52 protein-coding genes, 1 pseudogene and 1 riboswitch (1 of these 54 running past the window's edge) are annotated in these 57,671 nt (G+C 33.7%); of the genes and pseudogenes, 52 read left to right on the top strand and 1 reads right to left on the bottom strand.

What is annotated here, in order from left to right:
- Positions 1 to 91: 91 nt before the first annotated feature.
- The gene (locus PYW37_RS08320; protein WP_023189837.1) at positions 92 to 439 is read left to right on the top strand and encodes an HU family DNA-binding protein; all 348 of its coding nucleotides are present in this window, start codon (positions 92 to 94) and stop codon (positions 437 to 439) included.
- Between the two features lie 69 nt (positions 440 to 508).
- Here PYW37_RS08320 and PYW37_RS08315 read toward each other — a convergent pair whose 3' ends face one another.
- The gene (locus tag PYW37_RS08315) at positions 509 to 1,042 is read right to left on the bottom strand and encodes a TetR/AcrR family transcriptional regulator (RefSeq protein ID WP_003131387.1); all 534 of its coding nucleotides are present in this window, start codon (positions 1,040 to 1,042) and stop codon (positions 509 to 511) included.
- 165 nt (positions 1,043 to 1,207) lie between these two features.
- Here PYW37_RS08315 and PYW37_RS08310 point away from each other — a divergent pair, with 165 nt between their 5' ends.
- From PYW37_RS08310 to PYW37_RS08060, 51 genes and pseudogenes are all read left to right on the top strand, one after another.
- Positions 1,208 to 3,478 carry a YhgE/Pip domain-containing protein gene (locus tag PYW37_RS08310; protein WP_025016676.1) on the top strand — a complete coding sequence of 757 codons (2,271 nt, stop codon included), beginning with the start codon at positions 1,208 to 1,210 and terminating at the stop codon, positions 3,476 to 3,478.
- A 185-nt stretch (positions 3,479 to 3,663) separates the two neighbouring features.
- On the top strand, positions 3,664 to 3,996 hold the full coding sequence (locus PYW37_RS08305; protein WP_003131392.1) for a metal-sulfur cluster assembly factor: 333 nt from the start codon (positions 3,664 to 3,666) through the stop codon (positions 3,994 to 3,996).
- Positions 3,997 to 4,301: 305 nt separating this feature from the next.
- A riboswitch (M-box (ykoK) riboswitch) is annotated at positions 4,302 to 4,463 on the top strand.
- A 380-nt stretch (positions 4,464 to 4,843) separates the two neighbouring features.
- Positions 4,844 to 6,007, top strand: a complete 1,164-nt coding sequence (locus PYW37_RS08300; protein ID WP_044009633.1) for an FtsW/RodA/SpoVE family cell cycle protein — start codon at positions 4,844 to 4,846, stop codon at positions 6,005 to 6,007.
- A gap of 66 nt (positions 6,008 to 6,073) precedes the next feature.
- Positions 6,074 to 6,892 (top strand): annotated as a pseudogene (locus PYW37_RS08295) (LCP family protein); the annotation flags it as partial.
- Positions 6,893 to 7,000: 108 nt separating this feature from the next.
- The gene (locus tag PYW37_RS08290) at positions 7,001 to 7,372 is read left to right on the top strand and encodes a hypothetical protein (protein WP_232238883.1); all 372 of its coding nucleotides are present in this window, start codon (positions 7,001 to 7,003) and stop codon (positions 7,370 to 7,372) included.
- Between the two features lie 97 nt (positions 7,373 to 7,469).
- A complete protein-coding gene (gene rpsN, locus PYW37_RS08285; RefSeq protein WP_010905608.1) occupies positions 7,470 to 7,739 on the top strand; it encodes a 30S ribosomal protein S14 in 270 nt (89 codons plus the stop codon).
- Positions 7,740 to 7,904: 165 nt separating this feature from the next.
- Complete coding sequence (gene liaF / locus PYW37_RS08280) at positions 7,905 to 8,534, top strand: cell wall-active antibiotics response protein LiaF (protein WP_012897539.1); 630 nt, start codon at positions 7,905 to 7,907, stop codon at positions 8,532 to 8,534.
- Positions 8,531 to 9,529 (top strand): sensor histidine kinase, encoded by a 999-nt coding sequence (locus PYW37_RS08275; protein WP_012897540.1) that lies wholly within the window; start codon positions 8,531 to 8,533, stop codon positions 9,527 to 9,529. Before liaF ends, PYW37_RS08275 begins: the two co-directional genes overlap by 4 nt.
- Before the next feature lie 27 nt (positions 9,530 to 9,556).
- Positions 9,557 to 10,186, top strand: coding sequence for a LuxR C-terminal-related transcriptional regulator (locus tag PYW37_RS08270; protein WP_003131402.1), 630 nt, complete (start codon positions 9,557 to 9,559; stop codon positions 10,184 to 10,186).
- A gap of 70 nt (positions 10,187 to 10,256) precedes the next feature.
- Positions 10,257 to 11,063 carry a Cof-type HAD-IIB family hydrolase gene (locus PYW37_RS08265; RefSeq protein ID WP_023189829.1) on the top strand — a complete coding sequence of 269 codons (807 nt, stop codon included), beginning with the start codon at positions 10,257 to 10,259 and terminating at the stop codon, positions 11,061 to 11,063.
- 102 nt (positions 11,064 to 11,165) lie between these two features.
- Entirely contained in the window at positions 11,166 to 11,756 is a 591-nt protein-coding gene (locus tag PYW37_RS08260) for a peptidylprolyl isomerase (protein WP_023189828.1), read from the top strand.
- A 1-nt stretch (position 11,757) separates the two neighbouring features.
- The gene (locus tag PYW37_RS08255; RefSeq protein ID WP_003131405.1) at positions 11,758 to 12,189 is read left to right on the top strand and encodes a CvfD/Ygs/GSP13 family RNA-binding post-transcriptional regulator; all 432 of its coding nucleotides are present in this window, start codon (positions 11,758 to 11,760) and stop codon (positions 12,187 to 12,189) included.
- The gene (locus PYW37_RS08250) at positions 12,186 to 12,791 is read left to right on the top strand and encodes a TVP38/TMEM64 family protein (protein WP_012897545.1); all 606 of its coding nucleotides are present in this window, start codon (positions 12,186 to 12,188) and stop codon (positions 12,789 to 12,791) included. The genes PYW37_RS08255 and PYW37_RS08250 overlap by 4 nt, the downstream gene beginning before the upstream one ends.
- 221 nt (positions 12,792 to 13,012) lie before the next feature.
- Positions 13,013 to 14,257, top strand: a complete 1,245-nt coding sequence (locus PYW37_RS08245) for an FtsW/RodA/SpoVE family cell cycle protein (protein WP_021722277.1) — start codon at positions 13,013 to 13,015, stop codon at positions 14,255 to 14,257.
- A gap of 224 nt (positions 14,258 to 14,481) precedes the next feature.
- Positions 14,482 to 15,552: a 2,3-butanediol dehydrogenase gene (locus PYW37_RS08240; RefSeq protein ID WP_025016675.1), complete on the top strand. Its 1,071-nt coding sequence runs from the start codon at positions 14,482 to 14,484 to the stop codon at positions 15,550 to 15,552.
- 25 nt (positions 15,553 to 15,577) lie between these two features.
- Complete coding sequence (locus PYW37_RS08235; RefSeq protein WP_012897548.1) at positions 15,578 to 16,339, top strand: (S)-acetoin forming diacetyl reductase; 762 nt, start codon at positions 15,578 to 15,580, stop codon at positions 16,337 to 16,339.
- 273 nt (positions 16,340 to 16,612) lie between these two features.
- Positions 16,613 to 16,774, top strand: a complete 162-nt coding sequence (locus PYW37_RS08230) for a hypothetical protein (RefSeq protein ID WP_012897549.1) — start codon at positions 16,613 to 16,615, stop codon at positions 16,772 to 16,774.
- 85 nt (positions 16,775 to 16,859) lie between these two features.
- Positions 16,860 to 18,401, top strand: coding sequence for a ribosomal protection-like ABC-F family protein (abc-f, locus tag PYW37_RS08225; protein WP_025016674.1), 1,542 nt, complete (start codon positions 16,860 to 16,862; stop codon positions 18,399 to 18,401).
- Between the two features lie 416 nt (positions 18,402 to 18,817).
- Complete coding sequence (locus PYW37_RS08220; RefSeq protein ID WP_021722333.1) at positions 18,818 to 20,440, top strand: malolactic enzyme; 1,623 nt, start codon at positions 18,818 to 18,820, stop codon at positions 20,438 to 20,440.
- A gap of 14 nt (positions 20,441 to 20,454) precedes the next feature.
- Positions 20,455 to 21,732 (top strand): malate transporter MleP, encoded by a 1,278-nt coding sequence (mleP, locus tag PYW37_RS08215; protein WP_044009634.1) that lies wholly within the window; start codon positions 20,455 to 20,457, stop codon positions 21,730 to 21,732.
- 330 nt (positions 21,733 to 22,062) lie between these two features.
- The gene (locus tag PYW37_RS08210) at positions 22,063 to 22,962 is read left to right on the top strand and encodes a DMT family transporter (protein ID WP_025016673.1); all 900 of its coding nucleotides are present in this window, start codon (positions 22,063 to 22,065) and stop codon (positions 22,960 to 22,962) included.
- An 80-nt stretch (positions 22,963 to 23,042) separates the two neighbouring features.
- Positions 23,043 to 24,134 carry a hypothetical protein gene (locus PYW37_RS08205; protein ID WP_017864391.1) on the top strand — a complete coding sequence of 364 codons (1,092 nt, stop codon included), beginning with the start codon at positions 23,043 to 23,045 and terminating at the stop codon, positions 24,132 to 24,134.
- A gap of 53 nt (positions 24,135 to 24,187) precedes the next feature.
- A complete protein-coding gene (locus PYW37_RS08200) occupies positions 24,188 to 24,835 on the top strand; it encodes an HAD family hydrolase (RefSeq protein ID WP_003131420.1) in 648 nt (215 codons plus the stop codon).
- A 152-nt stretch (positions 24,836 to 24,987) separates the two neighbouring features.
- Entirely contained in the window at positions 24,988 to 26,943 is a 1,956-nt protein-coding gene (gene gyrB / locus PYW37_RS08195; protein WP_003131421.1) for a DNA topoisomerase (ATP-hydrolyzing) subunit B, read from the top strand.
- Between the two features lie 105 nt (positions 26,944 to 27,048).
- On the top strand, positions 27,049 to 27,174 hold the full coding sequence (locus tag PYW37_RS08190) for a hypothetical protein (protein WP_255209172.1): 126 nt from the start codon (positions 27,049 to 27,051) through the stop codon (positions 27,172 to 27,174).
- A 276-nt stretch (positions 27,175 to 27,450) separates the two neighbouring features.
- Positions 27,451 to 28,188: a class I SAM-dependent methyltransferase gene (locus PYW37_RS08185; RefSeq protein ID WP_025016672.1), complete on the top strand. Its 738-nt coding sequence runs from the start codon at positions 27,451 to 27,453 to the stop codon at positions 28,186 to 28,188.
- 131 nt (positions 28,189 to 28,319) lie between these two features.
- Positions 28,320 to 28,973 (top strand): DUF4767 domain-containing protein, encoded by a 654-nt coding sequence (locus PYW37_RS08180; protein ID WP_025016671.1) that lies wholly within the window; start codon positions 28,320 to 28,322, stop codon positions 28,971 to 28,973.
- Positions 28,974 to 29,121: 148 nt separating this feature from the next.
- On the top strand, positions 29,122 to 29,586 hold the full coding sequence (locus PYW37_RS08175) for a MarR family winged helix-turn-helix transcriptional regulator (protein WP_012897558.1): 465 nt from the start codon (positions 29,122 to 29,124) through the stop codon (positions 29,584 to 29,586).
- Positions 29,579 to 31,123 (top strand): MDR family MFS transporter, encoded by a 1,545-nt coding sequence (locus PYW37_RS08170; RefSeq protein WP_025016670.1) that lies wholly within the window; start codon positions 29,579 to 29,581, stop codon positions 31,121 to 31,123. The genes PYW37_RS08175 and PYW37_RS08170 overlap by 8 nt, the downstream gene beginning before the upstream one ends.
- Positions 31,123 to 31,842 carry a DUF4811 domain-containing protein gene (locus tag PYW37_RS08165; protein WP_025016669.1) on the top strand — a complete coding sequence of 240 codons (720 nt, stop codon included), beginning with the start codon at positions 31,123 to 31,125 and terminating at the stop codon, positions 31,840 to 31,842. The genes PYW37_RS08170 and PYW37_RS08165 overlap by 1 nt, the downstream gene beginning before the upstream one ends.
- Before the next feature lie 324 nt (positions 31,843 to 32,166).
- Positions 32,167 to 33,075 (top strand): phosphodiester glycosidase family protein, encoded by a 909-nt coding sequence (locus PYW37_RS08160; protein ID WP_025016668.1) that lies wholly within the window; start codon positions 32,167 to 32,169, stop codon positions 33,073 to 33,075.
- 67 nt (positions 33,076 to 33,142) lie between these two features.
- Entirely contained in the window at positions 33,143 to 34,570 is a 1,428-nt protein-coding gene (locus tag PYW37_RS08155; RefSeq protein WP_025016667.1) for an ATP-binding cassette domain-containing protein, read from the top strand.
- A 2-nt stretch (positions 34,571 to 34,572) separates the two neighbouring features.
- A complete protein-coding gene (locus PYW37_RS08150; RefSeq protein WP_025016666.1) occupies positions 34,573 to 35,382 on the top strand; it encodes an ABC transporter permease in 810 nt (269 codons plus the stop codon).
- On the top strand, positions 35,375 to 36,826 hold the full coding sequence (locus tag PYW37_RS08145; protein ID WP_025016665.1) for a glycosyltransferase family 2 protein: 1,452 nt from the start codon (positions 35,375 to 35,377) through the stop codon (positions 36,824 to 36,826). Before PYW37_RS08150 ends, PYW37_RS08145 begins: the two co-directional genes overlap by 8 nt.
- Complete coding sequence (locus tag PYW37_RS08140) at positions 36,823 to 39,003, top strand: glycosyltransferase family 2 protein (protein WP_032943280.1); 2,181 nt, start codon at positions 36,823 to 36,825, stop codon at positions 39,001 to 39,003. Before PYW37_RS08145 ends, PYW37_RS08140 begins: the two co-directional genes overlap by 4 nt.
- 1 nt (position 39,004) lies before the next feature.
- Positions 39,005 to 39,991, top strand: coding sequence for a hypothetical protein (locus tag PYW37_RS08135; RefSeq protein ID WP_044009635.1), 987 nt, complete (start codon positions 39,005 to 39,007; stop codon positions 39,989 to 39,991).
- Complete coding sequence (locus PYW37_RS08130; protein WP_025016661.1) at positions 39,984 to 41,282, top strand: XcbB/CpsF family capsular polysaccharide biosynthesis protein; 1,299 nt, start codon at positions 39,984 to 39,986, stop codon at positions 41,280 to 41,282. The genes PYW37_RS08135 and PYW37_RS08130 overlap by 8 nt, the downstream gene beginning before the upstream one ends.
- 1 nt (position 41,283) lies before the next feature.
- On the top strand, positions 41,284 to 43,689 hold the full coding sequence (locus PYW37_RS08125) for a glycosyltransferase family 2 protein (protein WP_025016660.1): 2,406 nt from the start codon (positions 41,284 to 41,286) through the stop codon (positions 43,687 to 43,689).
- A gap of 3 nt (positions 43,690 to 43,692) precedes the next feature.
- Entirely contained in the window at positions 43,693 to 43,878 is a 186-nt protein-coding gene (locus tag PYW37_RS08120) for a hypothetical protein (RefSeq protein WP_025016659.1), read from the top strand.
- Entirely contained in the window at positions 43,854 to 46,814 is a 2,961-nt protein-coding gene (gene menD / locus PYW37_RS08115) for a 2-succinyl-5-enolpyruvyl-6-hydroxy-3-cyclohexene-1-carboxylic-acid synthase (protein WP_133278198.1), read from the top strand. Before PYW37_RS08120 ends, menD begins: the two co-directional genes overlap by 25 nt.
- A complete protein-coding gene (locus tag PYW37_RS08110) occupies positions 46,811 to 48,277 on the top strand; it encodes an NAD-dependent epimerase/dehydratase family protein (protein ID WP_025016656.1) in 1,467 nt (488 codons plus the stop codon). Before menD ends, PYW37_RS08110 begins: the two co-directional genes overlap by 4 nt.
- A gap of 18 nt (positions 48,278 to 48,295) precedes the next feature.
- On the top strand, positions 48,296 to 49,453 hold the full coding sequence (locus tag PYW37_RS08105; protein WP_044009638.1) for a hypothetical protein: 1,158 nt from the start codon (positions 48,296 to 48,298) through the stop codon (positions 49,451 to 49,453).
- 25 nt (positions 49,454 to 49,478) lie between these two features.
- Positions 49,479 to 49,901, top strand: coding sequence for a hypothetical protein (locus PYW37_RS08100; protein WP_025016653.1), 423 nt, complete (start codon positions 49,479 to 49,481; stop codon positions 49,899 to 49,901).
- Positions 49,902 to 49,920: 19 nt separating this feature from the next.
- Positions 49,921 to 51,051, top strand: a complete 1,131-nt coding sequence (gene glf / locus PYW37_RS08095; RefSeq protein WP_025016652.1) for a UDP-galactopyranose mutase — start codon at positions 49,921 to 49,923, stop codon at positions 51,049 to 51,051.
- Positions 51,044 to 52,330 carry an SGNH/GDSL hydrolase family protein gene (locus tag PYW37_RS08090; protein ID WP_044009639.1) on the top strand — a complete coding sequence of 429 codons (1,287 nt, stop codon included), beginning with the start codon at positions 51,044 to 51,046 and terminating at the stop codon, positions 52,328 to 52,330. The genes glf and PYW37_RS08090 overlap by 8 nt, the downstream gene beginning before the upstream one ends.
- Before the next feature lie 20 nt (positions 52,331 to 52,350).
- The gene (locus PYW37_RS08085) at positions 52,351 to 53,337 is read left to right on the top strand and encodes a family 43 glycosylhydrolase (RefSeq protein WP_223848631.1); all 987 of its coding nucleotides are present in this window, start codon (positions 52,351 to 52,353) and stop codon (positions 53,335 to 53,337) included.
- Positions 53,338 to 53,441: 104 nt separating this feature from the next.
- Entirely contained in the window at positions 53,442 to 54,620 is a 1,179-nt protein-coding gene (locus PYW37_RS08080; RefSeq protein ID WP_025016650.1) for a DUF6270 domain-containing protein, read from the top strand.
- Between the two features lie 116 nt (positions 54,621 to 54,736).
- On the top strand, positions 54,737 to 55,111 hold the full coding sequence (tagD, locus tag PYW37_RS08075; RefSeq protein WP_370664258.1) for a glycerol-3-phosphate cytidylyltransferase: 375 nt from the start codon (positions 54,737 to 54,739) through the stop codon (positions 55,109 to 55,111).
- A 36-nt stretch (positions 55,112 to 55,147) separates the two neighbouring features.
- Positions 55,148 to 55,579, top strand: coding sequence for a hypothetical protein (locus tag PYW37_RS08070; RefSeq protein ID WP_025016649.1), 432 nt, complete (start codon positions 55,148 to 55,150; stop codon positions 55,577 to 55,579).
- A 20-nt stretch (positions 55,580 to 55,599) separates the two neighbouring features.
- Positions 55,600 to 56,787: a CDP-glycerol glycerophosphotransferase family protein gene (locus PYW37_RS08065; protein ID WP_025016648.1), complete on the top strand. Its 1,188-nt coding sequence runs from the start codon at positions 55,600 to 55,602 to the stop codon at positions 56,785 to 56,787.
- On the top strand, positions 56,777 to 57,671 hold the 5' portion of the coding sequence (locus tag PYW37_RS08060) for a CDP-glycerol glycerophosphotransferase family protein (protein WP_025016647.1). The gene runs 221 nt beyond the window's last position; the window shows 895 of its 1,116 coding nt (coding positions 1–895); the start codon lies at positions 56,777 to 56,779; the stop codon falls past the right edge of the window. The genes PYW37_RS08065 and PYW37_RS08060 overlap by 11 nt, the downstream gene beginning before the upstream one ends.

The raw sequence follows: 57,671 nt of genomic DNA, 5'->3' as shown, positions 1-57,671 counted from the left end.
TTATGAAGATTTATATGATGACAAAAGAATTCACTAGAGTTAGTGAAGAAAAGGATGATAGGGGAATGTAGAAAATAAGAGGAATGAGTTAATGGCGTCGAAACAGGAGTTAATTGATTATGTAGCAGACCGTACAGAACTTTCAAAAGTAAATGCAGCAAAGGCAATCAATGCCTTTGTCGAGGCAATCACTTACTATATTTCTGAAGGGACTCCCGTACATATTTCAAATTTTGGAACTTTTGAGGTTCGTAAACGTGCAGCCAGAGTCAGTCATGATGTTCATTCAAGAGAAAAAATTTTAGTAGGCGAACAAAATATTCCGGTATTTAGAGCTGAAAAAGCTTTAAAATTGGCTACGAAACAAGAACTATCTGATGAAGATATGGTGATTGAAACATTGAGCAATATGATTTTGGAAGTTCAACATCATGATTAACACCTGTTAATGGCTATTATTTTCCAAATAGAATTAAAAAAAACGATTCTTCTAAAAGAACCGTTTTTTTTAATTTATGAGCTCAACTAATAGATTAGCAATTTGAGTAGGTGTTTCCTTTTGTTTTCGACGAATCCATGATTGAGTAGTTCCAAAAATAGCATTAGCATAGTAGGTTGTCGCATAAATTTCCCCTAATTTTCCTAATTTAAGATGTTTAGACTGAGGGAAAAAGGAACTTTGAATAAGTTCTTTGAGTTTTTGCAACATAAACTGGTGGATTTCTTTGCTACCATTTTCCGAAAGAAGAGCGGCATATATTTGATTTCCTTTTAGAAATTCAAAAGTTTCAAGCATTGTTGCATGAATATTTCCGTTATTTTTTTCAAAGACATATTGAATAGTCTCAAAAAGTCGACGTTGATAGGCTTCAATCATGTCATATTTATCTTGATAATGAGTATAAAAACTACTACGACTAACTTTAGCTAATTTCACAAGTTCAGTCGTTGAAATTTGGTCAAAAGATTTCTCGCCTAAAAGTTGAATCATGGCATCTCGTAATTGAAGTTTTGTACGATCTTTTCTGCTGTCATTAGACATTTAAAGGGGGGACCTCCGTCCTTTTTAGAATGTAAGTGCTTCATTTAGACAAATTTAAAAATATGTCCAAAACTGAATGGATAATAATTGTCAAATTTTCTAAAAAGTTTATAATACGTATTGTAACAGTTTTTGGACGTGTTGTCCATAAAGAAAGGGGAAAAGATGTTAAAAAAAGAATGGCAAGCCATTTTAAAGCACAAATTTTTTATTATTGTTATTATCGCTTTGGCACTTGTACCAGCAATTTATAACTATATTTTCTTAGGTTCTATGTGGGATCCTTACGGTAAATTGAATGACTTACCAGTAGCGGTTGTAAATTTGGACAAGACGTCTGAATTGAACGGAAAAAAATTCAAACTTGGTGATGATGTCATTGCTGAAATGAAAAAATCAAAGGATTTAGATTATCATTTTGTTTCGGAGGATAAAGCTTCTAAAGGGATAAAAAAAGGTGATTATTACATGGTTATCACTTTTCCAGAAAACTTTTCAGAAAATGCAACAACCTTAATGAATAAGAAACCAAAAACGGTTCAGTTAGATTATCAAACGACACGTGGTCATAACTATATTTCATCAAAAATGAGCGAAAGTGCGATGAATCAGCTGAAATCAGAGGTTTCAAAAAATATCACAGAGACTTACACCAAAGAAATTTTCGCTAAGCTTGGTGATATGAAGTCAGGAATGAAAGAAACTTCTGACGGTTCAAATAAATTGGCTGATGGAACTTCGTCAGCATTGAATGGTTCAAAAGAATTAAGTAGTAATTTGAATACTTTATCTTCATCAAGTTTAACTTTCACTGACGGCGCAAATAATTTGAATTCAGGCTTAAATAAATATGTATCAGGAGTGAATCAAGCTGCCAATGGGGGACAACAACTTTCTTCTGGTGCTGACCAATTTGTCAGTGGAACGCAACAATTGGCAGCAGGTACACAAACACTGGCTGATAAATCAAAAGAGCTGTCAGCAGGTTTAACAGAATTGACACAAAAAACAGCTTTGTCAGCAGAACAACAGGCTCAAATTAGCCAGCTTCAAAATGGCCTGACTGATTTAAATAATGCTATCCAAAATGGTGCTAATGATACGGGTTCAGCAGATTCCGTGAAAAATGATTTAGCTTCTGTGAAAAAAAGTTTAGAAGATACGCAAACGATATTAAGTGATATTGTTCCTAATCAAATCAAAGCGATGGCTCAAACAAAGGCTTATAATAGTTTGAAAACTGACCAACAAAACGAACTAAATGCAGCTATTTTAAACTCTGCTCAGTCAACTTTATCTCCTATTCAAACAAGTATGACTTCAGTTGCGGATAGTTTAACTGATGTGGGCAATCAATTGATGGGAATTCAAAATCAAACCAAAGAACTTGTCCAAAATTCTAATGTTGCTCTTCCTGGTGCAAATGCCATAATTTCACAATTGTCAACAGGGCTTTCTGACGTAAATAGTGCCCTAGCAAATCAAGTCACACCTGGTTTTGCCCAATATGCTGACGGAGTTAATCAAGCAAACGCTGGCGCTCAACAATTAGCAAGTAAATCAAAAGATTTACAAAGCGGGACAATGCAATTAGTTTCTGGATTGTCACAATTACAAGCGAATGGTTCAACTTTAACTTCAGGTTCAAATCAATTGGCAGGGGGTGCTCAACAAATTTCCTCTGGTTCACAACAATTGGCAAATGGAGGTTCAAGTTTAACAAGTGGTTTGGGCACGCTAAATACAGGGGCTAATAACTTGTCAACAGCGTTAACCAAAGCAGATGATACTCTCTCAGCAACTAATAATTCTAATGAAAATGCTAAAAAAGTAGCTGCACCGTTGAAACTTAAACATACTGACCATGACAATGTACCAGAAAATGGTGCAGGAATGACACCATACATGATTAATGTTGCTCTCTTTATTGGTGCCCTTGCGACAAATGTTGTGATTGGAATTGGTTTCTCAGGTGAAAAATGGAAATCTGGTCGCGAATTTATGTTGGCGAAAATTGGTACAAATGGTTTGGTAGCACTTTTACAAGGAATCATCGTCTGGGGAGCAGTTGCTCTTCTTGGATTGAGACCAAATCATTTGTGGGAAATGTTGTTGTCAGTACTTTTAATCAGCTTCGCTTACATGGCAATCAATACTTTCTTCTTAACGGCTCTAGGTAAGATTGGTGAATTCCTTATGATTGTAGTCTTAGTTCTACAACTGGCGACGAGTGCAGGAACTTACCCCTTACAACTTGCGCCTAAAATATATCAAGTCATCAGTCCTTGGTTACCAATGACTTATGGTTTAAAAATGTTACGTGAAACCATTGGTTTGAATGGAGCAATTTTACCAGAAGCAATTCTATTTGTGGTTATTATCGCTCTCTTTACTTTCATGTTGAGTTTCTTCAAGAAATTCTCGCGTTTTGCATAAAATAAATTACTGACAGAAAATTTTATGAATAAATTTTTTCTGTCAGTAATTTTTTATCTAGAAATTTTAAAATAAATTTGGTAAAATAAAGCTGTAAAAAGAATTTGACAATTTGGATTTGTCCTAGAAAGCACATTCGTTCAACTTTTAAAGTTTTGCTTTTTATGACAGCCTAAGGAGATAAAATGGCAGATAAATACACAGAAGAGCAAGTGAATGAAATCAAGGACAAAATTCTCTCTGCCCTTGAAAACGTCATTGACCCAGAGCTTGGGATTGATATTATCAACCTCGGATTAGTTTATGAAATTAGCTTTGAAGATAACGGATTTACAGAAATTAAAATGACATTGACAACAATGGGTTGCCCTTTGGCGGACCTTTTGACTGAACAAATTCATGATGCTTTGAAAGAAGTGCCAGAAGTTGGTGAAATCAAGGTGAACTTGGTTTGGTATCCAGCATGGACAGTTGATAAAATGAGTCGTTATGCCCGTATTGCTTTGGGAATTCGATAAATATAATAAAAAACTCCTTAGTCAGCATTGACAGGGAGTTTTTTATTTATTAACGAAATTCATTATTCAATTATAAGCTTTTTGTCTGTATATTTTAATCTTTGGTATTTTATTTTAAAAAATAATATTTTTGTCTTAGTTCTAATTTCTAAAAAATTTAGTCATAACAAGAGGTTTAATCCAATAAAAAAACATTTAATTTAGGTAATACATTTGTTATTTGACTAAAAGTATAGGTCGTGTTATGATTTTTTTGCTTAGGAATATTTTGAAAATTTAATTTAAGCAATTTTGGTTAGAGATTTTCTAACCATCGGTAGGTGAGGCTACCACAGGGATACGGGTTGCTGCCGCAGAGTCGTGGAGACACGATGAGAGGGCCAACAGTTCACGTCGAAAAAAGAAGGCGTGAAATAGTGCAACAACATCGCCCTGCGGAGCTAAAGCTTGAACGATACTTGGTACTTTAGTTCACTTGATAGTGTATCTTTTTGAAATCATACCTTGTCTACGTTCAACCGACGTAGGCAATTTTTTTATAAAAAAGGAGGTGGTGAAAATGGAAGCACAGAATAACAGTGGCTCAGACCCTGAGAGTTATAGGAAGAAAGATAGCTTAAAAGTGGACAAGCATTTTTATCACTTCAATCTAATCTAGTTCTCTGAGTTGGAGCTGTACAATCAAAATCTACTATAAATCAGAAATTGAGGTACAAGCCGATGACAAAAATATTAATTCATACAACAATAAAAAATAAAAAAATAAGAAAGAAAAAGTTATTCATTGATTTGCAACTAGAAATACTCTTTTCGTTCATTTGGAAAATTAACGAAGGGGGATTCATTTATGGATAAAAAAATTACAAAAAATAGTTTTTTAGATTTATCTATTTTGATTCCTTATTTGATTCTTTCAGCTGTTGGCTTACTCATGGTGTTTTCAGCAACTGTCCCCTATCAAATTAACCGAGGACTATCTCCTTATCGATTGGCAATTTCTCAAGGAGTCTTTATAATTATAAGTTTTGTGGCTTTAATTATTATTTATCGAGTAAAATTGAGAATTATAAAAAATGAAAAGATTTTAAAAATAATTTTTCTAATTATTATCTTGCTGATGATTTATTCAAGGGTGGGTCCTAATACATCAGCGAATGGAGCGCATGGATGGATTCCCTTACCAGGGATTGGAACTATTCAGCCGGTTGAATTTGCAAAACTTTTTACAGTTTGGTTTCTTGCTTCTATCTTTTCTAACAGACAAGAAGAGATTGAGAAAAATGATATTCAAGCAATTTTTAAGGGTAACAATCTCATAAAAAAAGTTGTAGGGGGATGGCGATTTCCGATTATCTTACTAATGATAGTGGAACTCAGTATGCCTAATTTAGGAAATACAGCAATTATTGGGCTCTTAGCCTTGATAATGATTGGTGCAAGTGGAATTTCTTGGCGATGGTTTTCAGGTTATGGGAAGATGTTGCTTACGATTAGTCTTAGTTTTTTGCTCTTTCTTTTTATCAGTGGAGGCGATTTGATTCCAGGATCTTATATTAATGCTCGATTTAAAGCATTTGTTAATCCTTTTACTGACTTGGCTTCTTCGGGTCATCAACTTGCTAATTCATATTATGCGATTGTAGATGGTGGCTGGTTTGGAAGAGGGCTGGGGAATTCGATTGAAAAACAAGGATTTTTGCCTGAAGCTCATACAGATTTTATATTTTCAGTAATAGTAGAAGAATTGGGAATCATTGGTGGAATTATAATCCTAGCTGTCATTTTTTTCATGATTACCCGAATGCTTTTGGTGGGGATGCGGGCAAAAGATCCATTTAATTCAATGATTTCAATTGGTTGTTCATCTTTTTTGTTGATACAAGTTTTTGTCAATTTAGGTGGAGCAATTGGTTTGGTTCCAGAAACAGGTGTCACCTTTCCCTTTTTATCACAAGGTGGATCATCATTTTTAATTTCAACTTTGGCAGTAGGACTGGTTTTGAATAGCTAGGCTGACGAAAAATTAAAGAGTTTAAGTAAGTTATAATTTTTAATAAAAGAAAGAAGTATTCTTGATATGAAAAGAAAAGAAATTAGACAAAAGAAAAAAATAAAAAGGTCTAAAAAAGTATATTTTGTTCGTTTTATGTCCCTTTTTGTTATTTTAGTCGTGGCAGTTAGTGCGGTTATCTATGTTCAAGCAGAGAAAACATTAACGAAAACTCATGTAAATACAAAAATAAAAAGTTCTAGTATATCTGCAAAAAAACCACTAACTATTTTGCTTATGGGAGTGGATACTGGTGATAATAGTCGGGGTGGTGCAGATTCATGGAATGGAAATTCAGATTCTCAAATTATTTTAACATTGAATCCTCGGACAAAAACAACCACTATTATTTCAGTGGAACGAGATACGATGACGAATATTGAAGATGCATCTGGAAAAATTCAATCTACTCAAAAAATTAATGCTGCTTATCCTTTAGGATTTAATAATGGTGGGTTATCATCTGCTGTCACTTATGCCATGAAAACGATTGGTAATCAAGTAGGGCTGAATCTTAATAATTTTATGATTGTTAATATGGACGGTTTAGTAAATCTTGTGAATGACGTTGGAGGAGTAGAAGTTGTCAATGATACAAATGGCTCAGATGTCTATCAAGGGACTGATTCAGGTAAAATAACTTTGCCTGGTTCAGATAAAACTGTAGATAGTGGAGCGATTTATATCTCAAATACAGAACCTGAATATAAAGCTTATGTTCCTTATCTTTCAGGAAATCCTAAGCAGCTCATCAACGGAGAACAAGCTTTAGTTTTTGCCCGAGATAGAGATACGTTAGCTAATGGGAATTATGGACGCGCCGCTCATCAACGAGAAGTTATGACTGAATTAATGAACAAGATGCTTAGTCTTAATAGTGTTTTTAAATATTAATCATTTTTTAATGATATTTCATCAGATTTTAAAACGAACATTTCGATAAATCTTGCTAATTTGACCGCACTTATGGCTTATAAAGATTGTCTTAACAAGGTAGTTTCTATTCAATATCAAGGGGTAAGTCAAATGGTGGATGGTGGAAGTTATGAATTCATACCAGAAAATGTGGATTTGGCTATTCAAAATATAATGAGACAAGCAAATGATGAGTCTGTCACTGATAAGCTTGATCAAAGTGTCATTACTTATGAAAACTATTTTGGAAGTGAAACTGACCAATATTATATGCCTTCTGCGACGGTAACTATCAAAGGTGAAAAAAGTGAAACTTATGGAGTGGATACTAAAGGGAGTCTGGTAAAAATAAATAAGGAGAATGCTCAAGACTATGTTTCAAGTCAAGGAGGAGCTTTAGTCGCTAATTAAAATAGAGAAAATAAAATAATGTTAACCAGTTGACATTGTTTTATTTATAGGATATACTTAACTGGTTAACTAAATTAATAAATGAAAGGATAATATTTTGGCGAAGAAATCAAAAATTGCTAAATTTAAAAAGCAACAAAAATTAGTTGCTCAATATCAAGAGCTTAGACAGGAACTTAAGAAAGAAAAAAATTATGAAGCTCTCCGAAAACTGCCTAAAGATTCTCATCCCAATCGAATGAAAATGCGAGATCGAATTGACGGAAGACCCAGAGCCTACATGCGAAAATTTGGTATGTCACGAGTTAATTTTAGAAAATTGGCGCATGAAGGTAAGATTCCAGGGGTTAAGAAGTCAAGCTGGTAGAAATCTTTTTGAAAAATTTTATGGGATATGATAAAAATATTTTTATTATGTAATTTAAAGAATACTTCGTCTTAATGAATGGAGTATTTTTTCTCTATCTTGCTTAAGTAAAATTTAAGTCTTAAGTCCGAGAAAAAGTAAGCTTTTTTTTGGTACAATAGATTTATGAATAAAAAATTGAAAGCAATCTTTATTATAGAAATTTTTATTGTATTAGGATTGATTTTTCATGTGATTAGTACACCGCGTATGTGGGTAGTTCTAGCTTTAGCTATTCTCTTTACTATCTTGGCGACTCGTTCGCGTGCGCGTGTATTACGTATCATCAGTTTCATTTTTTGGGCAATATCGGTAATGATTCTCTTCACAGTTGGATGGTTCTGGTTAGCAATTATCTTCCCTACGATTGCTTGCATCGTTTTTTGGAAAAATAATCCACGAGAAGGAGGAGTAAGAAATTTTTCTTACGAAGATATTTCTCAAGATGAATCTGAGTCAATCATGAATGAAAATCAAAATGATATCATTGATCTTGATGATGTTACTTTTAAACCTTCGGGAAATAGTCTTTCTATTAAAAAAATGACAGGTAATACAAAAATTATTGTTCCTGAGGATGTAGGAGTTTCGCTTGATTTAACAACAAATGCTGGGCTTGTAAAGATTTTCAATGAGGCAGCACAAATTAATGCGGGAAATGTTCGTTATTTTAGTGAAAATTTAGATCAGGCGGAAAAACGAATTAAAATCAATATCCGTGTTGATTCAGGAAATATTGAGGTGATTAGAGGATGAAAAAATCACTTTTCACAACCTTTTTAGCAGTTTTTAGTATCATCCTTATTATGTATCTTCTTCTATTTATAATGATGAATAGTGGTCAACCTTTAGGGGGACTAAATACCGCTAATATTATTAGGGAACTTCGAGATAATTTCTATGGTTTATGGATATTTATATCAGTTGCAGGATTACTTGCGCTGATTTTTACCCTTTTTAATCATATTGAAAATATGGCTATTCAACAAAAATTTCAAGATGATATTAAACTTTTAGAAGAAAATCAACAACCTGAATCTCCTGAATTACAAGCTGTTCATGATAAAATTATGAATATGTCAGCTGAACTCCAAGAATTATCTAAGCAAAAATCTGCTGACAAAGCTGAAATTATTGAATTAGAGCGTAAAAGAATTTCACGGGAACTTCATGATTCTGTCAGTCAAGAACTTTTTGCAGCGACAATGATTTTATCTTCTGTTGCTGGTTCGACACAAAATTTGACTAAAGAACAAATCGAAACACAGACACAATTGGTTTTAAAAGTGCTCCATTCTGCACAAAATGAAATGCGAGCACTCTTACTACATCTTAGACCAGTAGAATTAGATGGTAAGAGTCTAGCAGAAGGTCTGTCAGCACTGACAGACGAGCTCCAAGCGAAAATTTCAGCAAATATTACAGTTAAATTGGCTGACATTGAAGCGACGAGTAATGTTGAGGACAATTTATTTCGAATGGCTCAAGAGATTTTATCGAATACTTTGCGTCATTCGCAAGCCGAGCACATTGAAGTTTCTTTAAGAGAATCACTTGGAAACATTTTCTTGAAAATTGCTGATGATGGAGTTGGTTTTGATGTTTCTACTAGTGATAAGACGGCCAGTTACGGTTTAGCCAATATCAAAGAACGTGCTTTATTAATCGGCGGAGATGCCAAAGTAATCTCGGCACCAGGTGCGGGGACAACTGTTGAAATCATTATACCTAAGGCGAAGCCGAGCCTTTAAAAATGATGCGTATTTAGAAAGAACAAAATGGAAAAAATTAAACTTTTAATTGTTGATGACCACCAGATGGTGCGACTAGGTTTATCAAGTTTCATGAATATTCAACCCGATATCGAAGTGGTTGGTGAAGCTGCCGATGGCGAGTCAGGCTTTTTAAAAACTGAAATGCTTGACCCTGATGTTATTCTCATGGATTTAGTGATGGATCGACTTGATGGAATTGGAGCAACGCAAAAGATTTTAGCTAAAAATCCAGAACGAAAAATTTTAATTCTAACGAGTTTTATTGATGACGAAAAAGTTTTTCCGGCTTTAGCTGCTGGAGCTAAAGGTTATATTCTTAAAACATCACAAGCCGCTGATATCGCATCTGCAATCAGAAAAGTTGCCAATGGAGAAGATGTCCTTTCCGATGCTGTCAAGGAAAAGATTGCTCAACAAAAACATCGAAAACATGAATTATATGATGATTTATCAAAAAGAGAATTAGAAGTATTAAAAGTACTTGCGACGGGACTTTCTAATCAAGAAATTGCTGATGAACTTTTTATCAGTTTAAAAACAGTCAAAACTCATGTTTCTAATATTTTTAATAAGCTTGAAGTGTCAGACCGAACTCAAGCAACAATTTATGCCATTCAACATCACTTAGTTTAAACCTGAGGAAAAACAAGTTAGAAATATGATATAATTAAGTTTGTACAAATAAAATTAAAGTGAAAAAAAGATGGAAAAAATATTAGAAAAAGCCCAAAAAATAAAAATCATTTTTTTTGATATTGATGATACTTTGAGGGTCAAAGATTCAGCTTTCATGCCTGAATCAATTACTGAAGTTTTTTATAAACTTCGTGAAAAAGGAATTATGACAGGAATTGCAACGGGAAGAAATCTTTTCGGAGTTGTTCCAGAAGTTAGGGCATTAAAACCAGATTTCTATGTAGCAATCAATGGTGCCTATGTTGAAAATGCACAAACAGGAGAAGTATTATATAAAAATACTTTTTCTAAGGAATTAATTGAAGAAATTATCACTTGGCTGAAAAATGAACAAAGTGGATATTCTTTTGTAGCTGCGGATAGTTTGAAAATTTCAAAATGGGATAAAATTGCTAGTGATGCAATTGGTCCAGTTTATTCGGAATTGGAAGAAAATCCCAATTATTATAAAACAAATGAAATTTATCAAATGTTGACAATTTCTGACCATGATGACCAATTAGAATTACCAGAAGCTTTGTCCGATAAAATTCGTTTGGTTCGTTGGCATCCAAACAGTTCAGATATTGTTCCAATGGAAGGTTCTAAAGCAATCGGCTGTCAAAAAGTTTTACAAGAACTTGGTCTGAAAGCTGAGAACATGATGAACTTTGGTGATGGACTTAATGACCGTGAACTCTTTGATTTTGCCGGTCTGTCAGTAGCTATGAAGGTTTCACATCTTGAAATTTTAGAAAAAGCAGATTACATTACTGATTCTGTTGAAAATGATGGAATTCTAAAAGCCTTACAAGCCTTAAAAATTATTGATTAAAGCTATCAGTAAAAACTGTCAGTAAAAATTACTGACAGAAATTTATTAATTTATAAAAAGAAAGGAAGGTATTTTTAGAAATAAAAATACTAACTAAAAAATATGACTTACCCACAACTTGAACTTGAAAACTACAAAGGTACTACAGCAATTATCAATACAAATCATGGAAAAATGACTGTAAAATTATTTGATAGTCTTACTCCAAAAACCGTAAAAAACTTTATTGAACTTAGCAAAGAGGGTTATTATGATGGAGTAATTTTCCACCGTATCATCAAAGATTTCATGGTTCAAGGAGGAGACCCAACAGGAACTGGGATGGGAGGTTCTTCAATCTACGGAGAAAAATTTGAAGATGAGTTCTCAATGGACCTCTTTAATCTTCGGGGAGCTTTGTCAATGGCCAATGCTGGATCTAATACAAACGGAAGTCAATTTTTCATTGTTCAAAATAAAAACTTGCCTTATCCTAAAGATTCACTTATCCAAGGAGGGTGGCCTGAAGAAGTAGCTGAAACATATACTGGCGGTGGAACTCCTCATCTTGATGGCCGTCACACTGTCTTTGGTCAATTGGTTGATGAAGAAAGCTATAAAGTTCTCGATGAAATTGCCGCTGTTCGTGTAGGTGCGCAAGATAAACCAGTCGATGATGTCGTTATTGAATCAGTTGAGATTATCGAGCCATAATATGGAGAAGAAAAGTCCTAAAATCGGTGATATTGTTGAGGTTGAAATTATTGGAATGCAAGATTATGGTGCATTTGTAAAATTTTACCTGGATAATTCATCAAATAAAGAAAAAATTGAACAAAAAGGATTGATTCATATTTCTGAAATTCAATCTGGTTATGTCAAAAGTATTCATGATATTGCTAAAATTGGCCAAAAAGTGATGGCACAAATTATTGATATTGACGAATATAATGGCAAAATTAGCCTGTCAATTCGCAGTCTGGAAAAAAATCCGCAAGTTCACCATATTTACCGAAAAAAACATTTTACTGATTCTCGGGATAAAATTGGCTTTAAAACCCTTGCTAATTATTTGCCAGGTTGGATTGAAGAAAATGAAGCCTACCTTAAAGCCAAAAAAAATGCCCAAAGTGAGGATTTTCTTTGAATGATAACGTATTAAGATATATCAAACGAGTTTTTAATTTAATTACTATTCTTGGCTTTGTTGCGACAATTGTTGGTGGCATTTATTTATGGCGCCTAGGTGCATTTCAAAATCAAGCAGTCTTACAACAATTGATTGTGGCACATCGTTTTTTAGGACCATTAATCTTCCTTTGTATGCAAATTTTGCAAGTCATTGTTCCAATCATACCAGGTGGGATTACAATGGCAGCAGGGGTCATGATTTTTGGACCAGTTTGGGGTTTTATTTATAATTACTTTGGAATTGTTGCGGGCTCTTTTTTACTTTTTCACTTTGGTAAAAAATATGGTTCTTCATTAGCCAAAACTTTTGTCAAAGAAAAAACATATAATAAATACATGGCTTGGTTGGATAAGGGGCAAAAACGCTTTAATATTGTTTTCGCGCTCCTCATTTTATCTCCTATTGCCCCAGATGATGCCCTTGTTTTAATAGCAAGTCAAACAAAAATGAGTTGGAAATTCTTCACTTGGAGTATCTTATTATGTAAACCATTGCCAATTCTCCTCTATTCTTATCTTCTGATTTTTGGAGGAGACCTTCTTGGGCACATTTTATAAAATGCTGAAAGTGCTTTCAGTGTTTTTTTATTGGAATTTTTGAGAAAGAATGCCCAAATCATCCAAAAAAATTGTATAATAGAATGGATTTATGATTTTAAACAGAAGTCACCTCAATAATAAAATTGTTTTTGTAAATTTGAAGCAAAAGTTAGAACTAAGTGATAGCAAATTGCCCCAAATGAATTGCCAAAACAAGATTAAACTGACTGGAGCTAGTTTTGAAAAACAAGAAAGCAAATAGATTTACATTTGATTCACGAATTGATTATGGGCTAATTTTACCAGCCTTTATGTTAATATTGATTGGTCTTTACGCACTTTATGTTGCAGTAAGTCATGACCACCCCACACAAGCAACGAATCTAGTTGTTCAACAAGGAACTTGGGTTATTGTCGGACTCTTTGTTGCTTTAATTGTCATGCATATGGATTCAAGGTTTTTATGGAATTTAACACCATTTTTTTACCTATTAGGTCTTATATTAATGGTTCTACCGATCTTTTTCTACGATAAAGCAACCTATGCTTCAACAGGTGCAAAAAACTGGCTCGCTTTTGGAGGACGAAATCTTTTTCAACCGTCGGAGTTTATGAAACTTTCCTATATTTTATTTTCGGCTAGGATTGTGGTTACCTTCCAAAATAATCTAAAAAAACGAGTACTCAAAGATGATTTCCGCTTAATCGGACTTCTGATACTTGAAACAATCCCAGTTGCCATTTTATCAGTCTTTCAAAAAGACTTCGGAACTTTCTTGGTCTTTGCAGCTATCTTTGCTGGAATTATTTTAGTTGCTGGTATTTCTTGGAAAATACTTGCGCCAGCTTTTCTTTTCGTAGCAGCAGTAGCTGTAGGAATTGTTGCTCTAGTTGCTTCACCAGAAGGACAAAAATTTCTTGAAAGTACCAGTTTTGCTCAGTATCAGGTCAATCGTTTTATCGCATGGTTACATCCTTTTGAATATTCTCAGACTTTCAGTCTTCAACAAGCACGCTCATTGATTTCAGTTGGTGTTGGTGGTCTTTGGGGTAAAGGAATTGGTGTAGCTAATGTCAATGTTCCCGTTCGAGAATCAGATATGATTTTCACTGTCATTGCTGAAGATTTCGGATTTGTTGGATCAGCCTTTTTGATTTTCCTTTACTTTATGCTGATTTATCGAATGATTCGAGTAACTTTCAAATCAAATAATCAGTTTTATACCTATATTTCAACGGGTATTATTATGATGATTCTCTTCCATGTCTTTGAAAATATTGGAGCAGCGATTGGTGTTGTTCCTTTAACAGGTATTCCCCTACCCTTCATTTCTCAAGGGGGATCGGCCTTAATGGCAAATATCATCGGCTTAGGGCTCGTTTTATCAATGAAATATAATCAATTACCAGAATTTGTCAAGGAACAAAGACAAATTCCAGTTAAGGGTGATAGTCGAAAAAATCGTCGAAGAAATAGACATTAACAATTAATAAGAATACAAAAAGTAAAAGTTACTGACAGAAAATTCAGTAGCTTTTTTATTACGATAAAATATTTAAAAGTCTATATATACCAAGGAAGAAAACGCTTTAAATTTTTGTAAATTATTAGAAATAATGATAGAATAAACTCGTGAGAGAAATCTCAAATACTAAATTTAATTGATTGCCTGAAACGACAACCATCCTATATAGAGGAGGCGTTTTTATGCGCGCAGCACGTTTTTACGACCGCGGGGACATCCGCGTTGATGAAATTAATGAACCAATAGTAAAAGCTGGCCAAGTTGGCATTGATGTGGCTTGGTGTGGAATTTGTGGAACAGATCTTCATGAATTTTTAGATGGCCCAATTTTTTGTCCGTCAGCAGAACATCCTAATCCAATTACTGGAGAAGTACCACCAGTCACTCTTGGACATGAAATGTCTGGGGTTGTAAATTTTATAGGTGAAGGAGTAAGCGGACTTAAAGTAGGTGACCATGTCGTTGTCGAACCTTATATCGTTCCCGAAGGGACTGATACAAGTGAAACTGGACATTATAACCTCTCAGAAGGCTCAAACTTTATTGGTTTGGGCGGAAATGGTGGAGGTTTGGCTGAAAAAAATTCTGTTGATGAACGTTGGGTTCACAAAATTCCTGATAACTTACCATTGGATGAAGCTGCTCTAATTGAGCCACTATCAGTCGGCTATCACGCTGTTGAACGAGCAAATTTAAGTGAAAAGAGTACGGTATTAGTTGTTGGTGCTGAACCAATTGGACTATTAACTGCTGCCGTTGCAAAAGCGCAAGGACATACTGTTATCATCAGTGAACCTAGTGGACTTCGTCGTAAAAAAGCACAAGAAGCACAAGTTGCTGATTATTTCTTCAATCCAATTGAAGATGACATTCAAGCTAAAGTTCATGAAATTAATGAAAAAGGAGTGGACGCAGCCTTTGAATGTACCTCTGTCCAACCGGGATTTGACGCTTGTCTAGATGCGATTCGTATGGGTGGAACAGTTGTCATTGTTGCAATTTGGGGCAAGCCTGCTAGTGTTGATATGGCAAAATTAGTAATCAAAGAAGCTAACCTTTTAGGAACGATTGCTTATAATAACACTCATCCAAAAACAATTGATTTAGTATCAACAGGTAAAATAAAATTGGACCAATTCATCACAGCTAAAATCGGTTTGGATGATTTGATTGATAAAGGATTCGATACGCTGATTCATCATAATGAAACAGCTGTTAAAATTTTAGTTTCACCCACTGGTAAAGGTTTATAAAATAATTAAATAAAGGAGAAATAAGATGTCTAAAATTGCAGCAGTTACTGGAGCAGGTCAAGGAATAGGTTTTGCAATCGCAAAACGTCTCTATAATGATGGTTTTAAAGTAGCTATTATTGATTACAACGAAGAAACAGCTCAAAAAGCAGCAAAAGAACTTGGAGAAAACTCATTTGCGGTTAAAGCTGATGTTTCCGACCGTGAACAAGTTATTTCAGCTTTGAATGCTGTTGTCGACAAATTTGGTGATTTAAATGTTGTAGTTAATAATGCCGGAATTGCCCCAACAACACCAATTGAAACAATTACACCTGAACAATTTCATCAAGTCTATAATATTAATGTTGGTGGAGTTTTATGGGGGACACAAACAGCAACAGCACTTTTTAGAAAATTAGGTCATGGAGGTAAAATTATCAACGCAACCTCACAAGCTGGAGTTGTTGGAAATCCAAATCTAATGCTCTATTCTTCTTCAAAATTTGCTGTTCGTGGGATGACTCAAATTGCTGCTCGTGATTTAGCAGAAGAAGGAATCACAGTTAATGCTTATGCACCAGGGATTGTAAAAACACCAATGATGTTTGATATTGCGCATCAAGTTGGTAAAAATGCCGGTAAAGATGATGAATGGGGAATGCAAACTTTCGCAAAAGATATTGCCATGAAACGTTTATCTGAGCCTGAAGATGTGGCAAATGTTGTTTCATTCTTAGCTGGCCCTGATTCAAACTATATTACCGGTCAAACAATTATTGTTGATGGAGGAATGCAATTCCATTAATCTAAAAATGAACTGTCAAGTTTTTATCTTGACAGTTTATTTTATTTTGTGCTATAATTGTCTTAAATAAATGAACGAGGTAAGGTCTATTGAAAATCTAAGTTTTGAACTTTAAAAATATTCGTAAAAATCGAGTGTTTTTGTTGTCTTCATAACTTAGAGAGAATAGACTTTTATTATGTTTACAGATTGGGCAATTTGTCAGAATTTGTATCTTTTAAAGCTCTTTTCACCTAAGTTGTGAAAAGAGTTTTTTAATTTAAGGAGAAAATAATGAATCAAAAACAAAAAGAAATGCAAGCTAAACTAGAACAAATTAAGAAGAATAAACCGCAATTTGCTGGGAAAAATACTAATGGGATGACAGCAGTAAAAGCAACCAAGCAAAATCAACACGGAGCAAAAATTAATTCTCCAAGAAAAGCGGGAATTTGAGATTTATGTACATTCAGAGGAACTCACTCTGAGTTTTTCTACTCAAATTAGATTTCTTAATTCTCACAAATGAGAGGAGAATTAAATGTCAAATATTGAATTTAAAGACTTAACCTTTGGCTACGGGGATAATCTGATTTTCAATCATGCCCAAATAAATATTGATGACCGTTGGAAATTAGGATTAGTAGGGCGAAATGGCCGTGGAAAATCAACCCTTTTAAACTTACTACAAGGTAAAATAACTACTGACAGCTCGATAATTACTGACAAAAACTTTGTTTACTTCCCCCAATTACTGACAGAAGAAGATTTTAATGATAAAGATAAATCTAAAAAACAAAATACTGCTGATAAATATTCTGTAGAAAGTCTGTCAGTAAAAATTACTGACAGAAATTCACAATTAACTTATTATGTGCTAAATGAATTAGCCGAATTTGAACAATGGAAATTAGAACGTGAATTATCTTTATTGAAAGTTGATTTAGAAATTCTTTGGCGTCCTTTTGGAAGTTTATCGGGTGGGGAACAAACCAAGTGTCTCTTGGCAATTTTATTTTTAGATGAGGACAATTTTCCACTAATTGATGAACCAACAAATCATTTGGATATGGAAAGCAGAAAAATAGTTGCTGACTATCTTCAAAAGAAATCAGGATTTATCGTTGTATCACATGACCGAAATTTTCTTGACGAAGTCTGTGACCACACCTTGGCAATTGAACGTCAGCAAATAGTTCTCTATCAGGGAAATTTCTCAACCTATGAACGAGAGAAACAGTTGCGTGATGACTTTGAACTTGCTGAAGATGAAAAATTACGTAAAGATATTTCAAGACTGAAAAAGACTTCGTTAGAAAAAAGAGATTGGTCTAATCAACGAGAAAATGTTGCCGGAGCAACCTTTGTGGATAAAAAAGTTGCCAAAAAACAGAATCAACGAGCAAAATCAATTGAAAAACGAATGGGACAGGAAGTTGAGAATAAAGAGAAATTACTCAAAAATATCGAAAAAACTGAACCTCTTATCATGAATTTTCAACCTTCACATCATAAAAGACTGATTCAGTTTGAAAATTTTTCTCTTGGATTTACCGAAAAATTACTTTTCCAGCCGATTGATTTTTCTTTGAAAGTGGGAGAGATTGCAGCAATTGTCGGACCAAATGGTCAAGGGAAATCAAGTATTATTAAATATTTATCTCGTGATTTTTCTGGTGAGCACAGTGGATTTGTTCAATTTCCCCAGGGGATAAGGCTATCATTTGTTCGTCAGATTTATGATAATCGTGGTTATCTGAAAGACTTTGCTACCGAATATCAATTAGATTATGAATTATTTTTAGCTAATCTCAGAAAACTGGGGATGGAGCGCAAGCAATTTAGCCAAAAGATAGAAACGATGAGTCAAGGACAACAAAAAAAGGTTGAATTAGCTCGTAGTTTATCACAAGAAGCAGAGCTTTATCTCTGGGATGAGCCGCTTAATTATCTTGACGTGTTTAATCGTGAACAAATAATTCAACTTCTAGAAACTTATCATCCAACAATGCTTCTGGTCGAACATGATCAAGCTTTTGTTGAAAAAATTTCTAATCAAATTATTAACCTAAAAGATACATAAATTTAAAAAATAAAAGTAGAGTGATTTTACTCTACTTTTTTAGAATACTTTCATATAATAGAAAATATGAATAAAGCAAAGCGCACAATTTTGTTTTTATTTAAAAAAATGTATACTTTAGATACACAACCACCATTGACAAAAAATCTTAATCTTAAATTGTTTGAAAGCCTGATAAATTAGGAATAGTAATAGGAGAAGAACAGTTCATCATTTAATAGTTATAAGCTAATTATTAGTATTATTTCTTTGATTAATATCATCTATTTTTATATCAAGCCTTTTAGATAAACATTGACATTATTTATGCGTTATAAATAAAATTTATCAACACCAAAGGATTTGACTATAACGATAAAAGAAGTTTATAGTAATAAAGTAATAACATTAATTATAATTTTTATGGAGGTTGTACGATGCGTGCACATGAAATTTTAAACAATCCTTTTTTAAATAAAGGAACAGCTTTTACTATGAAAGAACGTCAAGAATTGGGGTTGATTGGTCTTCTTCCACCAACTGTTCAAACAATTGAAGAACAAGCTGAACAAACTTACGAACAATATTTGACAAAACCATCTGATTTAGAAAAACGTCATTTCTTGATGGAAATTTTTAATACAAACCGTACTTTGTTTTACTACTTATTTAACAAACATATTGTAGAATTTAATCCAGTTGTTTATGATCCAACAATTGCTGATACAATTGAAAACTACAGTCATTTGTTCGTAGATCCACAATATGCTGCTTATCTTGATATTAACCACCCTGAAAACATTACTGAAACATTAAAAAATGCAGCAGGTGACAGAGAAATTCGTCTTATTGTTGTAACTGATGCTGAAGGAATCCTTGGTATCGGAGATTGGGGAACTCAAGGTGTTGATATCTCAGTTGGTAAATTAATGATTTATACAGCCGCAGCAGGTATTGATCCAGCGTCTGTACTTCCAGTTGTTATTGATGCAGGAACAAATAGAAAAGAACTTTTAGAAGATCATTTGTATCTTGGAAACCATCAAGAACGTATTTACGGTGACCAATACTACAGTTTCGTCGATCAATTTGTAGAAACTGCAGAATCAATTTTCCCTAAATTGTACCTTCACTGGGAAGATTTCGGACGTTCAAATGCTGCAACAATTTTAAATAACTACAAAACAAAAATCCCAACATTTAATGATGACATTCAAGGAACTGGTATTGTTGTTTTAGGTGGTATTTTCGGATCACTTGACATTACAGGTGAAAAATTAACTGATCAAGTATACCTTTGCTATGGTGGTGGTTCAGCCGGTGCAGGGATTGCTGGTCGTGTTCATGCTGAAATGGTTAGTGAAGGTCTTTCTGAAGAAGAAGCTTACAAACATTTCTTCATGATTGATCAACAAGGTTTACTTTTTGATGATATGGAAGACCTTACACCAGCTCAAAAACCATTTGCTAAAAAACGTGCTGATTATAAAGATGCTGGAGATATGACTGACCTTCTTAACGTTGTTAAGACAGTAAAACCAACTATTTTAGTAGGAACTTCAACTAATCCAGGTGCCTTTACAAAAGAAGTTGTTGAAGCAATGTGTGCTAATACAGAACGCCCAGTAATCTTCCCTATCTCAAATCCAACTAAAAAAATGGAAGCTACAGCTGAACAAGTTATTGAGTGGTCTGATGGAAAAGCTTTTGTCGCTACTGGTGTTCCTTCAGGAACAATCAACTACAAAGGTGTTGATTATCAAATTGGTCAAGCAAACAACTCACTTATCTACCCAGGTTTGGGCTTAGGGATGTTGGCATCTGAAGCAAAACTTTTGACAGATGAAATGATCGGTGCAGCTGCACATTCATTGAGCGGTTTAGTAGATCCAGGTAAACCAGGTGCTCCTGTTCTTCCTCCATTTGAATTTGTTGCTGATGTATCAATTAAAGTTGCAGAAGCAGTTGCTAAGAAAGCTCAAGAACAAGGTCTTACTGAATCTAAAGAAACTGATATGGCTAAAGCAGTTCGTGATCTTAAATGGTATCCAGAGTACTAAGGGGAATATCTTAAATGAAAAAACTTAAAGAAACGAAAATATCGGGAATTAGTCTTCCCTTATATGCCTTTTTCGTAGCTGTCATCATAGTTGTAACACTATTAGGAAAACTTCCACTTGATATGGTAGGGTTAACTCTCCTACTTGTAACATTAGGTCACCTATTATACTTCATAGGAGAAAAACTCCCTATTATGAATTCATACTTAGGTGGGGGATCTGTTTTCACTTTAATTGGTGCTACTCTATTATCTTTTTTCCACATTGTTCCTTCAAATGTTATTGGAGCAGTTTCCAATTTTATGGGAGGGAAATTTGGATTTCTTGATTTTTATATAGCTGCACTTATCTGTGGATCTATTTTAGGAATGAACAGAAATCTTTTGGTTAAAGCTTCCAAGAAATTTATTCCGATTGCTTTAATCACTATGGTTATTGGTTTCTTCTCAGTAGGTCTTGTAGGAATGCTTATTGGTAATGGATTTGCTGATTCTGTAATGTATGTTTCTATGCCAATGATGTCAGGTGGTATGGGAGCCGGAATTACTCCACTCTCTCAAATCTATGCAGCCGGATTGGCTCATGGAAACCAAGCAGCTATCTTCTCTCAACTTGCTCCAGCAGTTACTTTTGGTAATATTCTTGCGATTATTGGTGCCTTATCTATCGCTAAAGTATTCAACAAATCTAAATATAATGGACATGGGACTCTTGTTGCAGCAACTAAAGAAGAGTTGGCTAAACCTAAAATAAAATTAGATGCTCAACAAATCGGAACAGGAATGCTCTTTGCCTTTGCTCTTTTGATGGCTGGTGACATCTTGAACAAATTCTTCCCTAATATTCATCAATATGCATTTATGATTATTATTGTATTTATCTTGAAAGCAACAAATACTGTTCCTAAAGATTTAGAAGAATCTGTTGTAATGTTTAACCAAGTGATTATGACAAACCTTACTCATGCTGTTTTGGCAGGTATTGGTCTTGCTTTGATTGACTTGAATACTCTTGCTTCAGCATTTACATGGCAATTTGTTGTACTTTGCTTGACAAGTGTTGTTGTAATGGGACTTGCTAGTTGGTTCTTGGCTCACCTCTTTGGCCTTTATCCAGTCGAAACTGCCATTGGTGCAGGGATGATCAATAATTCTATGGGTGGAACAGGTAACATTGCTGTCTTGTCTGCATCAGATAGAATGGAAATGATTGCTTTTGCACAGATGGCTAATAGACTCTGTGGTGCAATTGTTCTTATCTTCGGTGGAATTCTTATCCGATTCTTTTATTAAAATAACCAAAAAAACATTTTATATAAAATGTTTTTTTTTTACAAAATTAACTGATTAAGGAAATAAAATAGTTGGGACTATATCGCCTCTCGCATGAAGTGGTTCAAGTAAATATAAAAGTTTGGAGCCATATTGATAGTAAAATAATGTAAAGATTTAACAAATTTTCTGCTAATCTTTAAGATACACACTCCTTGTTTGATAAAATATTAAGCTATTCTTTTAACTCCATTATGTCTTAAACTCACTAATAATCGAGAACGTAATATATAAAAATATAATGATGATTGAACCCTAATGAACCCTCTTGATGTATGGTATAATATAAAAATGAATGTAAAAAAACAAATTTTTAAAGGCACACTTTATGCAGTAGTTGCCGGTTGTATGTGGGGAATTTCTGGCATTTTTGGTCAGCTTTTTTTCCGTGATTATCATGGTAGCCCGCTTTGGATTACATCAACACGTTTAACGATTGCTGGTGTTATTTTATTGGCCATGTCTTTTTCGCGAGACCATAAGCGTTTTTTTGATGTCTGGAAATCAAAAAAGAATATGCCAACCCTCTTTTTGTATGTTTTTGGTGGGGTATTTTCTGTTCAATATTTTTATTATGTGGCCATTCAACTTTCAAATAGTGCTACAGCGACAATTTTACAATATACAGCACCCGTTTTTATTATGCTTTATTTACTCATTTTTCAACGTCAAGTCCCAAAACCCAAATCGGTCTTATTCGTCATTTTAGCAATGATAGGTGTTTTTTTGTTGATTACGGACGGAAATATCAAACATTTATCAATCAGTCCCCTAGCTCTTGTAACAGGCCTTCTCGCTGGTGTAGCTGTTGTTATTTATTCAATCATCCCTCGGCCATTATTAGATAAATATGGCGCACTTAATATGACAGGTTGGGGAATGATGCTTGCGGGGATTGCCTGTAATATCTTCTATCCAGTTTGGCGTATTGATTTTCGAATTGAACCCTTGTCAATTTTTTATGTTTTAACAATTTCTATTGTTGGAACAGCACTGGCTTTTTTATTGCTTTTAAGAGCCTTTCAATTGATTTCACCGCTTGTTGTTTCAGTTGCAACAGCTACTGAACCATTGACTTCTGTTTTTTTAAGTATTCCATTATTTGGCTTGAAATTAACCCCACTTGAATTACTAGGAATTGTTATGGTCATCGTTTCTGTTATTCTTCTATCGAAATCAGAACAAGCTTAAAAGAAACCTAGGGGTTTCTTTTTTTAAAACTGTTTTATTAGAAAATTCTGATATAATATTTTTATTAGGAGAGAATTTTTATGGAAGAGTATTATTTACCATTGGAACTTAAAACAGACGTTTGGAAGTTAGCATTTCTTTGGTCAATTTTTATATTTTTGTCTTTTTTCGAGAATTTTTTTATTCAGGAATCTATCAATTCTGAAAGTTTGCGCCATATTATTTTAAGTTTATTAATTGGACTATTACTTATATATTTTTTGATATTTCTCATCAATCATTCTCGACGAAAGTTGGTCATCATCAACGAAGAAGGAATTCAATTACGGCTATTATTTCGTGAAGTTAAGATTGAGTGGAGAGACATCCGAGGAATGTATGTTCGTTCAGGTGTACTATATATTTGTGAACAAACTTCATTTAATCCTGTCTATATTGAAAAGAAAATTTGGTATAAACGGCTAAAGTTTTATCAAAATTATTTTGACCCAGGTCACAATTTAAAAATTGTATTGTCGATACAGGGCTCTATCATATCTATGGATATTAATGAACTTTCTATTATTTGTGAAGAAGTATGGTTAAAACAGAGTGGTTTTGAACAAAGGGATTTATTTACAGAAAATCCTTTTGAAAAAATTGATGAGGCCACTAGAGCAAGAAAATTAAATCCTTGGAAAAGGATTCTACTTTATGCTGTATTTTTTATTATTGCTCTGGGAGGTTTAATATTTAAAGATAAAATTAAAGAAACCTACAGTTTAGTGGATAATCAAGTTTATTATGTTGTAGATTCAAAAACAAATAATGTACAATTTGCCTTTGAAACTTCAACTTTTGAAAAAAAACAAGAAGCGAGTATTGTTACTGACAGAGCTATGAGAGAGCTTAGTTACTATTCAGAGGATTATTTCAATGATATTGAGAGAAAATATTATGATCATCAATTATTAACGGGAGAAAATTTTGCAATTGTAGCTGCAAGTCATCCAACTTGGTGGAAACAAACCTTTGATTTCAGTAGATATGTTAAGAAAAATCAACTTCAAAAAATTACATTAACGAGTATAAAAAAACCACTTTTAAAGAATTATTTAACAGCACAGATGGAACTAACTCAGAATCAATTTAAAGGTAAAAAATTTCCAGTTAAAATTTTGAAAGCAAACTAAAAATATCCATTTCTGACAAAATGTTAGCTACTAAAGTGTGTTATAATATTAACATGGACTACGAAAATTATATCTGGGATTTAGGCGGAACTTTATTGGACAATTATGAAAGTTCTAGTCATGCATTTGCTGCAACGCTTTGGTCAATGGCAGAGCGTGTTGTTTTGCGCACTGATGTATATGATGCGCTAAAAGTTTCAACGGCTTACGCTGTTGAAAAATATGCCAGTGATTTGCCAGGCTTTTTGGAAGAATACAAAAAGCTAGAAGCAGAGGAATTAGAAAAACCAATTCTCTTTTCCGGTGCTAAAAAAGTACTGACAGACCTATCAGTAAAAGGAAATAAGAATTTTATGATTTCACATCGCAATCATCAAGTTCTGACAATTCTGTCAGCAGCTGAAATTGATTCATATTTTACAGAGGTTGTCACGTCTGATAATGGCTTCAAACGAAAACCAGCACCAGAATCAATTAACTATTTGTTAAATAAATATAAACTCAATCCAAAGAAGACAGTGATGATTGGCGATCGTCCTTTAGATATTGAAGCAGGAAATGCTGCTGGGATATCAACAATTTATTTTGATAGCTCAACAGATTCAACTCTGTCAGGACAAGCGATTAACACTGTAAGTGATGGTTCGCTTAATAGCAAGCCAACTCACATTATTCATCAGCTGACAGAGATTATTTTGTAATCTTAAAAAAATGAATTAATGATAAGCAGATTTTTAGTCAAAATTGCTTATTTTTTTTACAAGTTTGAGTGACAAAATACCATGCACTAGAGCTAAAATCGCTGATTTATGGTATAATAGTAGTAAGTTTTTCATAGAAATGAGAGTTAACTTTGAACGAAGAAAATAAAAATTTAGAAATGCTTGCAGACGAATATGACGCCAGTCAAATTCAAGTACTTGAAGGTCTTGAAGCAGTACGTATGCGTCCAGGGATGTATATTGGTTCAACCTCAAAAGAAGGTTTGCACCATTTAGTCTGGGAAATTGTTGACAATTCAATTGATGAAGCACTTGCAGGATTTGCAAGCCATATTGAGGTTTTTATTGAGCCTGATAATTCAATTACTGTTGTTGATGATGGACGTGGAATTCCGGTTGATATTCAAGAAAAAACGGGTCGTCCAGCCGTGGAAACAGTCTTCACAGTGTTGCATGCTGGAGGTAAATTTGGTGGAGGCGGCTATAAAGTTTCTGGTGGATTGCACGGTGTTGGTTCATCTGTTGTTAATGCTTTGTCAACAGTACTAGATGTTACTGTTCATAAAGATGGCCAAAAATATTATCAAGAATATCATCGTGGTCTCGTTGGAGATGATTTAAAAATTATTGGTGAAACTGACCGTAGAGGGACAACTGTTCACTTTGTACCAGACCCAGAAATTTTTACAGAAACTGTTGAATTTGATTTTGATAAGCTTGCAACACGTGTTCGTGAGTTAGCCTTTTTGAATCGCGGTCTTCGCATTTCCTTAACAGACAAACGTGAAGGAAATGAAAAAAATGAAGTTCACTTCCATTATGAAGGTGGAATTCAGTCTTATGTTGAATATTTAAATGAAAATAAGACAGTCATTTTTGAACCAGCAATTTTTACTGAAGGTGAAATGGATGGAATTGCTGTTGAAGTAGCAATGCAATATACTGATACTTATCATTCAGTAGTGATGTCCTTTGCTAACAACATCAACACTCATGAAGGTGGAACACATGAGCAAGGTTTTAGAACAGCCCTTACTCGTGTTATTAATAATTACGCAAAACAAAATAAAATTCTTAAAGAAAACGAAGATAATTTAACTGGGGATGATGTCCGCGAAGGATTGACAGCAGTTATTTCGGTTAAGCATCCTAATCCACAATTTGAAGGGCAAACCAAAACAAAACTTGGGAACTCAGAAGTAACAGGAATTGTTAACAAACTCTTTGCGGAAGCTTTGACAACATTTATGTTAGAAAATCCACAAGTTGCTCGTAAAATCGTTGAAAAAGGGATTTTGGCAAGTAAAGCAAGGATTGCAGCAAAACGTGCGCGTGAAGTGACACGTAAAAAATCAGGGCTTGAAATTTCCAACCTTCCTGGTAAATTAGCTGACTGTTCATCAAATAATCCAGAACAAACAGAATTATTCATCGTCGAAGGAGATTCGGCTGGAGGTTCGGCTAAATCAGGACGTAATCGTGAATTCCAAGCAATTTTACCTATTCGTGGTAAGATTTTGAATGTGGAAAAAGCAACGATGGATAAAATTTTGGCCAATGAAGAAATTCGTTCTCTATTCACTGCAATGGGAACTGGTTTTGGAGCAGATTATGATTTGTCGAAAGCACGTTATCACAAACTTGTTATCATGACCGATGCCGATGTCGACGGAGCACACATCCGTACGCTTTTACTAACACTCTTCTACCGTTATATGCGCCCAGTTGTTGAAGCAGGGTATGTTTATATTGCTCAGCCACCAATTTACGGTATCAAAGTTGGTTCAGAAACAAAAGAATACATTCAACCAGGTGAAAATCAAGAAAAAGATTTACAAGAAGCTTTAGCACGTTGGGCACAAGGAAGAACAAAGCCTACTGTACAACGTTATAAAGGTTTAGGGGAAATGGATGACCATCAACTTTGGGATACAACAATGGATCCTGAGCACCGTTTAATGGCACGTGTATCTGTTGAAGACGCAGCAGAAGCTGACAAAATCTTTGATATGCTCATGGGAGACAGAGTTGAACCTCGTCGTGAATTTATCGAAAATAATGCTCAGTACTCGACAATTGATGCATAATATAGTAAAAACAACTCATTTTTGTTTGAGTTGTTTTTTTATTGAACGAAATGTTAGCGCTTTATCGAAAAGTGTAATATAATGAAGTCAAGAAGGAGGTGGATTATGCCTGAAATAAACCCCAAATTAAGCAATGAGCAAATGAAGGAACTTGAAGATGAAGCACTCCGAAATGCAACAGTTGGTACGCAAACAGGAATTCAAGATACCTTTGAAAAAGACCACAAGTAAAGCTGAGGAGCTGTTTAGTGAGGCTTCAAAAGCGCTCAAAGAAGTTGAAGATAAAGAAAAGTAGGTTCTCCTACTTTTTATTATTAAGATGTATTTATTTATCTACTTAATGATTATTTAAAGTGCTTATGATAGAATATGACTATAAAATACATAAAAAATAATTAATCGAATATGAAAGAAGATAGATGAACAAAGGAATTATTGCTCAAAAAATTGTAGTTTCCATGTAAATATTTATAAAATGATGAACTATATTTACATGGAGAATAAAAAATGAAACAAAATAAATATGATAATGAACGTTTTTTCAAAAATTATGCATCAATGTCAAGGTCCCAAAAGGGATTGAAGGCCGCTGGTGAATGGTCTGAATTAGAAAAACTACTCCCAAATTTTCAGGATAAAAAAGTTTTGGATTTAGGGTGTGGATGTGGATGGCACTGTAAATATGCAGTCAATCATGGAGCTAAAGAAGTAGTAGGAATAGACCTTTCACACAAGATGCTTGAAGTTGCTCTTGATATTAATAATGATAAAAAAATTACCTATCAACAATCCGCAATAGAGGATATTAACTTTCCTGCAGATACTTTTGATGTTGTGTTTAGTTCATTAGCTTTTCACTACATTTCAAATTTTGAAGACCTGGTTTGCAAAATTTCAAAGTGTCTTAAAAAGAATGGTGAATTTATTTTCTCTGTTGAACATCCTCTCTATACCTCATCAGGGAAACAATATTGGTGTTATGATGCAGAGGGTAAAATTCTTCATTTTCCAGTTGATAATTATTATTATGAAGGAAAACGTGAAGTCAATTTCTTAGGTGAGCCAATTATTAAGTATCATCGGACATTAACAGGCTATATAAATTCTTTGTTAAGTTCTGGTTTTGAACTTACTAATGTAATTGAACCCAAACCTCCTATAGAAATGAGAGAGCTTGAAGAAATGAAAAATGAGATGAGACGTCCAATGATGTTGCTTATTTCTACAAGAAATAAAAAATCATAGTCATAAAGTAACTATAATAAGAGTTTCTATTTGAATAAAGTATGGGACTCTTATTTTTATTTAGTTCGTTTAATGATATTAGTAGTTTTTTAATTACTTTTGAAGTAAAATTGTAGTTAGGAGAAGAAAAGATGAAAAAAATATATCTTGTTGCAATTTTTTTAGTAGCAACACTTGGAATGTCAGCCTGTAGTTCAAAACAAAATTCTCAAACAACAAAAGAAAGTTCTAAAAGTAGCCAAAGCTCACGAAGCTCTTCAATAACTGAGAGCACTTCGAGTACTACCCAGTCATCAAGTATTACTAAAGAGTCCTCTTCATCAATAGAAAAATCAATTTCTCCCTCAACTTCTACACAAATAAGAAAATGGAACCCAGAGAAAAATCAACGTCTTGCAGAGTTTATGTCAGCTTGGGGGATAGAAATGGGACAATCTTACAGTCAGTATGATCCTAATCACAATCTTAATTTATATGGTCTCTCTATTCCTTGGTCAGTTATAGATAATAATTCAACTTGGAAAGCAGCAATAAATAATCAGCCTATCGAATTAAAATGGTCAGAAACAGGAGAAGATTCAGGAGGATATCAATTAGTTGATGTTTATTCAGATATGAATGAGAAAAACTCTGGTGTTAATCATGTTTATCTCTTTGTTATTAAATCAGGAAATCCCATGGTGCTTTATACCGCACAAAATCAAGGAAATACAAATAATTATTTATATCTAAAAGAAACAGAAAATAATGAATTAAAAAATGCCTTCGCACGAATTGTTGGATAATTTTAAAAATAAAAAAGCCTATTTTGGAATAGGTTTTTTTATTTTTTTAAAAAATTAAAAACTAAAATTTTTATTCTTGACAAAAGATAGTGAACGGATTATAATAGTTAACGTCGTTAGTAAATACCACCGTTAGGGAGGAGTGAAAATGGATTACAATAAGGCAGCGGAGGTTTTCCTCACAACTGTTATCAAAAGAGGAAAAGCAGAGATGATGCACCGCTTTAATACCTACTCCCAAGGGGAGCATTTGGTATTGGGCTATCTTTATAAGGAAGCTGGTAAGCAAATTGTTCCAAGTAAGATTGCAAAATTTACGCATACAAGTACTGCAAGAATTGCGACAATCTTGAATAATCTTGAGAGTAAAAATTTAGTTACCCGTGAGATTTCAAGAACAGACCGTCGAAAAATTTTAGTAGCCATTACTGATAAAGGACGTCATGTTGCAGAAGAGATTCGAGTAGAAGCTTGCTCAAATTTAGCACGCGTTTTTGAAGAAATGGGTGAAGAACGAACAGAAAGTTTCATTGAAAATTTCAAATTATTTTTAGAAATTGGAATGAAGCTAGCTAAAGAAGATAAAGAAAAAGAGGAGGAAAAAAATGCCTGATACATACGAAAAAGATTACCATTTAGATATACATGGTAAACATTATAGCCGAATCGGAATGCTTATTTTGATTCTGGTTGGTACATTTGGAGCCATGTTGATGCAAACATCACTCGGGACAGCAATTCCAACATTGATGAATGACTTCAACATCTCCATGTCAACAGCACAACAAGCAACAACATGGTTTTTATTAGCCAATGGGATTATGGTTCCTATTTCAGCATATTTAGCAACAAAATTCCCTACACGTTGGCTTTACGTTACAGCATACGCAATTTTATTTATCGGAATGTTTGTTGCTTACTCGGCTCCAACATCAAGCTGGTGGGTTTTCCTAGCAGGTCGGATTCTGCAAGCTATTGCAGTTGGGATTACAATGCCTTTGATGCAAGTTGCCCTTGTTAACATGTTTCCAGCTAAACAAATGGGAGCAATCATGGGGGTTGCCGGAGTTGTTCTTGTCCTTGCGCCAGCCTTAGGTCCAACATTTGCAGGTTGGTTAATTACTCATAAATTTAACCTTATCTTTTGGACATTTGCAGCAAGTTGGAGAACAATTTTCCTTATTCCAATGATTGTTGTCGGAGTTGTTTTCCTTATTTCAATCTTTGCTATGCGTGATGTTATTCCGAACCGTCCAATGAAATTAGACTTCTTGTCAGTTTTACTTTCAGTTGTTGGTTTTGATGCTTTCCTTTGGGGATTTACTAATGTTGCAACTGACGGATGGGGCAAATTTAATACCGTTATCGCCCCAATTGTTGGAGGGTTGATTATTATCTTCCTCTTTGGTTTACGTCAACTTAAAATGGACGATCCATTCCTTGATATTCGCGTCTTTAAAATTAGACAGTTTACTTTGGTAACTCTTGCACTTGCTTTAAGTACAATGGCAATGATGGGTGTTGAAATGATGCTTCCTCTTTACCTTCAAGATGTTCATGGACTTTCTGCCTTTAATTCAGGTTTGGTTCTCTTACCTGGGTCATTAATGATGGCTGTTGTTGCCCCACTTGCTGGTGGAGTTTATGACCGAATTGGTTCAAAACGTCTTGCGGTGATTGGTTTCCTCGTTTTAGCACTGGGAACTATACCATTTATGTTCTTTACAGCTACGACTCCTGACCACTTTGTTACTCTTCTTTATGGATTACGTATGGTTGGTGTTGGTATGGTAATGATGCCATTAACAACTAGTGCCATGAATGCAGTTCCAGTTAATGAAGTCGCTCAAGCAACAGCTTCAAACAATACAGCGCGTCAAGTCGCGTCATCAGTTGTTGTTGCCCTCCTTTCTTCAGTCGCTCAAAATGTAATTACTAACAATATGCCTGCTTCATCATTAAAATCAACAAATCCATTGCAATTTGCAAATAAAGCAATCGAAGCAATGTTACAAGGTTACCACGCTTCATTCGCAATTGGACTCGTCTTTGCCATTATTGGTATCGGAGTTGCTCTCTTCTTGAAGAGTGGTCGAATGATTTCTGGTGTCCCTGTTGAAGAACAAGATTTGAAAGGAGAAAATAAATAATGCTAATTATATTATTATTGGTAGTGTTTATGATTGGAACTTTCTTTGGTTTCATGTTTATAAAAAACACAATCGCTCATTGGTTAGTTGGTGGAATTTCCTTTCTCTTATTAGCTGGTTCTGTGGCCATGCTAACTATGCATATCAGAGATAACTGGGGAATGAAAGAAGTAACAACTTCAACTACTCACCAAATTTATACTGCTGGAGATAAATCAGCTCCTTATGGAATGATGATTAAAGCAGAAATCGGTAAAAACACTGATAATTATGTCTTTGTTTACCGAAATAATGAAAAATCGGAAAAAGCCGACACTAATTTTAAACCTGATGTAAAACACATTTCAGAAGCTGTTAAAAAATCAGCGACTTATAAATTAGTGGATTATACTAAAGCAACAGTTACGACTAAAACGACAAGACGCGTTTGGTCATCTGACTTTTATAAATTACTATTTAGTGTAGGTGGTGAACAAAATGAATTAGTTAAACAAAATTCAGTTGTTTCAGTACCTAAAGATACATGGTTAGTTTTGACTCAAGATCAAGTAAAAAAATTGAGTCAAGAAGCTCCAGCAATGCAAAAACAAATGGAAGCTCAACTTAAAGCTGATCCACAAAAGGCGGCTCAACTTGCTGCACTTCAAAAATCAAATCCAACAGAATATGCTAAAATGCAAGTAAAACAAATTAAGCAACTTCTTGGAATTACTGAATAAATAATAAAAAGACTTCAAAATTATTTGAGGTCTTTTTATTACGTTAAAGTTAAGTGAATATAAATAACGCAAAGAAAGTTACTTTGCGTTATTTTTCTTGACAATAAATGAAACTAATAATACAATTTATAAATAAAAAGAGTCTGATTTTTATACATCACAAAATATCCTTCAGAAGATAACAAAACGATAACCCTGAGATGTATTAGATATGTTTCGGGTTAATATTTTAATCATTAATAGACATTTAAAAATTGTAGTAATATAATTAAAAGGATTTAGTTATAGTTAAGTTTTTATTTACTATAGAAGAAAGAGGGACGAATGGTAAAAAAATCTTTATCCAAGAAACTAATAATTATACCACTCATTATCATTTTGCTTTTATTATCAGTTGGCGTAGGTAAATATTTTTATGACAAAACTACTGCTATTCCTCTATCAGCATCAACAGAGCAAAGGGTAATAAAAACGTCAAAATCAAATGGATATAGTTCTCCAAGTTCAAGCACAACTGAAAGCTCTAAAAGCCAATCTGAAGCAACAATAAGTGTGGAAAATACTGGAGAAGCAGGTTGGGGAAACGTAAAATCTCAAGGATATTCAGATAAATTTACAGATCTCTCAACTGGAAGCTTCAAAATTTATAAAGCTCACAGTCCACAAATATTGAAGACAGCAACCTCTGCCGATAGTCCCGTGATGAGTATGTCAGAAGTTGTAAGTAAATATCCCAACAGTTTAATTATGAACGCTTCGGGTTTTAATATGAGTACAGGTAAAGTTACAGGATTTCAAATTAACAATGGAAAGTTATTTAAAGATTGGAATTCCGATAAAAGAGCCAAAAATGCTTTTGTTTTTAACAAAGATGGTTCAGTGAAGGTATATGATTCATCAACGCCAGCAAGTAAAATTTTGAAAAATGGTGCTGAGACGAGCTTTAGCTTTGGTTCAATCTTGATAAAAGATGGTAAAAGTTTACCTAGTGACGGAACAGTGAATTGGGAAATTCATTCTTTTTTAGGGAATGATAAAAATAATAACATCTATTTAATCATCTCAGACACCAGTACAGGGTACCAAGCGATTATGTCGGAGCTTCAGTCACTTCATTTAGAAAACGTAATAGTAATGGATGGAGGAGGATCCAGTCAAATGTCATTGAATGGGCAAATGATTTATGCGAGTCAAGATAATCGGTCAGTAAATGACTATATTGTTTTGAAATAATAAAACTTAAGAACGGTTAAATAGTTTAGTTATTGACTGGATAAAGTAGATTGGGAACTAGAAGTAAATGATAAATAGTGAAAGTAAAAATATAAAGGTAAAAGCAACCAATTTAACCAAAAGGTTTGAAATGCTTGAGACAACAAGCAATAAGATGAAGACTTTATTTGGCTTAAATCGAAATAAAGGACAAGAATTTTGGGCTTTAAGAAATGTAAGCTTTGAAGTCCATGATGGTGAAACTATTGGAATCATAGGACTCAACGGTTCTGGAAAATCAACAATTTCAACTTTAATCAGTGAATCAATGACTCCTACAACTGGAACATTAGAAGTTAATGGAGAGGTTAGCATTATTGCTCTGGGAACAGGTCTTATCCCAAACCTTACAGGAAGAGAAAATATTCATGTAGTTGGTCTTATGATGGGAATGACTAAAAAAGAGATAGCGGATAAGCTTGACGATATTATTAGTTTTTCAGAACTCGGACCATTTATTGATCAACCCTTAAAAACTTACTCTTCTGGTATGAGAGCTAAATTAAGCTTTTCAATTGCTGCTTATCAAGATCCAGATATTCTTATTATAGATGAAGTGCTTTCGGTCGGCGATGGAACCTTTGGACAAAAGTCAGCAGATAAAATGTTTGAATTTCGTGAACAAGGTAAAACAATTCTACTTATTTCTCACGATATGGTGGCAATTGAAAAATGGTGTGATAAGGTACTATGGTTACATTATGGTGAAGTTAAAGCCTACGGTCCAACAAAAGAAGTACTTCCTCAATACATCAACTTTGTTCAATGGTTTATCCATCTGAAACCAGAAGAACAAGATGAATATAAACATCGCGTACGTGATGAACAGTTGACTTATACAGTTGAACAACTTCGAGAGGAAATAGTTGACGAACATGGTGAGGCAACCTCACGTACAATTCGTACTAAAATTGATGAACAATTAAATAGTATCAAGAATAATAAGCTCTCTATTTTTTCAAAGGGTCTTTTGATTGTGCTTGCAACAATTTGTATCCTAGGTGCATTGTACTACACTAGTAGCGCCCAATCTCCAAAAGCCTTGGCAGATCCTGTTTATTTTTTCCGACATCAAGCTTTTAGTACAAATACATCATTTTCTGAGATGATTGATTCGGAATTAGCTGTTAAAACAGAAAAAACACGAGAAAATGCTTCCGAAACAACAACAACTGAGCAACCAAACATTTCAGAGAAGGCAGCGACCTCTGAAACAACGGAAACTCCCCCCAAAAGTACGTCCGATGTGACAATTACCTCAACATATATAGTTCAAGAAGGTGATACCTTGGAAGGAATTGCCATAGCAGAGGGAATTACTCTTGAAGCGTTACAGGCATCGAATCCAAATGTATCGGGCAATACGATTTATACAGGAGAGGTACTTAAAATTCCAAAAAGTCAAACCACAGATAAAACCACTACAGCAAATACTACAACGACAGAGGGACAATAAAATTGAAAGATTTATATCAATATCTGAAAGAGCAGATTGTAAATTTGCCGATTACTTGGCGGATATCACGCTATCATAATAAAGGAATAGCTTTAGGTAACAAACTTGGTTCGTTGTGGGAATTCATCGATCCTATGGTTAGAGCATTGATTTATTATTTTGTATTTATTGTAATGTTCCATCGAAAAGTAGCGAGTAATATTCCTCCAGCTCCTTGGTTAGTCATAGGACTTGGAGTTTGGTTTTTTTATTCATCATCAATTATGATGGGATCAAATAGTGTCCAAGCTCAAATTTCTTTGTTTAGTAAAGCAAAATTTCCGTTGAGTGTTCTACCCACTATTGAAATGTTTAAAAATTTTGAAAATTTATTTGGAATGGGAATTGTAGGGGCTTTGGTTGCTATTTATCGTGGCTATTATCCAACATTGTACTATTTGCAACTTCCTTATTATATCCTTGCCCTTTTTATGGTAACATTGGCATTTTCTTTATTGTTTTCAACACTTGTAGTAATTTTTAGAGATTTTTCACATATTATTAATTACATATTTCGTTTTGCACTTTATGTTTCTGGCGGTGCTATTGATTTAACAATAATGGATGCTTTGCCAATGCCAATTCGTCAAGCTTTGCTTGTTAATCCCTTTATTTATTGTATGGAAAGAATTCGTGATTCTATTTTTCATCGTGCTTGGTTTTGGGATAAACCAGGCTATACACTCGTCTTTTGGTGCTTCACACTAGGGCTTTTAACTGTTGCAAGTCATTTGCACATGAAATTAAGAAATCAATTTATGGATTATGTATAAAAATTTAAAAGAAGAATTTACGTCCTTTAATTATTTTAATGATGATAAATGGAAAACCGAACTTCCTAACTTTACGTTGGAAACGTCTGAACGTATAGTAAAAAAACCTAAAGTTTCTGTCGTTATTGCCAATTATAACAATGGACCATATTTATCAAAAATGTTAGATTCTTTGATTTATCAGACAATTGGTCTTGAAAAGCTGCAAATTTTGTTTGTGGATGATAAATCAACGGATAATTCCTCAGAAATAATTTTAGATTATTTGGAAAAGTATTCTAGCATTGAATATTATCAATTTGATGAAAATACGGGTGGTGCTCATGGACCGAGAAATTTGGGATTACAATATATTCGTGGTGAATATGTTGTGATTTTAGATGCTGATGATTGGTATGGATTGACAGCGCTTGAAAATCTATCAAATTTGATGGATGATTCGCAGGATAATTTTGCAGTTGGTGGCATCGTGCAGGTCAATGACAAAAACGTATCGGCAAAAAGTAAGGCTTATTATATGGACGGTTTGCAGAAAAATCGAGAAATACAGGATTTGCCTTATGAATTTTACGAATTTTTGGGTCCGCAAGGCATTATGCTTCGAACCAAACTAGTATTAGAAAATAATCTTCATTTTGTCAATCAACGTGTTGCAGATGATGTGACCTTTTTCTATCAAGCACTTCGCCTATCTAGAACGATTTCACAGTTGCCTGAAAAAACGACTTACCTCAATAGAGCATCTGATAATGAGAGTTTGAGTAAAAATATTAACGAAAGTTTCATGATTTCATGGTTGCGTGCTTTGGCATTTATCAATGAAACTATACCAAATGATAGGTCAAAAGAATTATTTTTGGCGCGACGATTAGATTGGCTAGTATTAGATTTTGGATTAAGGCGAAATATCGGTTATAAATTTGGATTGAGTAGATTAAAAAATTTTAAAAAAATGGTGGGTGATTACTTACCTAACTTAAGATTTTATCCATCAAATTATTTCCGCGCTGAAGCCCGCAAAATTGCATGGTCAGATTTGATGAAAAATAGATTGCTTCATTTATATCTGTTTGTTAACTGGCATTCGCATCGTGAGAGTTTGAAAATACAGAAAAAAATTGATAATTTGTATTATTTTGTTTTTCCGTTTATGCCAAAAATACTAATTAATGTTAAATCTTTTGTTAAACAGGTAGTTAAAGACGATGAAACGGTAACGTTTGAAATTGAGTTTTTCAGTAATGAGAGTTTAAACGGGTTCGAATTTCATGCGATTGACGATCCTTTTGATGTGATTTTACCTTTTGAAATTTTTGAAAAAAATGGGAATTATTTGGTCAAATTTGACCGCAAGGATTTGATAAAAAATAAAACTTTGCACGTGATTACTAATAAATATCACGATACAATCGTTGAACAAAAAGCGATAGAAAGGAAATTATGAGCAATCCGACAGAAGAATTTCAGCAATTTAACTATGATTTAACAGATTTTTCTTGGAAGAAAAACTTACCATCTGTGACGATTGAATGCTCAGAAAAAATCAATCCAGAGCCAAAAATTTCGGTTATTATCGCAAACTTCAATAATTCAGATTATTTGGAAAGGATGATGGATTCATTAGTAAACCAGACGATTGGTATTAATCATCTACAAATATTATTTTGCGATGACCGTTCGACCGATGACTCACTATCTAAAATCAAACCTTTCATTATAGAATATCCCAATATAGAGATTTATCTGCTGGATAAAAATACTGGTGGTGCACATGGTCCACGTAATATTGGTTTATTGCATGCACGCGGAAAATATTTAGTGGTTCTTGATGCGGATGATTGGTATGCGTTGGATGGACTTGAAAATATGTATAACGTATTGGAAAAGTCTGGTGATAATATTGCTTTTGGCGGTGTTGTTCGAAGTAAAAATGGAAAAATTGAGCTCATGTCGCCGGCTTATATTGAGAAAAAAGCGATTCATCGTCCAATTTTAGATTTACCATATGATTTTTATAATTGGCTCGGACCACAAGGAATTATGATTCGAAATGAGCTAATCAAAGTACAAAATTTACATTTTATTGATCAGCGTGTCGCAGATGATGTGGATTTTTTCTATCAAATCCTTAAAATTTCTGGGCGAATTTCACAAATCACAGATATTACAACGTATGTCAATCGTGATGATGACAATATTTCGCTTTCCAAAAACATCAATGAGACCTTCTTAAGATCATGGTTACGAAACCTTTCTTATCTGTTATCCAAATATGAACATTCTGAGGATTTTCAAAAGTTTTTCACACGACGATTAGAATGGATTTTAATTGATTTTACATTACGGTGGGATACGGCTTTTGGATTGAATTTGGGAAGTATCGAGCAGTTAAAAAATATGTTGGATAATTATTTGAGAAATCTTGATTTTAATCCATCTGAATATTTTAGTTTGGATGTTTACGATTATATTTGGGATTTCTTGCAAACTGAAGAATATGAAAAGTTGTTGAAATTTGTAGCTTGGAATACTTTACCTAAACAGTATAAATCGTTGATTAAAGTTGAGAAATACTATTATTTTGTATCAGGTGATAAGAGTTTACCAAAGGTCAATTATCCAGTAATTAAAGGAGTAGAAGCTTCTGTTGATGATAAACAAATAGTGATTTCTTTTGACTATTTTATACCGAAACCATTGAAATATATTGAATTTCGAAACCCTGAAGCATTGAATCATATTTTCAGAGTTAATGCTGAGCATGTCTCGAATGATCGTTATAAAGTAAAAATTTCACGTACTGATTACGACAAGTTCAAGTCTGGAATTTATACAGCTTATGTGATTTTGGAAGACCACTTGGAATATCTGATTGCAATTGACCATCTGCAAATTTATTGTGGTTCTGAAACCTTGATTACGGATCAAAATGGTGTTTTAAATCTTTATAAGCCTGTTATAAATGATCAACAAATCTTATCATTTAAAACTTTTGATGAAAAAAATTTAGGTAAGTTTGTGAAGGTATCAACTAACTTAACTAATGATGGGAGCTTTGATTTTATTTTAGAAAATCAAACCAAAATATCTGAGTACAATTACAAAATCGGAATGATTCAATTTCCAAGAAATTTTGACCAAAAAAAAGCTTCGAAATATGCCTTCAAAGCTGGGATTTACCGACTGATAAAGCCTGTTAAAATTTATAATGAAGCATCGAGTACAGCACTTTTTCTCAAAAAAGGAAGGGTTTTAACAGTAACAAACCTTTGGTTCAATCAGCATAATGAAGTTCTGATTACAACCTCGGCAGGTTCTGTCTACTTTGAAAGTTCGGCATTTGAGCGAATTACAGAGCCAATTGAAGTAGTGGTTTTGAAAAATATCTATTCCTACGGAAAGACTGAATTCGAAAAGAATTCACGCAAAAAACATTTACTTCGAGGAAAAACAATTCTCATTAAAAATATGACATTTGACCAAAAAGGAACTCCGAGATTCATAACTGAAAGTGGTGATTTCATAACTGAAAAACCAGAATATGTCACTTTTACATCAAATTTAAGTAAAAAAGAAATACCAAAAACTAAGTTAATTGGAAATATTTTGAGGAGGGGTTAACATGAAAAAAATAATTGATATTTTATATGTTAAATCTTTCAAATTCTCTCCTGAATCACTCTCTATTGAATTTGAAAATCCTGTAGAGCTTGAAAAACTTTATTTTGAAAATGTAGAAATTCAAGATAAAAATATTCAATTTGATGGAAGAAATCTTATAATCAAAGTATTTGAAAAAGATTTTGAAGCTTACTTGATTTACCACTTGACGGGTAAAAAAGGTGAAATCATCCAGCACATTATAGTGAAAAATCATGAAGAAAAGTTGCGATTTGAACGCTTTTATGATTTAGGAAAAATCAAAAAAAATGACTTGCATAAAATTGGAATCTTGGATGATTTTGGAAGTTTAGGTATCAAATTTGTACCAAAATTCATATTGGATACTTATGACCGACGATTACCGCTAAATGTTGAATTATCAGATTTGACGAGAATCAATCAAGAACTTTTTGTGACATATACCATTGAATGGGATGAAAATCAGCTGAATATTTCTGAAAAAATTCAACCATTTTTGGTCAATATGAATAATTTGAAAATCCAACGTATTTCAGCTACTGATACTTCTATCACATTTGGTAAAAATAAAGCAGAAATCGTTGCAAAATTTGATAGATTTGAACGCTTGAAATTTGAAGAAGATTATGTTTTTGGACTTGAAATCGGAACTTACGATATACTGGTGAAACGGACGAGTTTCAAATTATACAAGCAATTCTATCCATTTTATAGTGGCCTAAGGTTGATTCCAGAACAGTTTATCGAATTCACCTTCACATCAAATGCAGGAATTTTAATCAATCGAAAGCTTCATGTACAATCGAAAGCAAAATTTCCACTTTTAAATGGTGAATATGAGAGTAAAAAATTCTTCAATACTGTCGAAAATAGCTGGTTAAAATCTAGCTATAAAGTACTTGAAGAATCGTGGATTAATGAAAGTACGTATCGTAATTTTTTGAAAAAGGGTGAAGATAATGACTGAATATTTTCAAGTTTTACCAGAAAAAGATTTAAAAAGCATGGATACCTTTCTTGAAAATTGGGACTATTACGAAGCGTTAAAAAAAATAGCTTTGGATAACAAAACTATAGTTGGTTACAAAAATCACAAATACAGCGTACAAAGCTGGGAAGTAGCTGATTTAGGTATGTCAAAATTTAATGGAGTTCATTATTTTCTCGAAAAACCATTGGAAAACGAACAATATTTGACTAATAAGTTGATTGTGTTCTTCATGCCGGCTGATAAGATGAATGCAACAGATACCAAATTGAGAACTTTTGGAAATTCACATTGGGATTCATTATCAGGTTCAGTTGCGAAAAATACTTATATTTTAAGGATTGCGGATAGTAATTTAATTTCAGGATCCTATTACCAAAGCACCAAAAATTTCCCTGATTTTGAAGAGAAAATTCAACAACTCATAAAAAAAATCGCACAGGAGCACGACATTATAACAGATAATATCGTTTGTTATGGAAATTCACGTGGGGCAACAGGTGCATTATATCACGGGCTTTTAGGTAATTATAAGGTCCTTGCTGCAGACCCAGTGATTGATCGCCGCGCTTGGGTAGAAGTTAAAGATATGCAACATATGTTTGACTTAGTAGATTATAACTTTGCTCCCAAAATCAATCGATTATTGGAAAATACTGCTCTGAAACCCAATAAAATCAAAATCTTGACGTCAGATTCAGCATTCATCACATATCCTTTTATTAAGCAACTTAACTTGTCAAAAGTGACTGTGATGAATCTGCAAATGAGCAATCCTTACATGACCGATTTATTTCTTAGCCATGCGATTGTTATCGGAAAAACAATCCCCTTGCAATTGTCAATTATAAACGAAATGCTTTATGAAACGGACATCATAGTGGAACAAAATCAATACTTGATCAATACGGATGATTGGGATGCCTTCCTTCCATGGAATTCAGCTTATTTCGATTTGCATTTGACCTGTGAAGGACTTATAATTCAAAGAAACTCAAATCAAATTGGAGAAGAGAATGTATTGTTAAATTTTATGCTCAAAAGTCCAATGAATGTGAATGATCAGTATAAAATCAACATTCAAACTGACGAATTACAGAAACAATTTGTTTATTTTCATGATAATATCATATTTGAGGAGATCAAAGTTGACAAGAACATCAAATTTTCTCCTAAAAAACAAGTCCAATATTTAGGATTCAATGCATTATTTTGGAAAAGTAACGAAAAACTCACCATAAAATCAATAAAAATAATAAAAAAAAAGTAAAATGAAAGTTCCAAATCGAATCAAAAAAGTAGTAAAAAGAACGGTGAAATCACCAAATACAAAAACAAAAGTATACAACAAAGAGCTGAGTAGCCAACTTATTGGGACACGTTTTTCATTTGGTAAACCTAATCAATCTGTTTTTACGAATGATTTTACGTTGGGTGAAGATTTCAAAATCACAGGATATCAAGATGATAATGAATACTCATGGAACGTTTATCAAACGACACTTGAAATTTCAGATATTAAGGGAAATGTAACTAGTAAGTTTGATTTATCATCTGGCAATTTGGATTTTATTAAAGGTCAGTCAACAAAATGGGATGATGTGAAGTTTGAGTTAATAAAACAATCACGAATGGTATATAAGTTTGACAAGGCGGTCAAAGATAATAATGAAAAAATCAAAATTAAAGCAACTGAAAGCGAATATTTAACAGAAATTAAGAATGAATTTCGTATTCAAAATATTGTTTTTCCGCAGTCGTCAGATGAAAAAGGGCAAAAACGTGAATTGTTCTATCGTGGTGATGAAGTCGTAAGCTTTGGAAATTTCAATATTGTTGACGGATATAGTGATTTTAATACTTATATTAATAGCCTTTCATTGTCTAAATGGACTAAATATACAACGGCAAATGAATTTTTCTTGAAACTTTCTGTAAAAGGACAATTTGAACTTGAAGTGATTCAAAATTATTTGACCTACAATGATAAGAATATACAAGAAAAGGGGATTGAGTCGGTATTTGAAGAACTTCATCAATCAGATGTTGATGATGTGTTTGCTCGCAATGTCATGAATTTTCAATCTGGAAATTCTCGAATTACTAATTCAATCACACGATACAATTTTAATTTTGATAAAGTCACAGAACTTATACTACCTGTAACAACAAACATCAAAAATGCGATGATTGGATTTACAGTAATTGGTAATGCAGAAATTCATGATGCTGGATGGTACACAAGTGTGTCTAAAACTAGTCCCGTTGATATCGTCATCAATACGACAACTTTTCAAAAAGAAAAATATATCCTAAAAAATCTTAGCAATATCAAAGAAAAAATCATTGATTTTGAAAATAAATCAACAGGATTGAACCAGCTCGGAGAAGGGCATTTGTTCATCAACGTTGTAGACAATGGACGGACATTAGATGCCGAGCATATTAATAACGAATTCATTCGGGTTTATGGAAATCCAAATGTTGGTGGTGCTGGAGGCTTCTCTCGTGGTATGATTGAAACCCTTAATCTTCAGAAAAATGGAGAATATCATCCAACGCATGTGATTTTCATGGATGATGATATTGAAGTATTACCCGAATCGTTCAAACGGGTCTTTGCGCTTCTGAGACTTGTTAAGGAAGAATACAAAGATTATTTCATTGAGGGAGCAATGTTGGATAGCCTTGATGGAATCACTCAATATGAAGATACAGGATTTATTACAAAAAATAAAAATACAGTTTATATGCCAGTAAAAGATAATTATGACCTTCGTAATTTACATCACGTGATGAGAAATGATATCGAGTATCCAGTTGATAATGAATATGGAGCTTGGTGGTATTGTACTGTTCCGATAAAATATATTCACGAAAATTCAATGTCATTACCAATCTTTTATCGTGGTGACGATGTAGAATTTTCGATACGTAATAAAGCAAAAATTATCACGTTGAATGGATTAGCGGTTTGGCACTTGCCATTTTATACTAAAAAATCAAAAGCACTTGAAAATTATCTTGTAGTTCGCAATACAATCATTGACCAAGCTGTAAATGACTTTATCAAAGAAGTTGATTTTTTTGAAACATCTATTGAATTGTATAAAAAAGAAATCCGTATGTTTAACTATGGTGCAGCAGATCAAGTCTTGGATGCCTTGGATGATTTCCTTAAAGGACCCGAACATCTATTCAGCCTTAAAGGAATTGAACCAATAATACGTGAAGGAAAGAAAAATGAAATCTTTTCAGATGATATCCCTAAAGAAATCAAATGTAATCTTCACACAGTTGATGACTATTGGCTATTAAATCCAGCAGATTTAGATTTGTTTATCAAAACGGATAATGGGCATGGTTTGCCAGAAATTGCTTTTAATGCTGACGACGATAAACTGGAAAATGTTGCTATCGTTAATCAAGAAATACTTGAAAATCCAGGGAAGCAATTTATGCGTAAACGGGTCGTTGTTTATGACACATACAATAAAAAATATGTGATTCGTGAACGTAATCAGCAAAAATATGAGTCGGTTAAAAAACGTTATCAAGAAATCTCAACTAAATTTAGCAAATCTGGAAAAGAAATAACAGAACAATATCGTCAATATGCAAAAACATTCCATTCGCAAGATTTCTGGAATGATTACTTGGAACAACAAAAAGGATAAAACATGAAAAATAATAAAAAATATGATGTTGCGATATTAGGGTGGTGGCACAATAGTAATTATGGTTCAATGTTGACTTATTATGCATTGAAAAAAGCAATTGAAAACTTGGATTATTCAACTTTGATGGTTAATGAAAGTATGGGGTATCCAAACGTCATAAATTGCCTAATGATGCACCAGGAATGACATTTGCTCGTCGTCAAAATTACGCTTATACTGAACAAGAACATTTCTTAGAAAATGAGAAATATAATGAATTAGCAGATACCTTTGTTGTAGGTTCGGATCAATTGTGGAATCCGTACATAGGTCGTATCAATGATGATTTATTTTTGAACTTTACAGCGGATGATAAAAAACGCATTGCTTATGGAACTTCAATCGGAAACTTTAGTCGTCCAAAATTTTCTTCTGAGCATTTTGGAGAAGATTTTGAGCAAGTTGAACGTCAAAATTTGAGTCGCTTTGATTGGGTCTCAATGAGAGAATCGGATGGAATTTCATATTTTAAAGAAAATTTAGATATTGATGCACCACAAGTGGTTGACCCTGTTTTCCTTATTGATCCTAAGGAATATTGGAAATTGGCTGATGAAGCCACGATCAACTTTGAAGAAGAATATATGTTAGCATTTATCTTAGATCCTGATGAAGATAAAAAACGCAACATTGAAGCAGTAGCTGATAAACTTGGTTTTAATAAAATTGTGGTTTTCACAGATGCAAATGGTCCCCGCATTAATTATGCACGTTCAATTTTTAATTCTGAACGTTATGAGGTGATTGATGATATTCGTCCTGAAAATTTTTTATATGCATATAAAAATGCCGAATATGTTGTAACTGACAGTTTCCATGGTTCATGCTTCTCATACATTGCTCAAAAACCATTTTCTGTTTTCTACAACACAATTCGCGGAGCCAATCGTTTTGCAAGTTTGATGACCTTATTCAAACTTGGAGATACACGTCGCATTTATCCTGAGAATACAGCTGAAGACATTAATGCAAATATAAATGTTTCGAAAGTAATTGACTTTACAGATGGAAATGCAAATCTTAAAATTGAACGTGAAAAATCTTATAATTGGTTAGAAAAGGCACTATCTGTTGATAAAGCTACTGATAAAATTTTACCAGGTGCGACAATGAAACGTAATTTTGATAATTTGAAATCGGTTAAACTTTCATTGCGTAATGTACTTTTGACCAATAAATTTGTATTTTATCGCCAAGGGCAACATGGTGAAACTCTTCGCCAAGATGTAGGGTTTAATGCCGATGGAACGTTATCAGGGACTAATCCAATAAACGAAAAAAGCTGGAAACTTGAAGAGAATCGCTTGATTTTTTATGGAGAAAGTAACCAAGAAACAACCGTTTGGGATAATCTGAATGAAGGATATCGTGCAGATGATTTTCGTATTGTTGGTGAATTTATTCCAAATAAAGCAGTTCATCATGTCTTAGAAAGTGTTCCGGCAGCTATCAAACGGGATAATTCAAATCCTGATTTTTATAAAACAAAAATTTTGCTTTCACGTTTGAAAGCTTATGGTATCAAGCACGTTGTGATGGCTCCTGGTGGACGTGATGTTGTTTTGGTTCGTGCATTTGAGAATCATAGAGATTTTTTTGATATTCATTATGTGATTGATGAACGCAGTGCAGGATATTATGCGCTTGGATTAGCAAATAAGACAAAAGAACCCGTTGTGATTATGGTAACGAGCGGAACGGCGGTATCAAATCTGGCACCAGCAGTTACCGAAGCTTATTATATGGATTTGCCACTGATTGTTATTACAGCAGACCGCTACCCCGAGTTTCATGAAATAGGGGAAGATCAAACAATTGAGCAAGCGAATATTTTTGAACCAATGATTAAAAAATCAGTGAACCTACCTGTAACGAAAGAAGGACGAACAGATTGGTATACAAATCGCTTGATTTCGGAAGCAATCTTGGAAGCACGTCACAATGGAACGGGACCGATTCACATTAACTTGTCATTTGATATTTTACCAAATATGGCACCGATTCATGCCTCTTATGAATTACCAAGAATGAAGCATGTTTTGCGGGTTACAAAACAAGACAGTTTGGCGCGTTGGGAAGATTATGTTCAAACGTTATTGAAAACTCGCAAGATTTTGTTGGTCTATGGTCAAGATTACAAACCTACAAACACGCAAAAATCAAATATTGAAAAGTTTGCCTCACGTTATAATGTTGTGATCTTAGCAGATTGGTTGTCAAATATTCAAGGTGATAAAGTAGTTTATCCGTTTAATACTTTGCAACGAATGACACAAAGACAATTTAATGAAAAACTCCTTCCAGACATTGTGCTTTCTGTCGGTGGTAAAAATGTTATGAATCATCCAATTAACTTTAAACTTCGAGGTGCACCAATGAGTGTAAGACATTGGAGAATCGCTGCGGATGGAAAATTCAAAGATTTATTTTTCCATTTGACTTCAATTTTGGAAACCAACCCAGATTGGTTCTTTGAATATTTTTCTAATAAAGCTGAAAACCATATAAATGATGAGCAATATTTGAATTCTTGGAAAGAAGAAGTCAAAAAATATCCGGCCACTATTCATGAAAATTATAATAATCATTATGCAACGCAACAATTAATGGAAAAGATGCCTGAAGGTTCATTATTCCATATTGGAGTTGGTTCAGCATTTATGTTAACACATTCTGAAAATACTGTTCCTGGCAAAGATTTAGAAGTTTTCTTAAATATGGGAACAAATGGAATTGATGGTTCAGCTTCTGCTTATATGGGACAAGTTGCAGCGGATACTTCAGAAAGACTTAAATTTTTATTGATTGGTGATGTTAGTTTCTTCTACGATATGAATTCACTTTGGAATAAAAAATTAAAGAAAAACATCAGAATCATGATGGTCAACAACAGTGGTTCACAACTACTTCGTCACTATGAAGCAAAAGGTTCAGCGGCTACACACAATACTGTTGCTGAAGGCTGGGTTAAATCACTTGGCTTTGACTACATTGCTTCACATGATAAAGAAGGATTTGATGAAGGGTTAAAACGTTTTACATCGAATGATGAGGGGCCTATTTTCTTTGAGGTCTTTCTATGAAAAAAATCCTGTTAATGGGTGGTACAGGGGCTATGGGTATGTACCTGACCCCGCTACTCCTTGATAAAAATTATGAAGTTTGGATTACGTCCAGAAGTCAACGTGATAGTTATCATCAAAATTTGAAATATTTGATTGGAAACGCTAAAAATACAAACTGGCTTTTTTCAGAAGTTGAAAATGAAAAATTTGATGCTATTTTTGATTTTATGATGTATTCCAATCAAGAATTTGAGAAGGTGTATCAAAAACTTCTTTCTTTGACAACACAGTATTTTTACTTTTCTTCCTATCGGGCTTACGCACATGAAGATGGTATTCTGACTGAGGATACTGCCTTGAAAGTTGATGTTTTGGATAAATATCCAGAGTATCGTGTGGATAGATATGGTATTAATAAAGGTTTTCAAGAGAATATCTTGCGAAAATCAGAACTAAAAAATTGGACAATCATAAGACCCGCTATGACTTATGGAAAAAATAGAATTCAATGGTTTGCGGGAGATAACTTCGACGTGGTTCGTGCTGTTCGTGGAGTTTTGACAGCTTTACCTCGAAGCATGTGGAATATCGAAAATAATATTGCATATGGTCGAGATGTTGCGCTCATGCTTGAAAGATTGATTGGGAAAAAAAGAGCGTTCGCTCAAGCTTTTCATACAACAACAGAAACGATGAGTTGGGGACAAATGGCTGATGTTTACAATCAGGTCTTTGATATGAAAATTGATCTTGTTTCTGACGAAGAGTATATTGAAAGCATTGACTATCAAGACGGAAGGATTGTCGATCGTTTCCGCAGAAAAAAATTTTTAAACGAGAAAATTCTAAGCGTGACAGGATTATCAAATGATGATTTTCATGATTTGAAATCAGGATTGACAGAAGCTTTTCAAGCTTCCAATATTAAAAATTTTCAATTCAACGGCAATGCTGCAGTATATCAAGCAAAGTTCGATGCTCTTACGGGAAGTTTGACTGATTTGGCTTTTATTCCAGAAACGATGAGAATACAATTTGAAAGTATTCGAAAAAATGCATTGTTCAGAGAAAAAATCACGATGGAACAATTTCGTATACGAGTGATTAATGACTATTGGAGTGCCAAACAATTTGAAGAGGGCGTTAAACTTACTCGAACTTCACGCCCTTGTGATGGGCCAATTATGGATAACCGATGGATAAATTTTGAACTTGATCCAACAGATTATCTTAAAAAAGGGAAAATATACACTTTATCATTAAAGATTGATTCGGATGTAGCAACAACTTTTACACCATTTGTTCATCATTATGGGATAGGTATACAAAGATTCACACCCCTTCAATTAAAGGTTGGAGCTAATCAGTTTGATATTGAGTTTGTAGCTGCTACTGACAATTTAACAGATTTTTCTTTGACGGCAACGGATTTTACAATTCAAACTAGCTTTTTCATTAAAGAGATGCAATTAAAAAAGTAGAAACGAAGTTAGATTATTATGGAAGATACTACTAGTGACTTTAAGGGTCAAAAATGGTTGATTTGTCAGCCTATGTTTTCAGAAATAATTGGGTCAACAATTCTTTCTCTTGAACTTGCTGAATATTTACAAGATGAAGGGGCAGAAGTTAGGCTTTATTCTTACTACATTGGTAGTCCTATGGAAAAGATTGCCCAGAGTAAAGGAATAAAATTTATTGAGCATTCAAATTTTAAAGCACAAGATTTTGATTATATTTGGAGTAATTCACAGTGCTTACCTCGATTTATTATGGATAATTTAAGAGGACTCAAAGGGAAAACAAGCCCAGTTTTTCTATTTGCACATCTCTCGTCTTTGAAATTTATAGCACCAGACGAATTTCCTATATCCCTTTTTTTGGAAGAAAGGTTAGCAAGTATGAATCTATTTGTTTCTAAAGAGGCTTTAGGTGTTCAAAAACCATTTTTCAATGAAAAACTTAACCCAGAACTTTTTGAAAATCCTGCCCCTGTAAAATTCGGAATTTACATCCATGAACGCCGAAAAAACTTAAAAAGAATTTTAATGGTAAGTAACCATCTCCCAAAAGAACTTGATGAAGCCAAAGAAATACTAGAAGAAAGTGGTGTTCTTATCACTCAATTAGGATGGTTGAAAAATGATTATAAGTTGATTGAACCGGAATTTTTGGCACAGTTTGATGTGGTTATTACAATAGGAAAAACTGTTCAATATTATTTATGTGAAGGGATTCCTGTTTATGTTTATGATCATTTCTCTGGAGATGGTTATCTGACAGAGGAAAATTTTGATGAAAATCGTCAAAATAATTTTTCAGGAAGAAAAAGGGGGAACGAGTGGGCATTTACTCCAAGAAAGAAAAAAAGTGGTAAGGAGATTGTAGAAGAATTATTCACAGGCTATCAGTCCGCCGTGGATTTTCATACGAGTAAACGCAAGGAAATGATTGAAAATTTTTCTATTTCAAATGTTTTACCAAAAATCATCAAATCAATTCGATCGTTTGAATTTGGAGAATTTACAGTTTCAGAAGTTCTAAACTTGATTGAAATGCAAGTGTTTAGTAAAAGAGCTTTTAGAAATCAGGTGCTGCTAGGAAAATACAAAAAAGCTATTTCACAGTTACAAGAGCAACTTAAAAATTTAAAATAAAAAGTGAGGGAAATAAACGGATACTATGCAAAGAAAAAATAAAAATAGTAAAAAAATATTTATCCCGATTATTATCGTTGTTTTAGCTTTAGTTATTGGAGGGAGCATCTATTTTGTAAGAAAGCTACATCCGAACACTGCCAGAGATAAAGTACAGACAACTCAAACGAGACAAGTAGTCCAGACAATGATAGCTTCAGGGGAGTACACTGTTAATGCGCCATGGGAGTGGAAAACGTTAAAAATTGACGGTAACACGGCGGTGGCTGATAATAATCCCAAGCGTACTTACATATTGAAGTCAGCAAGTAATAATAAAATACAATTTATGCAAAACGGGAAAATAGCAGCAAGTTATGCTGTGGTAAAAAAAGATACTAACTACTCACTTACACGACTTGATACAACAAAATATAAAGGAAAAATTGTAATCTTTACGCGTAAATAAAGGATTATGGAGAAAAATAATGAAATATAATACAAAAAATTATGATTATCTTATCGTCGGGAGCGGTCCTTATGGCTCAATCTTTGCTTATGAAGCTGCCAAACGTGGTAAACGTTCGCTCATTATTGAAAAACGTGCGCACATTGGTGGAAATATGTACACGCACAAGGAAAATGGTATTAATGTCCATGATTTCGGTGCACATATCTTTCATACCGATAACAAAGAGGTTTGGGATTATGTTAATCAATTTACTGAATTTAATGGTTACATCAATCAAGTCGTCGCTAACTACAAAGGTGAGCTCTATAATTTACCTTTCAATATGAACACTTTTTATCAGATGTGGGGCGTTAAAACACCTGGGGAGGCAGCTGCAAAAATTGCGGAGCAAAAAGTTACTGCTGGGATTTCAGGCGCACCAAAAAATTTGGAAGAACAAGCGATTTCATTGATTGGGACGGATATTTATAGCAAACTCATCAAAGGCTACACAGAGAAACAATGGGGACGCAAGGCAACAGAACTCCCTGCCTTTATCATTGGGCGATTGCCTGTGCGTTATACCTTTGATAATAATTATTTCAATCATCGCTATCAAGGTGTGCCAGTTGACGGATACACTGCGATTTTTGACAAATTGCTTGCGTCAGATTTGATAGATGTTCAAGTCAATACCGACTTCATGGCGAATAAAGAAACTTATCTGTCAGAATTTCCCAAAACTATTTATACAGGGATGATTGACGCATTCTTTGACTATAAATATGGTGAGTTGGAATATCGTTCTGTCCGTTTTGAGAGTGAAGTACATGAGTCTGACAATGTTCAAGGTAATGCAGTCATTAACTATACGGATGCTGAAACGCCTTATACCCGTGTCATGGAATGGCGACATTTTGACAATCATGCAGATGATGGAAAATCAATCATCAGTAAAGAATTTCCACAGGATTGGGATAGAAGTAAAGAAGCCTATTATCCAGTAAATGATGAAAAGAACTCAGAGCTTTTCAAAAAATATCGCAAAGAATCAAATAATCTTAAAAATGTTATCTTTGGTGGTCGTCTTGGAAATTATCAATATTATGATATGGACCAAGTATTTGGTGCAGCACTAAAGGCAGTGGAGAAAGAGTTCAATGAATAATAGAGTAAGAAAAAGAAAAAGTCGGCAACCAAGAATTTTTAAATTTGGGTTTGGACTGATTCTTGTCGTCATAGTGGTACTCATTGGTCTGCTGGCTTATGAAAAAATTCATTCGTCAGTACCTTCTGGTAAAGTTACCTCGCTCAATGCAGTGAAACATGATAAGACTAGTTCTTGGGTATCTACTTGGGCGGCTTCGCCTGTTGATATGGGAAATCATAAATATACTGGGACCATCCGAAATATGCTCGTGACAACCGTTGCAGGTGATAGCCTCCGCGTCAACTTTACAAATGCTTTTGGTGATTCTGATTTGCAAGTCGAAGATGCTTATATTGCTATTGCGGACGCAAAAGGAAATGTCATTGGTCAAAGTGTACCAATAACTTTTAATGGAAAGTCGACAACAACGATTTCCCAAGGAAAGGAATTGCTAAGCGACACAATTAAGCTAACTGTTCCTGCTAGAACACGCCTCGCTGTGACTTTCTACACTCCAAAGGCAATTGAACAAACGGGACATTGGTTGGCAAATGAAACGTCTTATATTACTATAGGAACAAAGAAAACAAGATCTCCAGATACAAAAGGTTGGATTGATACGCCAGGTTGGTGGTTTATTGATAGCATTGATGTGCAAGCTTCTGAGGGAGGGGCGACAAAAACTATTGTTGCACTGGGAGATTCGCTTACAGATGGTTTTTACTCTACGAATGAGGGAAGATATACAGATACTCTGATGAATAGATTAAATTCGCAAAATGGTAATGAATGGAGTCTTGTCAATGAGGGGATTACAGGAAATCAAGTTTTAACAGATTCACCGACGAATGTGGCAAAAAATGCTTATTTTGGGCAATCTGCCTTATCACGGCTTGATAGAGATGTTTTCAATCGCCCTGGACTCAAGGATATTCTCCTTTTAGAAGGGATTAATGATATCAATACTGGGGCTTCTGCTAATAAGATTATTGAGGGTTATAAGAAAATAATCAATCAAGCACATATATCGGGAGTACAGATTATTGCTGGAACACTTCCCCCTTTTAAAGGGTATCCTACTTGGACAGCGAAAAAAGATAAAGTTCGTCAAAAAGTAAATCATTGGATTTTAACGAGTGGTGCATTTGATGGAACAGTTGATTTTGCTAAAGTATTAGCGACCTCTGGTAATTCGGAAGAACTTAATCCGATTTATGATAGTGGCGATCACCTGCACCCAAATAATGCTGGTTATAAGGCGATGGGAGATGCGGTTAACCTGAGTCTGTTTAAATAATGCTTACTTCATCAAATAAAATGAAAATTTTAAAAATTATCACACGTATTGTGCTGGTTTTGGGATTATTGTTTCTAATTGGTTTCTTTTTTACACATGAACAAGAGGAACCAGTCAATCTTGCGACAGATAATTTTCCAGATCCAACAGGTATTTATAAACAAGGAACTTACTATGCTTATGCGACATCGACAGATGGTTTTAATATTCCACTTGCAAAGTCAAAGTCAGGGGGGAATTATCAGATTGTTGGAGAGGCGTTGCCAAATTTACCAGTCTGGGCGCAAGGGAGTATCTGGGCGCCTCACATCAGTCAAGTGAGCAAACGTTATTTACTTTACTTCTCAGTTATTGATAAGAAATCGAAAAAACGTTCTATTGGACTGGCTTTGGCAAATAATCCACAAGGGCCTTTTAAGGCGGACGAAAAGCCCGTAGTAACAGATGATAATGCGGGGGGACTTATTGATCCAGATCTTTTTCAGGATAGCGATGGGCAGAACTATCTTCTCTATAAAAATGATGGGAATGCAATTGGTAAAACAAGTTCCTTATGGCTTCAGAAAATAAGTAAAAATGGTTTGGTGGTTACAGGGAAAGCAGCAAGGCTTTTGACAAATACAGAGGTTAAAAATCCGGATGATAATGGAAAATCAGGAACTGTATTAACGATCGAAGCGCCTTATTTGACCCAAGCACCTGACGGAACTTATGTTTTGTTATTTTCAGCAGGTTCATATGCGACTGCCGATTATTTTACTGGATATGCAATAAGTAAAAAATTATCAGGACCTTATCATTATCAAGGGGCTTTGGCTACAACTGCATTATTGAAAAATCAAATTGTGGGGCCTGGAGGTGCAGAGCTTGTACAAGGAAAAAATGATGTAGAAACTTTACTTTTGCATGGTTGGATTAATGGTGTTAATAAAACAAAAAGCAGTCGTCAACTCTATGAATTGTCATTTTTGTGGGAAGAGGGCCATATTCCAAAAGTAACAAAATAAAAAGTTAATAAGCATCGTGAGACATCAGTGGTTTTCGAAATCATTGAAGAGAAGTGAATGTGTAAAGAGATGATGAATGATTTAGAAAAAGGAAGAAATTAAGGATGAAAAAGCGGGTTGCTATTATTGGTTCAAATTTATCGCGAGAACTGTTCGATAAGAATAAACAAAAAAGTGAAGAGGATTTTGAAATTGTACTTTATCGAAAAAATTTATCTTTTATTTCCTTAATGTCAAAGGCAGTTGAGTATGATTATAGAAAGTTGGATAAAGAATTAAGTCTTGATGATGCTCGGCAAATGTTAGATGAGTTAGACAAAGATAGTTTGAGTGCTTTAATTGCGGTGCAGCCGGATATTTTAATATTAGATTTCTATGGAGACGTTTTTAACGGTGTGATTGAAACTCAAGAAGGAAGCTTTTTAACAAATAGTTTTAAAAAGCTAAAAGGGGCTTATCCTTTATCTGATATTAAAATTAAAAGGCAAATGAGCTCAAATCAATCTGTTCAAGAATTTTTGGCTTATTCTTCTATTTGGTGCCAATCTCTCAATAGATTCATTGAATTTACTCAACGCTTTTTACCAAAAACACTCGTTTTAGTTAATACAATTAATTTTTTAGAAGAAACAAAAAGAAAAAATAATGCCAGCCAAGTTTGGCAAAGATTTAATGAATATGCTCAAAAAATCGGTATTCCAGTCATTAATGATAGCCTCCTAGAACTTTATCAATATGTCTTTGGAAATTTTAAGATTAATCAATTAGAACATTTTTCTCAACCCAAAAATAAAATTGAAAAAACAAAAGAGATTTCAGAAACTTCTTTTAGTTATAATTTAATCAGTAATGCTGATTTCAGTGAAGGAAAAAAATATTGGCAAGATGATTCTGGAGAATACTTTGTTAATAATAGGATTTTAGAGATTAATCGGGAAACAATGGAGGGCTTTACGATTTTGCATAGTTCGCCGGTTCAAATCTCAAATGATGAAAATTCAGTGCATAAATTTGTATTGTCTATGGAAGTTTGGGTCGAAAATCTCTTTGCTCTTCACTTAAACGATGCATTTTTCTACGTTTGGACTTATGATGATAAAGTGACTAGGAATATTAAAGAGAGCAAGATTTACTCTGCCAAACTTGAAAATCTAAGTTCTGGAAAATGGAAACATATTAATATTGAATTAAAATGCAAAGGGAAATATTTGGAATTAGGGCCACATATGGTTGGGGCAGGACATTTTCGTTATCGGAATTTGTCATTATCTTTGAAAAGTTAAATCTTTTCAAAAATTATTATAGACAAAGTTTAAATAAAAAGAGAGATAAACATGGATAAAGAAAAATAGTCTTAGTTGCGGGAACTTTTGATATTTTACATGAGAGTCATGTCAATATGTTACGAAATGCTAAAAATCTGGGCAGTAAGTTGATTGTGATGCTTTCGACAGATGAATTTAATGGCGAAAAGGGCAATAAGTTCTTTCAAGATTATGATACAAGAAAGTACGTTTTAGAATCAATTCGCTATGTGGATTTGGTAGTTCCAGAGCAATTTTGGGATGATAAGAGCCTTTATATTGATATGTTTGATGTTGATGTTTTTGCGATGGGTGATGACTGGAAAGGGAAATTTGATTTTCTAAAAGAAGAATTTCCTAATTTAAAAATTATGTATTTTCCACGTGGTAAAGTTTCTTCTTCAAATATAAAAAAGGAAATTGGAAAACTTTATTCAAAAAAGGAAAGCAGTGATAATACTACCAAATGAATAAGTGGTAAGAGCTAATTAATAGAAAATGAGTTTATGAGCGATTTAAGTCTGATTTTTTCTAAATTTTCTTTTTTAGGAAATCCAACTAAACTAATCAAAATATTTTTGCAACTTGAAAATTTGATAAAAAAACAAAAATCAAATTATCCTAAGCCAGATGTCAGTGATGTGTTATACGTTAAAGTCGAAGATGATATCTATCGATTGCATAAGAAAAAGTTTATTAAAGAAGTGATTTTACCAAATGGAGCAAACGTGATTATTCTTTCAAAATTAGCGCTTGCCAATTCTTTAAAAATTGTAGGTAAACCGGAAGATGGTGATCTTAATCAAATTTTAAAAGCTTTGCGTAAAGAAAAGGATTTGAAAAAGTGTCAAGAAATTATTAATGAAATTTCAGATTCGTTTTTAACAAATTTATCAATTAAAGAGTTGATAAAAATTATTCGAAAACAAATGAGCTAAAATCATTTGAAAGGGGAAAAATGCTAAATTTATTAGTCAAAATGCGATTATTAATACTTAGAAAAATGTTATCTCTTTTCCTTTTGATTTTAGGGAAATTTGTAAAAACAGATGATAAATTGGTTATTTTCGCTTCTTTTAATGGAAAGGCTTATTCAGATAATCCAAGATATCTTTTTGAATATTTAAGAGATCATGAGGAATTTGCTAGTTATCATTTTGTCTGGGCTTTTAAAGTAAAACGGTCCGTTAATAGGGCTAAGGTAGTTAAATTTAACTCATTTAGTTATTATTATTTACTTTCCAAAGCAAAGTATTGGGTATTTAATTCAAAAATGGCTCCTTATTATCATAAAAAGGGGGAGCAGGTTTATTTACAAACTTGGCATGGAACGCCTTTGAAACGTTTGGGACATGATATTTTAGATAATGGTATTACTTATTATCGAAGTCGTTTATCTTATCAGCAGATGCTTAGGAGTTATGACGAAGATAGTCGGCATTGGGATTATTTGATTTCGCCTAATCCTTTTTCAAGTCAAGCTTTTACTAGCGCTTTTAATTTAGATAAAGAGAAACTATTGGAAGTTGGGTATCCGAGGGTTGATTGTTTGGTAAATGTTGATTCTAGTAAATGTATGGAACTAAAACAGCGCTATGGTTTGCCAATTGATAAAAAAGTTGTTCTCTATGCTCCAACTTGGCGTGATGATTCTTTTGGAATAAAAGGATATAGATTTGAATTGGCTGTTGATTTTTATAAGTGGAAGAATCACTTAGGTGATGACACAGTTATTTTGTTTAAACCTCATTATTTGATTTCTAATGTTTATCAGGTTCCGAATGATTTGAGTGATTTTGTGTATCTTATGGCAGCAAGTGCGGATATTAATGATGCTTATTTAATGAGTGATGTTCTAATTACAGATTATTCTAGTGTATTTTTTGATTATGCGAATTTAAACCGTCCAATTTATTTTTATATGTATGACTTTGAACAATATGAGCAAGAATTAAGGGGGTTTTACTTAAAGGTTCCTGACGATCTGCCTAATGATGTGATTAGAACAGAAAAAGAATTGTTGAGAAGACTTAAAGAAGGGGTTTTTGATTATGAACGTTTGAGAACATTTAATCAAGTCTTTAATTCATGGAATGATGGTGATGTTAGTTCTAAGGTTGCTAAGAGGATTTTTTATGAAAACTAAATCAATTATTTTGACAATAATTCTTGGGATTTTTTATCCTTTTGCCTTTATTTCTAGGGTGAAACAAAATCGGATTACTTTTATTTCTTTAGAACATGATAATTTATCAAAAGATTTTAAGTTGATTTATGATCGGTTGAACGAAAAAAATAAATATGAATTGCGGACAGTTTTGTTCAAATTTGAATCATCACTTTGGGGAAATATAAAATATGGTTATGCTTGTATTCGCCAATTATTTTTGATTGAAAGTTCACGTTTAGTCATTATTGATTATAATAATTTTGTTATTTCTAAGTTTCCACACCGTAAGAATGTTAAAGTTTTGCAGTTGTGGCATGCGACAGGCGCTTTGAAAAAATTTGGAAATGATGTGGAGCGAGACTATATCGTTAATCATTATGACTATACGATTGTTAACTCCGACTTCTTAAAACCAATTTTTGCGCGTGCATTTAATGTTATAGAGGATCAGGTTTTTGTTACTGGAATTCCAAATAATGATAAGATTTTCGACCAAAATTTTGTTGACTTGACTTATCAGAGATTGCTAGGAAAATATCCTCTTTTAAAAGGAAAGAAAATTATCACATATGCTCCAACATTTAGAGGACGGATTAGTACGCATTTTAAGGAAGCACTGATTGATTTAGAAAAGATTCATCAGGCAATTGGAAATGATTATATAGTCATTTATAAAAGTCACCCACTTATTCAGCATTCAAATTATGAAAAAAATGAACATGTTTTATATATTCAAGATGAGTTGATTTCCTCACTTTTTTGTGTGACAGATATTTTAGTGACAGATTATTCGGCAATTGCAATTGATTGGATGGTCTTTAATAAACCAATTATTGCTTATAGTCCTGATTTAATGACAT

It is taken from the genome of Lactococcus lactis (assembly GCF_029023865.1).
In the GTDB taxonomy this organism is placed as follows: domain Bacteria; phylum Bacillota; class Bacilli; order Lactobacillales; family Streptococcaceae; genus Lactococcus; species Lactococcus lactis.
The sequence above is the reverse complement of the archived record's forward strand: the minus strand, read 5'-3'. Positions and strand labels throughout refer to the sequence as shown.

Excerpts from the sequence above, each read along its gene's own strand:
- PYW37_RS08265 (WP_023189829.1), top strand. The coding sequence starts at position 10,257 with ATGGAAAAAATATTAGAAAAAGCCCAAAAAATAAAAATCATTTTTTTT.
- PYW37_RS08305 (WP_003131392.1), top strand. The coding sequence starts at position 3,664 with ATGGCAGATAAATACACAGAAGAGCAAGTGAATGAAATCAAGGACAAA.
- PYW37_RS08190 (WP_255209172.1), top strand. The coding sequence starts at position 27,049 with ATGCCTGAAATAAACCCCAAATTAAGCAATGAGCAAATGAAGGAACTT.
- PYW37_RS08235 (WP_012897548.1), top strand. The coding sequence starts at position 15,578 with ATGTCTAAAATTGCAGCAGTTACTGGAGCAGGTCAAGGAATAGGTTTT.
- PYW37_RS08300 (WP_044009633.1), top strand. The coding sequence starts at position 4,844 with ATGGATAAAAAAATTACAAAAAATAGTTTTTTAGATTTATCTATTTTG.
- PYW37_RS08145 (WP_025016665.1), top strand. The coding sequence starts at position 35,375 with ATGTATAAAAATTTAAAAGAAGAATTTACGTCCTTTAATTATTTTAAT.
- PYW37_RS08315 (WP_003131387.1), bottom strand. The coding sequence starts at position 1,042 with ATGTCTAATGACAGCAGAAAAGATCGTACAAAACTTCAATTACGAGAT.
- abc-f (WP_025016674.1), top strand. The coding sequence starts at position 16,860 with ATGTCAAATATTGAATTTAAAGACTTAACCTTTGGCTACGGGGATAAT.
- tagD (WP_370664258.1), top strand. The coding sequence starts at position 54,737 with ATGTTACGAAATGCTAAAAATCTGGGCAGTAAGTTGATTGTGATGCTT.
- PYW37_RS08185 (WP_025016672.1), top strand. The coding sequence starts at position 27,451 with ATGAAACAAAATAAATATGATAATGAACGTTTTTTCAAAAATTATGCA.
- PYW37_RS08090 (WP_044009639.1), top strand. The coding sequence starts at position 51,044 with ATGAATAATAGAGTAAGAAAAAGAAAAAGTCGGCAACCAAGAATTTTT.
- PYW37_RS08155 (WP_025016667.1), top strand. The coding sequence starts at position 33,143 with ATGATAAATAGTGAAAGTAAAAATATAAAGGTAAAAGCAACCAATTTA.
- PYW37_RS08180 (WP_025016671.1), top strand. The coding sequence starts at position 28,320 with ATGAAAAAAATATATCTTGTTGCAATTTTTTTAGTAGCAACACTTGGA.
- glf (WP_025016652.1), top strand. The coding sequence starts at position 49,921 with ATGAAATATAATACAAAAAATTATGATTATCTTATCGTCGGGAGCGGT.
- PYW37_RS08170 (WP_025016670.1), top strand. The coding sequence starts at position 29,579 with ATGCCTGATACATACGAAAAAGATTACCATTTAGATATACATGGTAAA.
- mleP (WP_044009634.1), top strand. The coding sequence starts at position 20,455 with ATGAAAAAACTTAAAGAAACGAAAATATCGGGAATTAGTCTTCCCTTA.
- PYW37_RS08080 (WP_025016650.1), top strand. The coding sequence starts at position 53,442 with ATGAAAAAGCGGGTTGCTATTATTGGTTCAAATTTATCGCGAGAACTG.
- PYW37_RS08270 (WP_003131402.1), top strand. The coding sequence starts at position 9,557 with ATGGAAAAAATTAAACTTTTAATTGTTGATGACCACCAGATGGTGCGA.
- PYW37_RS08070 (WP_025016649.1), top strand. The coding sequence starts at position 55,148 with ATGAGCGATTTAAGTCTGATTTTTTCTAAATTTTCTTTTTTAGGAAAT.
- PYW37_RS08205 (WP_017864391.1), top strand. The coding sequence starts at position 23,043 with ATGGAAGAGTATTATTTACCATTGGAACTTAAAACAGACGTTTGGAAG.
- PYW37_RS08240 (WP_025016675.1), top strand. The coding sequence starts at position 14,482 with ATGCGCGCAGCACGTTTTTACGACCGCGGGGACATCCGCGTTGATGAA.
- PYW37_RS08100 (WP_025016653.1), top strand. The coding sequence starts at position 49,479 with ATGCAAAGAAAAAATAAAAATAGTAAAAAAATATTTATCCCGATTATT.
- PYW37_RS08110 (WP_025016656.1), top strand. The coding sequence starts at position 46,811 with ATGAAAAAAATCCTGTTAATGGGTGGTACAGGGGCTATGGGTATGTAC.
- liaF (WP_012897539.1), top strand. The coding sequence starts at position 7,905 with ATGAATAAAAAATTGAAAGCAATCTTTATTATAGAAATTTTTATTGTA.
- PYW37_RS08320 (WP_023189837.1), top strand. The coding sequence starts at position 92 with ATGGCGTCGAAACAGGAGTTAATTGATTATGTAGCAGACCGTACAGAA.
- PYW37_RS08260 (WP_023189828.1), top strand. The coding sequence starts at position 11,166 with ATGACTTACCCACAACTTGAACTTGAAAACTACAAAGGTACTACAGCA.
- PYW37_RS08065 (WP_025016648.1), top strand. The coding sequence starts at position 55,600 with ATGCTAAATTTATTAGTCAAAATGCGATTATTAATACTTAGAAAAATG.
- PYW37_RS08085 (WP_223848631.1), top strand. The coding sequence starts at position 52,351 with ATGAAAATTTTAAAAATTATCACACGTATTGTGCTGGTTTTGGGATTA.
- PYW37_RS08160 (WP_025016668.1), top strand. The coding sequence starts at position 32,167 with ATGGTAAAAAAATCTTTATCCAAGAAACTAATAATTATACCACTCATT.
- PYW37_RS08130 (WP_025016661.1), top strand. The coding sequence starts at position 39,984 with ATGACTGAATATTTTCAAGTTTTACCAGAAAAAGATTTAAAAAGCATG.
- PYW37_RS08165 (WP_025016669.1), top strand. The coding sequence starts at position 31,123 with ATGCTAATTATATTATTATTGGTAGTGTTTATGATTGGAACTTTCTTT.
- PYW37_RS08135 (WP_044009635.1), top strand. The coding sequence starts at position 39,005 with ATGAAAAAAATAATTGATATTTTATATGTTAAATCTTTCAAATTCTCT.
- PYW37_RS08140 (WP_032943280.1), top strand. The coding sequence starts at position 36,823 with ATGAGCAATCCGACAGAAGAATTTCAGCAATTTAACTATGATTTAACA.
- PYW37_RS08125 (WP_025016660.1), top strand. The coding sequence starts at position 41,284 with ATGAAAGTTCCAAATCGAATCAAAAAAGTAGTAAAAAGAACGGTGAAA.
- PYW37_RS08255 (WP_003131405.1), top strand. The coding sequence starts at position 11,758 with ATGGAGAAGAAAAGTCCTAAAATCGGTGATATTGTTGAGGTTGAAATT.
- PYW37_RS08120 (WP_025016659.1), top strand. The coding sequence starts at position 43,693 with ATGAAAAATAATAAAAAATATGATGTTGCGATATTAGGGTGGTGGCAC.
- PYW37_RS08175 (WP_012897558.1), top strand. The coding sequence starts at position 29,122 with ATGGATTACAATAAGGCAGCGGAGGTTTTCCTCACAACTGTTATCAAA.
- PYW37_RS08230 (WP_012897549.1), top strand. The coding sequence starts at position 16,613 with ATGAATCAAAAACAAAAAGAAATGCAAGCTAAACTAGAACAAATTAAG.
- PYW37_RS08275 (WP_012897540.1), top strand. The coding sequence starts at position 8,531 with ATGAAAAAATCACTTTTCACAACCTTTTTAGCAGTTTTTAGTATCATC.
- PYW37_RS08210 (WP_025016673.1), top strand. The coding sequence starts at position 22,063 with ATGAATGTAAAAAAACAAATTTTTAAAGGCACACTTTATGCAGTAGTT.
- PYW37_RS08105 (WP_044009638.1), top strand. The coding sequence starts at position 48,296 with ATGGAAGATACTACTAGTGACTTTAAGGGTCAAAAATGGTTGATTTGT.
- PYW37_RS08200 (WP_003131420.1), top strand. The coding sequence starts at position 24,188 with ATGGACTACGAAAATTATATCTGGGATTTAGGCGGAACTTTATTGGAC.
- PYW37_RS08220 (WP_021722333.1), top strand. The coding sequence starts at position 18,818 with ATGCGTGCACATGAAATTTTAAACAATCCTTTTTTAAATAAAGGAACA.
- PYW37_RS08310 (WP_025016676.1), top strand. The coding sequence starts at position 1,208 with ATGTTAAAAAAAGAATGGCAAGCCATTTTAAAGCACAAATTTTTTATT.